The 55,792-nt window shown below is 72.5% G+C and carries 55 protein-coding genes (1 of these 55 running past the window's edge); 29 read left to right on the top strand and 26 right to left on the bottom strand.

The genetic code is table 11. From position 1 onward, the window contains the following. The first annotated feature begins 267 nt into the window (after positions 1–267). The 6 genes from PUR71_RS28830 to PUR71_RS28805 all read left to right on the top strand — a co-directional run bounded on the left by PUR71_RS28830 (position 268) and on the right by PUR71_RS28805 (position 7,497). Positions 268–1,593, top strand: coding sequence for a DUF3631 domain-containing protein (locus PUR71_RS28830; protein ID WP_443077604.1), 1,326 nt, complete (start codon positions 268–270; stop codon positions 1,591–1,593). A 466-nt stretch (positions 1,594–2,059) separates the two neighbouring features. Next, a complete protein-coding gene (locus PUR71_RS28825; protein ID WP_329930075.1) occupies positions 2,060–2,869 on the top strand; it encodes a DUF2637 domain-containing protein in 810 nt (269 codons plus the stop codon). A 425-nt stretch (positions 2,870–3,294) separates the two neighbouring features. Further along, on the top strand, positions 3,295–3,957 hold the full coding sequence (mobC, locus tag PUR71_RS28820) for a plasmid mobilization relaxosome protein MobC (RefSeq protein WP_329930074.1): 663 nt from the start codon (positions 3,295–3,297) through the stop codon (positions 3,955–3,957). Continuing rightward, complete coding sequence (locus PUR71_RS28815; RefSeq protein ID WP_329930073.1) at positions 3,954–5,693, top strand: relaxase/mobilization nuclease domain-containing protein; 1,740 nt, start codon at positions 3,954–3,956, stop codon at positions 5,691–5,693. The genes mobC and PUR71_RS28815 overlap by 4 nt, the downstream gene beginning before the upstream one ends. 323 nt (positions 5,694–6,016) lie before the next feature. Next, a complete protein-coding gene (locus PUR71_RS28810; RefSeq protein WP_329930072.1) occupies positions 6,017–6,601 on the top strand; it encodes a DUF6932 family protein in 585 nt (194 codons plus the stop codon). Then, positions 6,598–7,497 carry a hypothetical protein gene (locus PUR71_RS28805; protein ID WP_329930071.1) on the top strand — a complete coding sequence of 300 codons (900 nt, stop codon included), beginning with the start codon at positions 6,598–6,600 and terminating at the stop codon, positions 7,495–7,497. Before PUR71_RS28810 ends, PUR71_RS28805 begins: the two co-directional genes overlap by 4 nt. Here the strand turns inward: PUR71_RS28805 and PUR71_RS28800 are convergent. Together PUR71_RS28800 and PUR71_RS28795 are read right to left on the bottom strand one after the other, a co-directional pair. Further along, positions 7,494–8,036: a GNAT family N-acetyltransferase gene (locus PUR71_RS28800; protein ID WP_329930070.1), complete on the bottom strand. Its 543-nt coding sequence runs from the start codon at positions 8,034–8,036 to the stop codon at positions 7,494–7,496. The two genes, PUR71_RS28805 and PUR71_RS28800, sit on opposite strands and share 4 nt — an antisense overlap. Further along, positions 8,033–9,091, bottom strand: a complete 1,059-nt coding sequence (locus tag PUR71_RS28795) for a hypothetical protein (protein ID WP_329930069.1) — start codon at positions 9,089–9,091, stop codon at positions 8,033–8,035. The genes PUR71_RS28800 and PUR71_RS28795 overlap by 4 nt, the downstream gene beginning before the upstream one ends. 480 nt (positions 9,092–9,571) lie before the next feature. Between PUR71_RS28795 and PUR71_RS28790 the strand changes: the two genes are divergently transcribed. The 8 genes from PUR71_RS28790 to PUR71_RS28755 all read left to right on the top strand — a co-directional run bounded on the left by PUR71_RS28790 (position 9,572) and on the right by PUR71_RS28755 (position 14,807). Next, a complete protein-coding gene (locus PUR71_RS28790) occupies positions 9,572–10,000 on the top strand; it encodes an ATP-binding protein (RefSeq protein WP_329930068.1) in 429 nt (142 codons plus the stop codon). Next, on the top strand, positions 9,997–10,185 hold the full coding sequence (locus tag PUR71_RS28785) for a hypothetical protein (protein ID WP_329930067.1): 189 nt from the start codon (positions 9,997–9,999) through the stop codon (positions 10,183–10,185). Before PUR71_RS28790 ends, PUR71_RS28785 begins: the two co-directional genes overlap by 4 nt. A gap of 21 nt (positions 10,186–10,206) precedes the next feature. Further along, complete coding sequence (amcB, locus tag PUR71_RS28780; RefSeq protein ID WP_329930066.1) at positions 10,207–11,349, top strand: cyclophane-forming radical SAM peptide maturase AmcB; 1,143 nt, start codon at positions 10,207–10,209, stop codon at positions 11,347–11,349. After that, positions 11,346–11,516: a multiple cyclophane-containing RiPP AmcA gene (gene amcA / locus PUR71_RS28775; RefSeq protein WP_329930065.1), complete on the top strand. Its 171-nt coding sequence runs from the start codon at positions 11,346–11,348 to the stop codon at positions 11,514–11,516. The genes amcB and amcA overlap by 4 nt, the downstream gene beginning before the upstream one ends. Before the next feature lie 72 nt (positions 11,517–11,588). Continuing rightward, positions 11,589–12,275, top strand: coding sequence for a pentapeptide repeat-containing protein (locus PUR71_RS28770; RefSeq protein ID WP_329930064.1), 687 nt, complete (start codon positions 11,589–11,591; stop codon positions 12,273–12,275). A gap of 22 nt (positions 12,276–12,297) precedes the next feature. Next, positions 12,298–13,014, top strand: a complete 717-nt coding sequence (locus tag PUR71_RS28765; RefSeq protein ID WP_329930063.1) for a hypothetical protein — start codon at positions 12,298–12,300, stop codon at positions 13,012–13,014. 248 nt (positions 13,015–13,262) lie between these two features. After that, the gene (locus PUR71_RS28760) at positions 13,263–13,694 is read left to right on the top strand and encodes an NUDIX hydrolase (RefSeq protein WP_329930062.1); all 432 of its coding nucleotides are present in this window, start codon (positions 13,263–13,265) and stop codon (positions 13,692–13,694) included. Positions 13,695–13,904: 210 nt separating this feature from the next. After that, the gene (locus PUR71_RS28755) at positions 13,905–14,807 is read left to right on the top strand and encodes a phosphotransferase (RefSeq protein WP_329930061.1); all 903 of its coding nucleotides are present in this window, start codon (positions 13,905–13,907) and stop codon (positions 14,805–14,807) included. A 73-nt stretch (positions 14,808–14,880) separates the two neighbouring features. Here the strand turns inward: PUR71_RS28755 and PUR71_RS28750 are convergent, their stop codons facing one another. The 11 genes from PUR71_RS28750 to PUR71_RS28700 form a co-directional block, all read right to left on the bottom strand. After that, positions 14,881–17,955, bottom strand: coding sequence for a type I restriction endonuclease subunit R (locus PUR71_RS28750; RefSeq protein WP_329930060.1), 3,075 nt, complete (start codon positions 17,953–17,955; stop codon positions 14,881–14,883). Position 17,956: 1 nt separating this feature from the next. After that, positions 17,957–19,162, bottom strand: a complete 1,206-nt coding sequence (locus tag PUR71_RS28745; RefSeq protein WP_329930059.1) for a restriction endonuclease subunit S — start codon at positions 19,160–19,162, stop codon at positions 17,957–17,959. Then, a complete protein-coding gene (locus PUR71_RS28740) occupies positions 19,155–20,660 on the bottom strand; it encodes a type I restriction-modification system subunit M (RefSeq protein ID WP_329930058.1) in 1,506 nt (501 codons plus the stop codon). Before PUR71_RS28740 ends, PUR71_RS28745 begins: the two co-directional genes overlap by 8 nt. A gap of 421 nt (positions 20,661–21,081) precedes the next feature. Continuing rightward, complete coding sequence (locus PUR71_RS28735) at positions 21,082–21,882, bottom strand: sensor domain-containing protein (RefSeq protein WP_329930057.1); 801 nt, start codon at positions 21,880–21,882, stop codon at positions 21,082–21,084. 88 nt (positions 21,883–21,970) lie between these two features. Further along, positions 21,971–22,720: a CPBP family intramembrane glutamic endopeptidase gene (locus PUR71_RS28730; protein ID WP_329930056.1), complete on the bottom strand. Its 750-nt coding sequence runs from the start codon at positions 22,718–22,720 to the stop codon at positions 21,971–21,973. A gap of 166 nt (positions 22,721–22,886) precedes the next feature. After that, entirely contained in the window at positions 22,887–23,450 is a 564-nt protein-coding gene (locus PUR71_RS28725) for a hypothetical protein (RefSeq protein WP_329930055.1), read from the bottom strand. Between the two features lie 130 nt (positions 23,451–23,580). Next, positions 23,581–25,203 carry an ABC transporter permease subunit gene (locus PUR71_RS28720; protein WP_329930054.1) on the bottom strand — a complete coding sequence of 541 codons (1,623 nt, stop codon included), beginning with the start codon at positions 25,201–25,203 and terminating at the stop codon, positions 23,581–23,583. Further along, entirely contained in the window at positions 25,197–26,096 is a 900-nt protein-coding gene (locus tag PUR71_RS28715) for an ABC transporter ATP-binding protein (protein WP_329930053.1), read from the bottom strand. Before PUR71_RS28715 ends, PUR71_RS28720 begins: the two co-directional genes overlap by 7 nt. 235 nt (positions 26,097–26,331) lie before the next feature. Further along, a complete protein-coding gene (locus PUR71_RS28710; protein WP_329930052.1) occupies positions 26,332–26,904 on the bottom strand; it encodes a TrmH family RNA methyltransferase in 573 nt (190 codons plus the stop codon). Next, positions 26,901–27,545, bottom strand: coding sequence for a class I SAM-dependent methyltransferase (locus PUR71_RS28705; RefSeq protein ID WP_329930051.1), 645 nt, complete (start codon positions 27,543–27,545; stop codon positions 26,901–26,903). Before PUR71_RS28705 ends, PUR71_RS28710 begins: the two co-directional genes overlap by 4 nt. Before the next feature lie 120 nt (positions 27,546–27,665). Further along, positions 27,666–28,133, bottom strand: a complete 468-nt coding sequence (locus PUR71_RS28700) for a carboxymuconolactone decarboxylase family protein (RefSeq protein WP_329930050.1) — start codon at positions 28,131–28,133, stop codon at positions 27,666–27,668. Positions 28,134–28,355: 222 nt separating this feature from the next. Between PUR71_RS28700 and PUR71_RS28695 the strand changes: the two genes are divergently transcribed. Continuing rightward, positions 28,356–28,553, top strand: a complete 198-nt coding sequence (locus tag PUR71_RS28695) for a hypothetical protein (RefSeq protein WP_329930049.1) — start codon at positions 28,356–28,358, stop codon at positions 28,551–28,553. A 28-nt stretch (positions 28,554–28,581) separates the two neighbouring features. Here PUR71_RS28695 and PUR71_RS28690 read toward each other — a convergent pair whose 3' ends face one another. Both PUR71_RS28690 and PUR71_RS28685 read right to left on the bottom strand, forming a co-directional pair. Then, entirely contained in the window at positions 28,582–31,110 is a 2,529-nt protein-coding gene (locus tag PUR71_RS28690; RefSeq protein WP_329930048.1) for a lysylphosphatidylglycerol synthase transmembrane domain-containing protein, read from the bottom strand. Between the two features lie 226 nt (positions 31,111–31,336). After that, on the bottom strand, positions 31,337–32,098 hold the full coding sequence (locus PUR71_RS28685; protein WP_329930047.1) for an SDR family oxidoreductase: 762 nt from the start codon (positions 32,096–32,098) through the stop codon (positions 31,337–31,339). Positions 32,099–32,281: 183 nt separating this feature from the next. Here PUR71_RS28685 and PUR71_RS28680 point away from each other — a divergent pair, with 183 nt between their 5' ends. From PUR71_RS28680 to PUR71_RS28665, 4 genes are all read left to right on the top strand, one after another. Continuing rightward, positions 32,282–33,124, top strand: a complete 843-nt coding sequence (locus PUR71_RS28680) for a helix-turn-helix transcriptional regulator (RefSeq protein ID WP_329930046.1) — start codon at positions 32,282–32,284, stop codon at positions 33,122–33,124. 72 nt (positions 33,125–33,196) lie between these two features. Beyond that, entirely contained in the window at positions 33,197–33,466 is a 270-nt protein-coding gene (locus tag PUR71_RS28675; protein ID WP_329930045.1) for a UBP-type zinc finger domain-containing protein, read from the top strand. Positions 33,467–33,654: 188 nt separating this feature from the next. After that, the gene (locus PUR71_RS28670) at positions 33,655–33,927 is read left to right on the top strand and encodes a hypothetical protein (RefSeq protein ID WP_329930044.1); all 273 of its coding nucleotides are present in this window, start codon (positions 33,655–33,657) and stop codon (positions 33,925–33,927) included. Between the two features lie 167 nt (positions 33,928–34,094). Next, entirely contained in the window at positions 34,095–35,072 is a 978-nt protein-coding gene (locus PUR71_RS28665; RefSeq protein ID WP_329930043.1) for a sigma-70 family RNA polymerase sigma factor, read from the top strand. Here PUR71_RS28665 and PUR71_RS28660 read toward each other — a convergent pair. Then, positions 34,980–35,363: an STAS domain-containing protein gene (locus PUR71_RS28660; RefSeq protein WP_329930042.1), complete on the bottom strand. Its 384-nt coding sequence runs from the start codon at positions 35,361–35,363 to the stop codon at positions 34,980–34,982. The two genes, PUR71_RS28665 and PUR71_RS28660, sit on opposite strands and share 93 nt — an antisense overlap. Before the next feature lie 182 nt (positions 35,364–35,545). On the opposite strand from PUR71_RS28660, the gene PUR71_RS28655 reads away from it, so the two are divergent. Further along, complete coding sequence (locus PUR71_RS28655) at positions 35,546–36,037, top strand: NUDIX hydrolase (RefSeq protein ID WP_329930041.1); 492 nt, start codon at positions 35,546–35,548, stop codon at positions 36,035–36,037. 64 nt (positions 36,038–36,101) lie between these two features. On the opposite strand, the gene PUR71_RS28650 is transcribed toward PUR71_RS28655, so the two are convergent. Next, complete coding sequence (locus PUR71_RS28650; RefSeq protein WP_329930040.1) at positions 36,102–36,857, bottom strand: Clp protease N-terminal domain-containing protein; 756 nt, start codon at positions 36,855–36,857, stop codon at positions 36,102–36,104. A gap of 106 nt (positions 36,858–36,963) precedes the next feature. Here PUR71_RS28650 and PUR71_RS28645 point away from each other — a divergent pair, with 106 nt between their 5' ends. Beyond that, a complete protein-coding gene (locus tag PUR71_RS28645; RefSeq protein ID WP_329930039.1) occupies positions 36,964–37,548 on the top strand; it encodes a GNAT family N-acetyltransferase in 585 nt (194 codons plus the stop codon). A 31-nt stretch (positions 37,549–37,579) separates the two neighbouring features. Here the strand turns inward: PUR71_RS28645 and PUR71_RS28640 are convergent, their stop codons facing one another. Beyond that, positions 37,580–38,320 (bottom strand): tyrosine-protein phosphatase, encoded by a 741-nt coding sequence (locus PUR71_RS28640; protein WP_329930038.1) that lies wholly within the window; start codon positions 38,318–38,320, stop codon positions 37,580–37,582. A gap of 135 nt (positions 38,321–38,455) precedes the next feature. Next, positions 38,456–39,196, bottom strand: coding sequence for a VC0807 family protein (locus PUR71_RS28635; RefSeq protein ID WP_329930037.1), 741 nt, complete (start codon positions 39,194–39,196; stop codon positions 38,456–38,458). A gap of 617 nt (positions 39,197–39,813) precedes the next feature. Here PUR71_RS28635 and PUR71_RS28630 point away from each other — a divergent pair. The 3 genes from PUR71_RS28630 (at position 39,814) to PUR71_RS28620 (ending at position 43,812) form a co-directional block, all read left to right on the top strand. Then, on the top strand, positions 39,814–40,641 hold the full coding sequence (locus PUR71_RS28630) for an RNA polymerase sigma factor (RefSeq protein ID WP_329930211.1): 828 nt from the start codon (positions 39,814–39,816) through the stop codon (positions 40,639–40,641). Then, positions 40,638–41,687 carry a hypothetical protein gene (locus PUR71_RS28625; protein ID WP_329930036.1) on the top strand — a complete coding sequence of 350 codons (1,050 nt, stop codon included), beginning with the start codon at positions 40,638–40,640 and terminating at the stop codon, positions 41,685–41,687. Before PUR71_RS28630 ends, PUR71_RS28625 begins: the two co-directional genes overlap by 4 nt. A 595-nt stretch (positions 41,688–42,282) precedes the next feature. Continuing rightward, positions 42,283–43,812: a protein kinase domain-containing protein gene (locus PUR71_RS28620; protein ID WP_329930035.1), complete on the top strand. Its 1,530-nt coding sequence runs from the start codon at positions 42,283–42,285 to the stop codon at positions 43,810–43,812. On the opposite strand, the gene PUR71_RS28615 is transcribed toward PUR71_RS28620, so the two are convergent. The 4 genes from PUR71_RS28615 to PUR71_RS28600 form a co-directional block, all read right to left on the bottom strand. After that, positions 43,809–44,333: a potassium channel family protein gene (locus tag PUR71_RS28615; protein WP_329930034.1), complete on the bottom strand. Its 525-nt coding sequence runs from the start codon at positions 44,331–44,333 to the stop codon at positions 43,809–43,811. The genes PUR71_RS28620 and PUR71_RS28615 overlap by 4 nt on opposite strands. Before the next feature lie 303 nt (positions 44,334–44,636). Further along, entirely contained in the window at positions 44,637–44,915 is a 279-nt protein-coding gene (tatA, locus tag PUR71_RS28610) for a Sec-independent protein translocase subunit TatA (protein ID WP_329930033.1), read from the bottom strand. Between the two features lie 211 nt (positions 44,916–45,126). Beyond that, positions 45,127–45,696, bottom strand: coding sequence for a methyltransferase family protein (locus PUR71_RS28605; protein WP_329930032.1), 570 nt, complete (start codon positions 45,694–45,696; stop codon positions 45,127–45,129). Between the two features lie 129 nt (positions 45,697–45,825). After that, positions 45,826–46,461 (bottom strand): class I SAM-dependent methyltransferase, encoded by a 636-nt coding sequence (locus PUR71_RS28600; protein ID WP_329930031.1) that lies wholly within the window; start codon positions 46,459–46,461, stop codon positions 45,826–45,828. A gap of 336 nt (positions 46,462–46,797) precedes the next feature. On the opposite strand from PUR71_RS28600, the gene PUR71_RS28595 reads away from it, so the two are divergent. Next, positions 46,798–47,388: a TetR/AcrR family transcriptional regulator gene (locus PUR71_RS28595; protein WP_329930030.1), complete on the top strand. Its 591-nt coding sequence runs from the start codon at positions 46,798–46,800 to the stop codon at positions 47,386–47,388. 35 nt (positions 47,389–47,423) lie between these two features. On the opposite strand, the gene PUR71_RS28590 is transcribed toward PUR71_RS28595, so the two are convergent. Further along, a complete protein-coding gene (locus PUR71_RS28590) occupies positions 47,424–47,741 on the bottom strand; it encodes a cupin (protein WP_329930029.1) in 318 nt (105 codons plus the stop codon). A 123-nt stretch (positions 47,742–47,864) separates the two neighbouring features. Between PUR71_RS28590 and PUR71_RS28585 the strand changes: the two genes are divergently transcribed. Next, on the top strand, positions 47,865–48,131 hold the full coding sequence (locus tag PUR71_RS28585) for a hypothetical protein (RefSeq protein ID WP_329930028.1): 267 nt from the start codon (positions 47,865–47,867) through the stop codon (positions 48,129–48,131). Between the two features lie 101 nt (positions 48,132–48,232). Here the strand turns inward: PUR71_RS28585 and PUR71_RS28580 are convergent, their stop codons facing one another. Next, complete coding sequence (locus PUR71_RS28580) at positions 48,233–49,390, bottom strand: acyl-CoA dehydrogenase family protein (RefSeq protein WP_329930027.1); 1,158 nt, start codon at positions 49,388–49,390, stop codon at positions 48,233–48,235. 226 nt (positions 49,391–49,616) lie between these two features. On the opposite strand from PUR71_RS28580, the gene PUR71_RS28575 reads away from it, so the two are divergent. Then, positions 49,617–50,771, top strand: coding sequence for a TetR/AcrR family transcriptional regulator (locus PUR71_RS28575; protein WP_329930026.1), 1,155 nt, complete (start codon positions 49,617–49,619; stop codon positions 50,769–50,771). Positions 50,772–50,893: 122 nt separating this feature from the next. Here the strand turns inward: PUR71_RS28575 and PUR71_RS28570 are convergent, their stop codons facing one another. Beyond that, complete coding sequence (locus tag PUR71_RS28570; protein ID WP_329930025.1) at positions 50,894–51,217, bottom strand: hypothetical protein; 324 nt, start codon at positions 51,215–51,217, stop codon at positions 50,894–50,896. Between the two features lie 333 nt (positions 51,218–51,550). Here PUR71_RS28570 and PUR71_RS28565 point away from each other — a divergent pair, with 333 nt between their 5' ends. Next, positions 51,551–53,509, top strand: a complete 1,959-nt coding sequence (locus tag PUR71_RS28565) for an ATP-binding protein (RefSeq protein ID WP_329930024.1) — start codon at positions 51,551–51,553, stop codon at positions 53,507–53,509. A gap of 76 nt (positions 53,510–53,585) precedes the next feature. After that, a protein-coding gene (locus tag PUR71_RS28560; RefSeq protein ID WP_329930023.1) for a hypothetical protein crosses the window boundary here: on the top strand, positions 53,586–55,792 show its 5' portion. 151 nt of this gene lie beyond the right edge of the window; only the first 2,207 of its 2,358 coding nucleotides appear in the window; the start codon lies at positions 53,586–53,588; its stop codon lies beyond the right edge, outside the window.

Raw genomic sequence — 55,792 nt, 5'->3', positions numbered from 1 at the left:
GGGCGTACTTGCCCGCCCGGAGTGGATCTTCCCGGCAGGTGTGCGTAGGTTCGTGGTCCCTCGGCGGCCCCGGCCGCCGAGGCCCTGCCACCAACGGGCAGGTAATCCTTCCGAGTTGGGTGGGCGCGGCTCCCCGCGCCCACCCGTCCCTGGACGCACGAAGGCCCCCGGTGCTGGAACACCGAGGGCCAGGCGAAGTCCTTACCCGCGACCTTCATCGGTGGCGCGCGACGGATCAGGTCCCGCGCCCCAGTCTGGAGCTTCAGCATGGAGTCTACGTCCCATCAGCCCGATGTGGCCGCCCCTGCCGCAGTGCCGGCCGGCGCTGGCTGGCCACCCGTCGCCAGGCCGGGCGAGCCCGGTGCCTACGTGCCGGGACCGCAGGCCGTGGACCTGTCCACAGACTGTGGACAGGTCCACGACGAGGCGGAGCCTGCTGCGCCCACGGTCCTGAACGAGATCGACCTGATGCCGGACGCCGAGGCGACCGAGGGCTCCGAGGCGCTCGCGCAGCTGAAGGCTGTGATCGCCAAGTTCGTGATCCTGCCCTCCGAGGCGGCTCTGGATGCGGCGACGCTATGGGTCGCCGCGACGCACCTGCAGGGCTCGTGGCAGCACGCCCCGCGCCTGGCGGTCGTCGGACCGGCGAAGCGCTGCGGCAAGTCCCGCCTGCTCGACGTGCTCTCCGAGACGGTCCACCAGCCGGTCCTGACGGTGAATTCCACCCCGGCTGCGGTCTTCCGCTCGATCACCGAGGTGCCGCCCACCCTGCTGGTGGACGAGGCGGACACCATCTTCGGCAGCCCGAAGATGGCTGAGAAGAACGAGGAGATGCGCGGCCTGCTCAACGCCGGGCACCAGCGCGACCGCTACGTGCTACGGGTGGTCGGCAACGACCACACTCCGCGCAAGTTCCACACCTTCGCGATGGCGGCCATCGCGGGGATCGGCGACCTCCCCGACACGATCATGGACCGCTCGATCGTAATTCGAATGCGCCGCCGGGCCGAGGGCGAGCGCGTCTCGCCGTACCGCACCAGGCGCGATCAACCCGCGCTCCAGGAGATCCGGGACCGGATCGCCCGCTGGATGGCCCCGCTCGCCGACCAGGCCCTGCACTTGGAACCGGCCATGCCGGTGGAGGACCGCGCTGCCGACACCTGGGAACCCCTGGTGATCACCGCCGACCTCGCCGGAGGCCCCTGGCCTCGCCTAGCCCGGCAGGCGTGCAAGCGGATGGTCGACGCCGAGGTCCGGACCGAGGAGGACAACCCCGGCGGCGCGCGGATCCTCGCCGATATCCGCCGGATCTTCCACGCCGCCGGGGAGCCGGACAGTATCGCCACCGACCAGCTGCTCTTCACCCTCAACGGCGACCCCGAGGCTCCCTGGGCCGAGGCCGGCCGGGGCGGGCTGACCCCGCGCGGCCTCGGCGCGATGCTCCGTGAGTTCGGCATTTCCTCCGGCAACGTCCGCATGCCCGACGGAACCCAGCGCAAGGGCTACCTGCGCCACAAGTTCCTCGACGCCTGGCGGCGCTACTGCCCCGCCGTCCACCCCGTGACCGCCACCGGAGCGGGCAGCAGAGGCTGACGACCCTCCCCGAAGTGCCGTCCCTGCCGTCCCAGCCGTAACACCGCAGGTCACTGCACCTGCCGCCGAGACGGAACAGCGCCCCAAGACGGATCAGGCCCACGCCAAGACGGATCAGGCCCACGCCAAGACGGCAGCCGTCCACTCCGGCCAGCGCTCGCCACCGCCCCCACCCGGGACGTGAGCGGCGGGCCCGGGGGCGGGACGGGAAACACATCCGTCTTGTGCCGTCCCAGCCGTCCCTGCCGTAAAACTCCAGGTCACGGGCCATGCCGCCGAGACGGATACGCCCCCAAGACGGATGCGCGCACCGTCCCGCGCCTGAACGCCGCCGCCCCTGTGACGCCCCTGGCCAGCCGCTACGGCCCCAGCCTGGGGGCCTGTCCTGCAGCGCCAAGACGGCAAGACGGCAAAGACGGCAATCCCGCGACCCACCACCACTCGACCCGCGAGGACCACCTTCCGCATGACCATCGCCAACCCACGCCGCACGCCCCGCCCGGACGCCGTCCTCGTCCAGGCCGCCATCGCCGGTGCCCTGTCCTTCGCCCACCTCCACGACATCGCCGAAGCTGCCGGACAATACAGCTGGAAAGCCTGGGCCTACCCCATCTCGGTCGACCTGCTGCTCGTCGCCGCCTGGCACCGCATGCGGACCCTGCGCACCACCGGCTGCCCCGCCGGCACCGCCTGGACCTGGTTCGCCATCGCCCTGACCGCCTCGCTCGGCGCGAACATTGCCACCGCCGGACTCCTCGACCTCGCCCATGTCCCGGACTGGCTGCGGATCCTGGTCGCCGGATGGCCTGCCCTCGCCTTCTTCGGCGGCACCCTCCTCGCCCACAACACCACGGCGACCACCGTCGCCACCGAGCTGCAGCCCGCCGAGGCCGCGCCCATGCTCCACGAAGACCTCGAGCCCACCACGGCTTCCCCGGCGGCCGAGCCTGCTCTGCTCACGGAAACGGACCAGGACGACCCGCTCGACGATGGGCCGGACGCCGCCCCCGACGACGACGTCCAGTCCAGCGACCCGGAACCGGTGGTGGGGACCAAGCGCACCGGACGCAGGCCCGCCGCCTCGATGGACGAACTGGCGGAGATCGTCCGCCCAGCCGTCGAAGAGCACGGCCCCACCCAGGCCGTGATCAAGACGGCCCTACGCGAGGCTGGCATACCGATCGCCAGCGACCGCCTCGGCAAGCTGACCCAGCGCTTCAAGGACGAGCAGGCTACCCGGCAAACAGATGCGCAGGCCAGCCTCTCGGCCGCCTGACGCCCCGCCGATCATCGCGGCTCGCCTGCTTCGGTCGCTGCCGGAACGGGCGAGCCGACCTCTCTTCCACGCTGGTGATCACCGGCACCCCGCATGCCCGCAGCGGGGACACCGGAAGTCCCGAAACCCCCGCCTTCTACACCGGATGTCCGACATCGCCAAACCGGACGTCCTACCCGACCATCACCCCACATGCCGCACGCACCTCGCGCCTACACCCGCCCGCCCCGACAGGAAATCCGGAGGACTCCTTGCCCGACCCTCAGCCCCGCCGCGCTCCCGCCCGCACCGGTCCCGAGAAGGGCACCAAGGGCGGTAGGCTGATCAACCGCCTGCTCCACGTGTTCGGTAACTCTGCTCCTGGCGGAGCCAGTTGTACCCAGTCTCCGACACTTCGCGCCGGACTGGGAAGCTCCGCCCCAGGGGTGGCGGAGGAGGCCCGGCGCGAGGGCGCGCCAGGCCAGGCAGTGGCCCTCGGTCCGGACGAACTCGACGCCCTGCAGCTCGACATCCTCGCCCGCGCCCGCGCCGACCAGAACGCCGCGCCAACGCCCGCCGCCACCGACGACGAGAGCGTTCGCGCCGCCCGCGCCGCGTTCCTGCACGAGAACACCGCCGCCCTTGACGTCCCGAAACTGAACGCTCCCGACGGCGCCCAGCCGATGCCCACCGGCAAGATCCGGAAGCCCACCGGAACCCGCCGCACAGAGCGGGTCGGCCCGGTCGGCTTCACCGAAGCGGAGCTCATCGAGCTGAAGGACGCCGCCGAGCGCCACGGCTACAAGGACACGATCTCCGGATATCTCGGCGACATTGCGCTCGCGTTCATCCGGGGCGAGTTCACCGTCGACCTGCCCCTGCACACCGACCGCCTCGCCCTACAGGAGTTCCGGGCCGAAATCCGCGCGGAGATCAATGCCATTGGCAACAACATCAACCAGATGGTCCACGTGCTCCACCGCGACGACCGCCTCGAACCCGACAGCCGCGACCGCCTCATCCGCCTGGAGAACCTGCTCCTCGCCATCGCAGAAGCCCTGCTCATCCCCACCACCCACCACACCCCGGAAGGAGACATCGCAGCGTGATCCCCTCCATCAAGGCCTCCGGCGGCAACACCCGCGGACTGCTCGCCTACCTCTACGGGCCCGGCCGGCACGACGAGCACCTCGACCCGCACATCGTCGCCTCCTTCAGCCCGCTCGGCTTGCGCGATCCAGGCCGCGACCAGAGCGCCACCCTCACCCAGCTCGCCCGGATCCTCGACGAGCCGGTCAACCTGCGCAACAGCAGTTTCGGCAAGAAGGTCACCGACCACGTCTGGCACTGCCCCGTCCGCGCAGCCCCTGGCGACCGCTACCTCTCCGACGCCGAATGGGGCGAGATCGCCCGCCGCATCGTCCACGCCGCCGGCATCGCCCCCGACCGCGACCCGCACGGCTGCCGCTGGATCGCCGTACGCCACGCCGACGACCACATCCACATCCTCGCCACCACCGTCCGCGAGGACGGCCGCCGACCCAAGCTCCATGGCAGCGGCAAGCGCGCCCAGGCCGAAGCCCGGAAGATCGAGAAGGAACTCGGCCTCCACCAGGTCCCCGCCGGCGACCGCACCGGCGAGCGCCGCCCCACCCAGGCCGAGATGCACAAGGCCGACCGCCTCGGCTGGCAGCAGACCAGCCGCGACTGGCTCCGGGACCGCGTCCGCGATGCCATCCCCCACGCCGCCGACGTGGAGGAACTCCTCGCCTACCTGCAGGCCGACGGCGTCGAGGTCAAGCCCCGTCGGCTGCCCTCCGGAGACCTCCAGGGATACGCCGTCGGACGGCCTGGTGACACCAACGCCAAGGGCGAGCAGATCTACATACCTGGTGGGAAGCTCGCCCCCGACCTCTCCCTGCCCAAGCTCCGGTCCCGTCTCACGGCCGGCACTCCGGAGGAGCACCCCACCGCCCGGCGCGACCGGCCCACCACCAGCTGGCAGCGCACCACCGACGCCCTCGACACTGTCCACCAGCACCTGACCGACGAGACCGCCAGCGGGAACAACGGGGACGGCGCGTTGGCGCAGGCGCAGATCACCGCGCTGGGCGACATCATCAACGCCACCGCCCAGCAGGCTCCCCAGGAACTGCGGGCTGAACTGCGAGCCGCCACCCGGGCATTCGCCCGCGCCCAGCGCTCCCAGGTGCGCGCCGACCACCAGGCCGCCGCCGGTCTTCGCCAGGCCGTCCGCGACATCACCTACGCCGGTGACGGGCCCGACGGCAGCGCGCTCGCCGTCATGATCGCGGCCCTCGTATGGGCGGCGATCCTCACCGGCCGATGGCACCAGGCGCGCGGCCACGCCCAGCAGGCGCAGGCCGCCCAGCAGGCCGTCCAGCACCTGCAGGCCGCCTACGACCACGCCGCTGCCGACCACCTCGCCGCCCTCACCCACCGCCAACCGGCCAAGGAGATCGCCAACACCCTCGCCGGCGACGTCCGTTCCGCCGTCCCCGACCACGCCCAGCGCATCCTTGTCGACCGCAACTGGCCTGCCCTGGCCACCGTCCTTGCCGACGCCAAGGCCCTCGGCCACCAGCCCCGAGAGCTCCTCCAAGAGGCCGCCGCCCGCCGCGAACTCACCACCGCCCGCCTGCCCGCCAAGGTCCTCCTCGGCCGCATCCAGCACACCAGCCGCAACCCCGAGCGCAACCTGGCCGCAGAGGCTGCCCGCCGCCGCTCACCCGCCGCGAACGCCCTCGGCCTGGGCGCCACCCCCACCGACCCGACAATCCCACCCACCGCATCCGCTGGCACCACGGCCAGTCGAATCCGATGAGCCCGGCCCGCGCGTGCTCGACCACTCCCGGGCACCTACCCGGGTACCCTTGGCAGCCCCACCTCCACAAGGGCCCAAATGGCCTCCGGGCGAGGTTGATATGGTCATGGACAAACTGGTGCCCGACGAAGAGCTTCGTCGTGGCCTCATCTGCCAAGACCCAGCAGGCTGCGATGCGAAGGTCCGGCGGGTCTCGCCTTGCCAGACGTGTCAGCCGAACGGCCGATCTCATCGTCTCATCTTGATGAACTTTGCGCCGATCGGGACATCATGGCTCCGACTCTGCGCTAGCGTCCCAGCGTCTCATCTCAAGGGGGCCGGGCTTGCTGCACTTCGATGACCAGGGACATCTGGTGCGCGGTCGTCATCAGATGGACATCGAGGAGGCGCGGGACTGCCTCGTGGACGCACCTTGTTTCCGTGACTCCGGCACCCGCGGGCAACTCTGGGATGGGTTCGAGCGCTTCCTCGCGCGCTTTCTGGCCTTGGAGGAGATCCATCGCGATGTGCTCGAAGGGCAACCGCCACTCATCCACTGCGTCTGGCTGGGTGGCAGCTATGTGAGTGCCAAACTGGATCCCCGCAACATCGACGCCACGTTCTTCATGGACGTGGAGGTCGAGGATGCCTTGCGCGGGAAGGAAGGCGCGGGATGGCTCACGAAGGCCTTCAAGAGCTGGAAGAGCATACAAACGGAGTACGGCGTTACGCCGCTTCGTGTGGGGTATCGGCGTGTAGCAACAGTTTTTCGACCGGACGAACATAGTGCAGTAGATCAGGAGTACTTCCGCGACCGCGGCCGCTGGGACGATTGGTGGCAGCGCCGTCGCCTGGAGCCTCCGGCAGATCCTCGCCCAACGGTCGAGTCGGCGGTACCAGTACGCGGCTATCTGGAGGTGACACTGTGAGCACAGCCTGGCGCGCGCGAGTCCTGCAGCAGCACCGTGTCGAAGCCCAGGAAGAGGTTGCTGCTGCCGGCGTCGACGACCGCTCCAGTGACGAGATCGAGTCCGACCTACGAGTCGCTACTCTCGAGATCCACCGGCTCTACGACCAGGAGGCGACGCTCGACAATGAGCTACGGATCAGGTTCAGCGGCACCGATGCGGTACAGGGGTCGCTGGACTTCGACATGGGAGACGCACTTCTCAAGCCACTCCAAGATTCGGTCTCGGCAGCCGCGAACCAGGTGGTGACCCTTAAGCTGGTCGGCCTCTCCAAGGGCAGCACAGTGCTGCATGTCCGTCCTGTCCCAAAGCGGGCGGTTGAGAACGATGCGGGGGATGCGCTTCCGGTCGAGGCTGTACAGGACTACGGCATGACCGAGCTTCTTGCCCTGGTTCGAGCTTTGGAAGACGAGGGAGACGTCGGGCACCTCGCCACCCTGCTCAGCTATCTAGACCACGTAACCGATGCACTCGACAAGTTCGGGATCCAAATGGACCTGACGTGGCTACGATCGGATGGTCAGGTCCGTTCGGCAGCTCTCACGCGCCGTGGTTGCGACTACGCGGCTCGGCTGCGGACAGTGCGCCCTGCCACGGAGGAGATCACGGTCTCCGGCCACATTACCGAGCTAAAGCAAGCTGGCGTGGTGAAGGTAAAGTCTGGCACCTCCCCTCGGGCTCAGGCGTTCGACGTTAAGTTCGAAGACCCTTCCGTGCTTGTAAGGATGCGTCTTGCTTTGGGTGACAACGTCACGTTCCGGGTCAAGAAGACCCAGTCCGTCGATTCGGTGAACCGCACAAAATCCACGACCTATCAATTCCTGGGCATGCTTGAGGAACATCCGAAGCTCCTCTAAGGCCATACGTAGCTCCGAGCCAGGAGCATGGCGGTGAGGCGAGGCGACTCGGGGGAGGGTTGCTGGCTGTTGACGGCCTCGTACCCCCAGGACTCGTACAGCGCCTGGACTTTGCCGTCGCCGGCGAGGGGGTTGACCATCAGGGTGACGCGCTCCTCGGTGCGGCCGGCCAGGAGTTCGTCATGGATGCGCCGCGCGGTGCCGGTGCCCCGCCATGGGATGCGGAGGCCGATCTCCTTGATCACCAGGGTGCTGACTTCGGTGAAGCCGTCGGGCAGTGGTTCGGCCATGCGCTTCCAGTACCGGTCGTCGGCCGTGAGCGTGTTCCCGTAGGCGTATCCGATGGCCGTCTCGCCGTCGTACGCGATGACGGCCTCGAAGCCGGGTTCGGTGGCATGCCGGTCGAGCCTCTCGGCGAACGCCTCGACGCGGTAGTTCGCCAGGTGCAGCAGCGGAGCGCGGACGTCCGCGTAGACGTCCAGCAGGTCCTGGCGGATCTCAGGGGTGAGATTGGTGTGGTGGCGGAGCTCGACGGTCACGCGGTGGTCCTCCAGGTGTCGTGGGCGTACTCGGTCCAGGTCAGGGCTGGGCCGCTGTCGGCGGCCACGGTGGTCAGCTTGGTGCCGAAGGCGGTCAGCATGCCGGTGACCCGGGGGTGAGTGGAGACCTCGGCCGACACCGACATGGCGGTGGCGACGGCGGGTTCGAAGTCGCCCTGGCCGAGTTGGGCGTGGGCGAGGCGGACGGTGGTGATCGCGTGGGAGCGTTGCATTGCCCCGCGGCGAAGCGCCATGCTGCGGTGGGCGTGGGCTTCGGCGTCTTCCCAGTTGCCGGCGGCGAGGTGGGCGGCGAGGGCGAGGGAGTCGAGTTCGGCCTGGTCGTAGAACGCGGTGATCCACACGGGTCGGGACGCTGCGGCATCGGCGCGGTCGAGGGCGTCCTGCGCATGGCCGAGAGAGCGTCGGACGGCGTTGGTGTCGCCAGTCAGGCCGTGGATGGCAGCGTGCCGGGCATGGCCGAGGGAGGCGAACAGCGGGTCGCGGCGGGCGATCGGCAGGCCGCGGGCGACGTCGTTGGCGGCGAGCGCGTCGCCGGGTCGGCCGAGGTGACGGTAGAGGCTCCCGGCGTGCGACCAGATCCGGAACTGGATGGCGGAGTCGCCGGACATCGCGGCGATGGAGGCGGCCTTCTGGTGGTGCTGGAGAGCGGCGTCGAAGCGGCGGCCGTCGATAGCCGCCCACATCGCGCTCGACATGAAGGAGGCCGCGCACGCGTACAGGGCCGAGCGGATCCGCTGGCTCGCGATGCCGTGTTCCTGGAGGATGAGTGCTTCGTCCGCGAGGGCGACCGCCTTGGCCTCGATGCTGACCCGGCCGCCGTGCCGGTGGTCGCTGGCGATGACCTCGGCGAAGCGGGCCTCCAGCAGTTGGATGTCAGCGGCGCCGATGCGGCGCGGTGCAGGGGCGGCAGCCGTGCCGGTGAGGGCGGCCACGGCAGTGCCGCCGGCGGCCGCTATGAAGTCGCGTCGCCTCACGTCTGCCTCCGGTGTGGTGCGGGCCCGGCCCGTGGGGGCGAAGCCGAGCTGTTCGGGCATGCAGTCGAATACTGCACCCAGTGCGACGCGGATCTTTCCCGGTGGCCACCGGGTCACGCCGGTGAGCCAGTTGTGGACCGTGCGCTCTGATACGGTGCCCGGCTTCCCGGTCAGGGTCCTGATCTCGGCATTCACTTCGCGCGCTAACTCGGCCTTGGTCATGCGGCGTTCGGCCATCCTGCGGCGGAGAGCGACGTTTGCCACCATGCGGTCAACGTAGCCGCGTTGTCACCTGGCGTGCAGGGCTTCGGGTAATGGGACCGTCAAGTTTTCCGGTTGGTACCGGGCCATGCCGCACCGAACTTTGCCTCACCACCCAGGCGTTGGCGGTCGTTCACTGGTGTGCGGCCGCCGCCGGAACCCCCGCGGCGGCGGCACCGACACATCCCTGCTCTCACCCCTGGAGTCCGCGATGCCGTTCCCCTCTGGTCTTCCCAGGCGAGCCCCGGCCACCACGCGGCCCAACCCAGGTGCGCCATCGTGACCGGCACGATCACCGCGCCGGAGGAACAGGAACCGGCCTCCGGGACGAGCATCGACCTGCCCTACCGGCCGGAGTCGGCGTCGCAGGCCCGAAAGCTGGTTCGGACAATGCTGACCGAGTGGAGTCTGGACGACCTGGTCGACGACGCCGTACTCGCGGCCTCGGAGATGGTCACGAACGCCGCGAAGACCGGCTGCCACACGGCGATGACACTCCAGATCATCCGGACGACGGCCGCCTCGGTGCGGATCCTGGTGACGGACGGCTGCCGCGTCCTGCCCGTGCGGATCAAGGCGGGCAGCGGCGACGAGTCCGGCCGCGGGCTCGAACTCGTCCACAAGCTCACCCACGGCTGCTGGGGAGCATCCCTGGAACCCCTCGGCAAGATCGTCCATGCCGACCTTCGAGTCGGCGGGAAACCGTGAGGGGCCAGCACCGAGGCTCGGCGCGCGATCCGATCAGTACCGCCCTGCAGACGGTCTGGATCACCGGTCACCTCGTCGTGCTCGGCCTGCTCAACGCCCTGACCGACCACCAGCTCACAGGCAACCCACTGCCCCGGATCGCGGCCTCCAGCCCCGACACCGAGCCGCCGCCACCCTCCATCTGACACTGCGAAGGAGTCCGCACGATGCAGACCCTGGACCGCTACCGGAGCCGCATCGCCCGCCGCCCGAAGGTGGTAGTCACGCAGCCGGACGGCTTCTGCAACCTCAAGTGCACCTACTGCTACCTGCCCGACCGCGACCGGCGCACACCGATGCCCGTCGAGGTCGCCCAGGCCGTGGCCCGGTCGGTCGCCGAATTCGCCGACACCATCTCGGCGACACCGGTTGAGATCGTCTGGCACGCCGGTGAGCCGCTGGCCATCGGCCGTCGGCGGTTCGCCGAACTGCTGGCCCCGTTCGAGCCACTGCGGCAGGCCGGCCGGGTCGAGCACTCGGTGCAAACCAACGCCGTGCTGATCACCCCGGCGTGGTGCGAATTCCTGACCGACTACGGGTTCCGGGTCGGGGTGAGCATCGACGGGCCGGCCGCGCTCAACCACCAGCGCGTCGACTGGGCGGGACGTCCCGCCTTCGACCGGATCATGAAGGGCATCGCGTGTCTGCGCGAGCACGGTGTGCGGTTCTCCACGATTGCGGTCGTCAGTGCCGAGAGCATCGGCGACCCCGAGGGCCTGCTGGACTTCATGGCTGACCTCGGCTGCCACACGGTCGGTCTGAACATGGAGGAGCTGGAGGGCGTCAACACCGACCGCTTGGGGCCGACCGTCGAACAGGCCCGTGAGTTCTGGCGCCGGGCCATCGCCTGGTCCCGTCGGCATCGTGGCCTGACCATCCGCGAGGTCGACCGCCTCGGCAGCTACCTGCGGGCCGCCCGCGCAGGCCGAGGGGCCGCGTGGGACGAGCTGCTGATCGACCCGATACCGACGGTCTCCTCTGCTGGGGACGTTGTCCTGCTCTCGCCCGAGCTCGCCGGGATCGGCGATCCGGCATATGAGGACTTCCGGGCCGGGAACGTCATGGAGCTGAGCATCGGCTCCATGCTGGACCGCGCGCACGAGCTTCGGTACGTACGCGAGTTCCTGACCGGCTTGGACGAGTGCGAGGCCACCTGCGAGTTCTTCGGCTTCTGCCGGGGAGCGCAGGCCGGCAATCGCTACTTCGAGAACGGCCGCCTGGACACCACCGAGACGAACTACTGCCGCGTGTCCAAGCAGGCCCTCATCACCGCACTGTCCGATACCGTCCGAGAGGAGCAAGCCGCATGACCGTCCTTGAACTGCTGGCCGCCACCGACGCCCCGGTGGTCGCCGACCTCACTGCCGGCCAGCCCATTGCCGTCGCCGGGTTCGACAACCGGCCCACCTGGGACAACGCCGGATCGTCGTTCGACAACCGGCCGACGTGGGACAACTGGTCGAACAAGGGCAAGTAGCGCCACCTGAGCCACCCGGGCCCGCACGCGGTGCGGGCCCGGTCCCCCGAACCGAGAGATCGGAGCAAGCCCGTGGACAGCACCTTCGGCCGCGTCACCGTGACCCTGCCCAACCTGACCGAGCCCGGCCTCTACCTGTCCAACGTCAGCACGCTCGACTCCGCCCGGGGCATCGTCCAGGACTTCCAGTACGCGGACGCCAACCTGCGGGACCTGGACCTCACCGACACCAGCCTCATCACCGGCCGCGTCACCGGGCTTCGCGCCGACCGCGTCCAGCTCGACAAGGTCCGCCTCGACTCCGTCGAGTTCGACACCTGCGACCTCGCCACCGCCCGCATCACGGACGCCAAGCTCTCCCGCGTCGTCTTCCGCAACTGCAAGATCATGGGCGCCGCCCTCACTGGCGTGACCCTGGACAATGTGCTGTTCGAGAACTGCAAGCTCGACTACAGCAACTTCGAGCAGGTCCGGGCCACCGGGCCCCTGGCTTTTTCGAAGTGCGTCCTGAACGAGGCGACGTTCACCGGCAGCGACCTCAGCCGGGCCGTCCTCGACGCCTGCATCCTGCGGCTGGCCGAGTTCGGCCGGGGCAAGTACCAGGACCTCGACCTGCGCGGCAACGACCTGAGCACCGTCCGGGGCGCTGCCAACCTCGGCAAGGTCATCATTGACCGGGCCCAGCAGGCCGAACTCGCCGAAGCCCTGGTCGCCGAGCTGGACGTGACGTTCGCGGACACCCTCGACGACCGCCGGTGAGACCAACCGGGAGGAGCCCGGAATGAACCTCGCCATCGCCCACCACGACCCTGCCGCCCTCGCCGACCGGTGCGACGTCGCCGGCGTCCGCACCGCCCACGGCGAGGCCGGCTACGAGGACGGGGCCGTCCTTCCCGACGGCCCCTGGCAACCCCTCACCGTCGACCTCGCCCAGCAGCTCCGACCGACCGCACTCACCCGAGACACCACGCTGGTCGAGCTCGTACGGCTCCCTGACGGGCCGACACCGGCCAGCCTCGACGCGCTGGCCGATCCGCTCGGCGACCCGAACGCCGTCCACATCGGCCGGGCAGCAAGCCCCGCGAAGGCCCTCACGACCACCCCGAACTACCAAGACGGACGGCGCATTGGCCTGCACGTCGACAATTGGGACAAGCTCGCCTACCACGCCAAGCACCTCGGCCGTCGCCGCCTGTGCATCAACCTCGGCCCCGGCACCCGGTACATCCTGCTCGGCGACACCGACATCCAGGCCATCTGCCGCGAGGTCCGTCCCGACGTCGAAAACCGCTACCCCCACACCGACGACCTCCGCACCTACATCGCCGGCGGCCACCAGATGAACGTCTACCGTCTCCGCCTGGAGCCCGGCGAGGGCTACATCGCCCCCACCGAACTGCTGCCCCACGACGGCTCCACCGAAGACCAGGCAGACTCCTCCACAGCCGCTTTCTGGCTCGGGCACTGGCCACGCGGAGTGCTCACGACGCTGGTCTGAGCAGGCGGGGGCGGCTCCATCCACCCATCCCAGAGGCATCTGAGTTAACGCCGTTCTCCCCAGGGCCATCCAGGTCGAGGCGGAGACCGCCCTGCCCCCACCACCGCGCCTGACCTGCGGGTCGGATCCGCTGCAGCGGCCTTCCTCGCCGGCCGGGCGTGTCCGTCATCACCGGCCAGTCGTTGCAGGTCGACGGCGGCTGGATCCTCCACTGACCGCTGGCACCACCGAGACCGGAAGAGACCACCATGCAGCACCGCGTCCGCGCCGTCCTCCTCACCCCGAACAACACCACGCTGATGATCAAGCGCATCCGCCCCGGCATCGACCCGTACTGGGTGATCGTCGGCGGCAAGATCGAACCGACCGACGTCAGCCCCGAGGACGCCCTGCAGCGCGAGGTCCGCGAGGAGATCGCCGGCGAGGCCCAGATCGTCAGCCTCCTCCACACCCTGGAGACCGACGAGGAGCGCCAGGACTTCTACCTCGCCACGATCGACAAGTGGAGCTTCGAGGACCGCACCGGCCCCGAGTTCAGCCAGGAAGGCCGCGGCGAGTACCTCCTCGAAGAGATCCCCGTTACCACCGAGGCCCTCGACGCGATCAACCTCCTGCCCCAGGAGATCGCCACCATCCTCCGCGAGGCCGTCGAGCGCGGGGAACTCTTCGCAAGCAGGTAGTGCGAGGAGGGATGTGCGGTCGGCCGGACGCCTGCACGGTGTCTGGCCGACCATGCTGGCGTACAGGACCCAGCGTCCATCCGCTCTTGCGCTGCGGCAGCCTGGAGCGGGCCGTGGACGGGTCCGAGGCTGGCACGAGGTTGCTGCTCGTCCAGGTGCTCACAAGCTTCGCCTGTCCATCCAAACTCGGCAGCACGGAAGGATGAATGGATGAGTGACTGGGAGTTCGTGAAGGACAGGACCGCCGCCGAAGGCGCGGTGTGGCGGTCGGCCGACGGCCTGCTCTACAAGCGGACCGGTGGCGAGGATCTACGGGCCGAGACTGAGTTTCAGCGGCTGGCCGCCAGCCTGGGCTACCCGGTGCCGGAGATTACCGACAGCGGCTCGGAGGACGGGCGCCACTTCGTCGTCGAGCGTGCCATCGGCGACACCTCGCTGCACGACGAGGCGCTGGCCGACGCCAGGCGGTACGGTCAGGTCAGCTACCAGGTCATCAGCACGGCGGCTGCCGTCGCGTCGAAGCTCCTGCAGGCCCAGGCGAGGCACCCCCTGCCCGCCACGCCGTGGTTCGAGAAGGCGGCCTTCACGGCCGCGGTCTTCGAGGAGAACCCGGACTTCGACATCCCGCGCGTCCACGAGGCGGTCAAGCACGCCCTCGACCGGATGGCCCGGCTCCCGATGGTGCACGGGCACCTGGACTACGGCCTGCCCAACGTCCTCCAGGCCGGGGTCATCGACTGGCAGCACCACGGACCGGTCCCGCTCGGCTACGACGTCTACCCCGCGCTCGACATCGTGGCCTTCAAGGGTGGAGGCAAGGGCTACAGCATCACCCCGGAACAGCGCGCCGCCTACACCGCCGCCCTCGACGGGACCACCGCGTCCCTGATCGGGCAGCGGGTCAGCGAGCACCTGGGCGACTTCCTGCTCATCAAGTGCTTCTTCTTCCTCGCCCTCATGTGGCCCACCGACCCCACACGGCACGACAAGCACATCAAGTGGCAGTACCGCCGCACCCTCTTCACGATGGGACTTGATCAGTATGAGTCAGGCAACACGATCGACACCGGAACCTTCCCCACTCTGGAACGGTTCACCGCTGAACACCGGTAGGACGGCCCACACCGTTCACGTCCGCGACTACCTGCTGGACCATCACGGAGTCGTCCCCCGGTTGTGACGTCGTTCAATAGTTTTCCCGCACGTACTCGTACGTTCGGTCGAACAGCTCGCCCTTGATCGGCAAGCCGTACTCCTTCAAGACGGAACGCAGCTCGCGACGAACGCGTTTATCGCCCGCGTCGCTCGCGCTCCAACCGGCGTAGGCGACCTCGACGACGATCGAGTCGATCCGCGAGGCTATGTCGGGGACGATCTTGTGCAGCCCAGGTGGTGTGTTCTCCGCGACGATCTGAGTGAGCGCCCCACGCTTCGGATCGGCCAGCCGGTCGAGCGCTCCCTGGTCGCCCTGTTCTGCTGCTCGATCCGCAGCGACCACGTCCTGAGCGATCTTCAGAGCTTCCTCGAGGAACGCCAGCGAATCCTCGACGTTCTCGATCGCCTTGGCACGAAGCTTCTCTATCCGCTCCGCCAGCGACCGGTACGCCGGGCTCTCGGTATCGGCGAGCCGACGCCTGAGGCGCGCCTCGATGGAGTCGAGGACCTCCTGGTACACGTCATCGGCTTTGGACTCCGGCGTCTGCCGCTCGGAGAGCTGCAGCTGCTCGGCGATCTTCTTCACCAGCGCCAGGCCGGCAGCGTCGAGCGTGACTGTCTTCGACGGCATCGACTTCACGCCGACATCAGTCATGTGACCGTGAATCAGATCTGTGGTTTTCGCGCCGAGACGTGCCCAGAGGAACGTCTTGGAGACGTCCTTGGGCCGGATCGACTCGTACACCTTCGCGAGCCAGAAGTACTGGCCCGCGAACGGCCGGAGCATCGGGTGCGGGTCGAGGAACTCCCACACCGTCTGCAGCGCGACGTAGGTCTCGATGAACTCGGTGCGCTGCCCGCCACCCTCGGGAATCCGCTCGTGAGCCTCGGCGAGCGACTCGAACGACGAGTCACTGGTGTCGATACCGTCGAACAGATGCAGTAGACGCGTGAGGTCGGTGACAAACTTTCCCGCCAACTTGGAGGCGTCGGTGACGTTGAGATCGTCCTCTTCGTCGTCCTTCACCTTTGGGCCGGCGACTGCCTTGCCGATTGCCCTCGCGAGACCGATGTAGTCGACGACCCGCCCGAAGTCCTTGCGCTGACCGGTGACAGGGTTCTTCCACGGACGGTTGGGCCGCGTGATCGTCTGGAAGAGGTTCGTGTCCTTGGCGGGCTTGTCGAGATACAGGACACCTTCGATGGGCGCATTGAAGCCAGTCATCCACTTCGCGGTGACGACGATGAACGACATCGGGTCATCGACCTTCTTGAAGCGGCGCTTAAGCGCCTCCTCCTGCTCGGGAGTGAGCAGGTACTTCTTGTGCTCCTTCGGGGTCTCCTTGCTGTCGGCGACGTGCATCACAACACCGACCTCACGGAGTCGACCGTCCGGCATGGCTGCAGCACGGCGTTCCAGCTCGGCCTCGATAGCCCTGGCGTACGCAATCACAAGGCGCTGGTTGTAGGCCACGACCTGAGCCTTCTGTCCCAAAGGCGCGACATAGGTAAGGAAGTGGTCGACGATGTCGGCACACACAGCCGCCACGCGCTCGGGGTTGGAAAGGATCGTCTCGATGTGAGAAGCCTTCCCCGACAGGAAGACCTTCTCCTCCTCGTCCAGGCCCTCTTCCGTGGCCAGCTCATCGAACGCCTCGTCCAAGGCTTCCTTGTCAAGGTTGAACCAGACAGACCGGCCCTCCACGATCACCGGCTTGGTGAACCCATCGGCGATGGATTGCTCCGGCGTGTACCGCGACATCACAAAGTCCGGATCGTCAGGGTCGCCGAACAGCTTGAACGTCGAACGGTCCTTGTCCTTGATCGCAGTACCCGTCGCGCCGAAGAACTTCGCGTTCGGCACCGCCGCGCGCCACGCGTCACCGAACTTCCCCTCCTGCGAGCGGTGTGCCTCGTCGACGAGGACCACGATGTTCGACCGGTTGTTCAGGTGGCCGGCCTCAGCGAACTTGTGCACCGTCGTGATGACCACACCCGGTTCACCGCTGCGTAGCAGAGCGTGCAGCTCGCGCCGGTTACTGGGCACCGTCATCCGCGGCATGCCTGCAGTCTCAAACATCTCCGCCGTCTGCCGGACCAGATCCTTACGATCGGCAATTACGATGACAGTCGGCGCGTTCCCGAATTTCTCCGTCACCGCGTCATCGCGCAGCAAACGGGCGGCAGCGAACGCCATGAGCTCGGTCTTGCCCGATCCCTGGTGATGCCAGATCAGTCCGCCAGGACGGCCGGCAAGCACCTTGGCGTGGATCGCCAGAGCCGCCTCGAACTGCGGGTAGCGAGGCAAGAACTTGATGTCGACCTCGGAGGCGTCCCGAGCGTGACGGAACATAACCAGGTCCTTGAGGATCGGCAGGACAGTCTCCGGCCGCAACAACAAGCGTGCGGCCCGCTCGACACGAGCCGGGCCCGTGACGGTCTTTGGATCGTCCTCAGTGGACCCCCACGGGGCCCAAATCTCGGAGTCTGGGTCCGGGACCGCACGGATCGGTGCCATCCGGAACTCCAGGCCCTCAGTGGCGACGTTGAAGACGTTCGTCGCGAAGAAGTTCGGGTACTCCTCCTCGTACACGTCGTGAAGGTCCTTCGCGGCGTTGACCCACGAGACCTGATGCTTCACAGGCGTCTTGGTCTCGGCAACGACCAGCGGGAACCCGTTGACGTAGTAGACGACATCGAACCGGCGTGGTTTGGTTGCACCGCTGACGGTGACCTCGTCAGCGACAGTGAAACGGTTGTTATTGGGGTCTTTGAAGTCGATCAGCCGGCGAGGCACATGCTTACCATCGATCGTCGTGAACGAGTGATCGCCACGAAGCATCACGGTCAGCCGCTCGTTGGCCGCAACGAGACCGTTGTGCGCATCGAGGACAGCCTGATTGAGCTCATGCAGAACGAGGTCTGCCGACTCGGGGTCGTCGACCAGCTCCGGGTTCAGCGCGAGTAACGCTTCGCGTGCCCAGTCCTCGACGATGACGTCATGCTCATCGCGCGGCAACTCCTCCCCTTGGAGACGCTCCCAGCCAGCCTCCTCCGCCCACTCGAGCAGTGAACGCTGGATCGTGCTTGCTTCCGTCCACCCCATGTCAGCACACCTCCGTGAGTAGAGCGTCGTATGTCTCGGGGATCTCGATTTCCTGGTTGAGGAGGGAGGCCAGCAGCGCGGAGCGGAAGGCGCGGAGATCGGCGAGCTCCAGATCCAGGTTCTCCACTGCGAACGCGACGGCGTTACAGTGCTGAACGTACTCGGACTGTTCCTCGAGCGACGGAATCGGTAGGCGCAGAGAGCCCAGCATGGCCTTGTTGATCTTCCGCATCGATGCGGTCCCGCGCGCCGACGCGGTGATCGTCGAGCGCACTGACGGGGCGCACAGCAGATGCGCGAGAAACGTTTCCGAACAGACTTCGGGCTTCGTCCGGATGCGCCAGATGAGGTCGGGCAGGTACGTCCGGGGTGCTACGTTCCGCGCGATGGCGGCGTAACCGACGCGGTCGAACGAGCCGCTGGCCCTGGTGATGAGCAGGTCGCCCTCCGCCACCCGGTGGGCGTTGGTGTAACCCGTCAGGTCAGAGAGGCGCTTCGCCTCGGATGCCACGAAAGTACCCAGCTGGACCGCGCTCAGCTTCAGAACGGCCGGTTCTCCGGTTTTCGGCTTTTCGTCCGAGGTCTGGACGCTCTTTCCGCCTTGGATCCCGGAGACGACGCTGCTCAGCGCGCACTCGATTCCCTCCGGATATGCGTCGCGCGCGAGCGCGAGCAGCGAGGCCGCGCGCTGCCTTTCGGCATGCAGCGCGTCGATCTGCTTGTCCACCGCCGCCATGACGTCGACGATGCGGCGCTGCTCGGAAAGGGGCGGGAGGGGGATCCTCCACGCCTCGAAATCGGCCTCCTTCCAGCGTGACCTCCCCTCGCTGCCAGCGCGCATGGCGTCGATCTGCCCGAGCACCGATCGCTGCTGGAAGTAGAGGAGGAGGAACCGGGGAAGCAGCCGGTCCGGATCCAGGACGTAGAGGGGGAACTCGTTCGTCGCGAGGGCGCCGTGGAGTTCGGCCGGAACGACGTCGAACGCGCCGTTCTGCGTATCGATTCGATTGAAGACGAAGTCGCCCCCATGCGCTCGGAACAGACGCTTGGCCTTGATGGTCTCGGTGCTTCCGGCGCCTCGGTCGTACGCCCCTCTGCCGTACCAGCGCACACCCATCGTCCGGTACTCAACACCAGGCGCGAGTGTCACCACGTCCTTGCGTTGCGTGGCGACGGTCCCGGCCGGAACGGTCTTCCACTCACTCATCGGACGCCCCGAACACGCTCAGGTCGATGCCGGCCGCCGCGAGGCGCTTGAACATTTCAGCCTCGGTGTCCATCCGGTGCTGGCGGGCATCGGCATACGCGACGAGCACTGCGCCGAGATCAGCGGCTTCTTCGGCGGCAACATTGATGTAGCGGCCGATGTTCAGGTCGAAGCCGTTCTGCTCGATCTCCTCGAACGGCACAAGCCGGACGTTCGCACTATCTGGGTCATTGCCCGTCTTGTACGCCTCGATGAGAACGCTGACGTCCTCCTCGGACATCAGGTTCTGGTTCTTGCCCTTGACGAACCGGGCAGAGCCGTCGATGAAGAGAACGTGCTTCTTGCGTTCGGCAGGCTTCTTGTCTCGGAAGATCAGCAGGCACGCCGGGATCGAAGTCGAGTAGAAGAGGTTGGGCGGCAGCCCGACGACGGCTTCCAGGGAGTCCTGCTCGATGAGGCCCTGGCGGATCTTCGCCTCCGCACCTCCGCGGAACAGCACGCCGTGGGGCATCACCACGCCGACGCGGCCGGATTCGGACTGCATCGACGAGACCATGTGCTGGACGAAGGCGTAGTCGCCGTTCTTGGCCGGCGGCACGCCGCAGATGGCCCGCGGGTCCGAAGTCCAGCGGTCCGCTCCCCAGTTCGCCAACGAGAAGGGCGGGTTGGCGATCACGACATCGAACCGACGGACCGCACCGGTGGTGTCCTTGAACGCCGGAGCGCGGAGGGTGTCTCCGCGCTTGATGTCGAAGTCCTCGATCTCGTGCAGGAACAGGTTCATCCGGGCGATTGAGGCTGTCGTCAGGTTGATCTCCTGGCCGTACGCCTTGAGCGCGCGGTGGTCCTTGCCGGACTCGCGCAGTTGGTTGATCGTCGCGACCAGCATGCCGCCGGAGCCGCAAGACGGATCGTAGACGGACTCGCCCGGCTCGGGCTGGAGGATCCCGACAAGCAGGTTCACGACCTCACGGGGCGTAAAGAACTCGCCGGCCTTTTTGCCCGACTCGTCAGCGAAGTTCTTGAGCAAGTACTCGTAGCCCGCGCCGAGTAGGTCGTGCGAGACCGTCGACGGGTCGAGCGTGATCTTGTTGAACGCTCGGATGAGCCCCAGCAGAGCCGACTCCGGGATGCGCTCCTGGTTGCCCCACGAGGCGTCGCCGAAGACACCGGCGAGCGAGCGGGGGTTGGCCATTTCGATTCGCTGGAAGGTCTTCGCGATCTCCGCACCGAGGTTGGTGACCTTCTCGGTGACCTCGCTCCACAGCGTGCCCTCTGGCAGCTCGAACCGGTGAAAGTCGGCCTCAATCTCGTCGTCGAGGTCGGCGCCGTATGCATCGACCGCCGCGTCGTGCTCGTGGACCCAGGTGTCGCTGATCCACTTCCAGAACAGCATCGGAAAGACGTAGGTCTTGAAGTCAGCCGGGTCGACGGGGCCGCGGAGCGCGTTCGCGGCGTCCCACAGCCGGGACTCGAGCTCGTGCTGGGTGATCGTCACAGAGATGAGGTCCTTCGTTGAAGACGGTACCTAGATTATGGACGAGGGCCCTGACATCTCGGGAGTCCGATACGGCAGGCAGCAGCGACCTGCAGACGATGACCTGCACCCACGCTCCGAAACGGAGCGTGTCGCGGACACGCTGAGACTGGATCTCTGTGTCTCCGCGTCCGAGGCACAGCGTGTGAGACGGGCCTTCTCCTCGGAGCTGAGCATCCAAGGTTCAAGAAGGAGGCCGAGGAGCCGCAGGATGGCCCTTTTCGTGAGCTCGGGTAGGTCCTCACCAGGCTGGCACTGCGTGAGCGATGCGTGAGCGGACGGGGCAGCACGTGCCGGTTCGAGCGAGATCGTGGATCACGGAGCAACGCCCTGACCTGCGGGTTCATCACCAAATGATCGATGCTGGCAGCAGCCATCATGATCACTCTCGGGCTCGTAATGCGTAGGTCGCGGGTTCGAATCCCGCAGGCGGCTCCAGCGGGAGGCCCAGGTCGGACATCGTCCGGCCCGGGCCTCTTTTGGTTTGGCATGTGGGGGCGGTGCCAGGGTGGCCGGCGTCGAGGGCGTCGGCCCGGGTGCCGGTGAGGTGCTCGATGCGGCGGGCGAGTTCGGCGGTGCGGGGTGCGGAGAGCATGCGCCGGCTCCAGGTGGCGTGGAGGTCGAGGGTGACGGGGGCGAGGAACAGTCCGGCCGCGACCGACCCGAGGCCGAGGACGGCGGCGGCCAGCATCGTGGCGGTGGACTCGACGGGGACGAAGGCGTACCAGTGGCCGGGGCCGAGGCGACGCCAGACGAAGGGCTGGACGAGCACGCCGGACAGCCCGAAGTCGACCAGCGCGAGCGGACCGGCCACGAGCAGGCCGCCGACCAGCGGCTCCAGCCAGGCCCACCGGAGGTCGTGCCAGAAGCCGTCGTCGCCGAGGACGCGGGCCGCCCCGGTCCGGTGTCCGCCGCCGTGGCCGCCGGGCGGTTCGGGCGGGCTGATGTGAGTGCCGCTCCACCGGGTGGTCCAGGACCGGTAGCGGTCGGAGAGCGTGCGCAGGGCCGCGGCGGCGCGCGGCAGCAGCGGGAGGCCCGCGCCGGCGGGGAGCAGCAGGAGCGCGCCCGCGACGAGCGAGCCGGTCGCGGAGACGAGAAAGCCGTTCAGCGAGAGCAGTTGGCAGCGGCCGAGCGCGGTCGCGCGGTCGACGAGCGGGCGCACCGCCCCCCGGGCCGTCACCACGTGCTGTCCCCAGATCGCCGGTCGGTGCGCGGGTCGGCGTGCACGTCAGTGGGCCTCGTCCGCGAGCGGCAGGATATCGGCCGTCAGTTCACGGATGACCCAGCACCATGGACAGGTCGGCGTCGGTGGCGGGCGCGCTGCCGGAGCCGTCGTCCATGAACAGCAGCATGCCCAGGTTGACCAGGGTGTGGAAGCCGCCCGCGAGCAGGAGGCGGTTGGCTCCCGAGCGCTCCAGGGCGAGCCCGAGGACGACCGACATCGCCACGGTGGCCAGCGGGAACCCGGCCGCGTACGCCGGGCCCCGGCCGAAGACCTGTACGTGCCACGCGCCCCAGAGCAGCCCGACCGCGACCGAGGACGTGAACGGGCCGAACCTCGTCCGCAGGAGCGGCTGGAGCAGGCAGCGCCACCCGATCTCCTCCCCGCACGCGCCGACCAGTTGTGCCGCCACGATCAGCGCGAACGGGCTGCCCAGCGTGCCCAGGGCGGTGACCCGGAGGGCACCCTCCACCCACGCGTACGTGCCTGCGCTGAGCCCGATGGTCAGCACCGCGGTGAGCGGCAATCCGGTGCCGCGGGAGTGGCGCCGGGCCGTCGACCCCGCCGAGTCGACGGCCCGGCGGGCGGGCAGGGCACCGGCGAGCCGGTGCCGGATCCGGGACGGCCACAGTAGGGCCACCGCCGCCACCCCGAGGGCGGGGCCGAACTGCGTCAGCTGGACGACCACCGTCGGTATGCCGGTGGCGGGTTGGACCGCACCGAGGGCCCCCGCCGCGAGGAACGCGACGACGAGGAACACGCCCGCCTCCGCTTTCCACGCGACCCCGGCCGCTGTCACTGCCTTCTCCGTCCGCATGGCCGTATGCCCTCGCAGTTGATCGTCGCTTGCGTGCCGTACGGGCCTCCGAGCGGCCCGTACCTCTCGGAGACGACGATTCCGGTTCGCTGACCGGCGGCCATTGCGTGCAGCTGCCCGGTCGGGGTGCAGCCAGCTGCACCCCCGCTCAGCCGTGGAGGGTGTAGCCGCCCCGGATCACCCACGAATCGGGTGCGGTGGGGCGGCACTTGGCGCCCTTGGCCGGGGCGTCGTAGTCGAGTGCGTCGGCGCCGGCCCAGCCGACCCGCTGCTCCCCGCTCGCGTCGGCGGGGTAGAAGGTGAGGCTCGTCTCGGGGTGCCAGGTGCTCGGGGCGGGCGTCGGCTCCTCCTGGCCCGCGGGGACGGTGAAGTGGAGCGACTCGATCGGGCCGGTCACGGTGACGGCGCCGTCGGCACCGGTGACGAGGCAGTCGATCGTGACTTCGGCCCGCACGACCGACTGGTCGGGGAAGACGTGCTGGACGGTGGCGTGGCCGCGCGCGTCGTCGCCGGTGGTGGTGTGGGCTTCGGCCTGTGCGGTGAACCGTTCGTCCGGGAGCGGCCCAGGGCCGCGGTAGTTGAGGAGCGTCCAGGCGTGCAGGTGCTGGTGGCGCGGGCGGGGGGCCCCGGTGGCTTGGGCCGGGGCGGTGGTCGCCGCGGCGAGGGCGGCCGCGGCGGTGGTGAGTGCGAGGCCGGCGATGAGCTTGCGCATGGTCGTTCCTCCGGATCGGTGAGGGAGGCGGGACTCGCCCCCATCGATACGTCAAAGATCCACGTTGGGAGGGGACGTGGGCCTCCGCCCCGAGGACGGATCGCCTCCCCCGCGCGGGGGAGCCGCCCGCTCACCGGGTGGACTCCCGTATCGCCTCCAGGGCGAGCGCGCCGAGGGCGAGGACGGCCGCGGTGGCGGCGACGGCGGCCGGGGTGGGGCCGCGATCCGGGTCGACGCCGAGGAAATCGAGCCCGGCGAGGTGGTTGATCATGCCGTACCAGAGCATCGGGTAGAGCGACTGGAACAGCCGCGGGCCGCAGGTGACGGTGCCGCAGAGCAGTGCCAGGGAGGGCACCAGCAGCACGCCGGCGAGCGCGGCCGCCACGGCCCTGAGCTGCCCGGCCGCGAGCAGCCGGGCGATCGGGACGGCGGCGACGGTGAGTGCCAGGGCGATCCCGGCGAGCAGGACGGCCAGCAGCCGCCGGGCGGGGGCGGGGCAGGCGGCGAGCAGCTCGCCCACGCTGCCGCCGTCCGCCCGGTGGCCCATGCGGGACCAGAGCAGCACCGGCCAGAGCACCGCGAACGGCAGCACCGCGTGGGTCGGGACGTCGGGGCGGGTGAAGGCCGCGATCAGGGCGAGTCCGATCGTGCCGGCCCACCACAGGCGGCGGCCCTGGACGAGCACGCGCAGCTCGCCGGCGGTGGCGGCGAGCAGGGTGCCGCCGGACCGGGAGGGCACCATCCGCGCCGGGGTCAGCCCGGCCGGGTCGAGGGCGAACGCGGCCGGTCCGGGGGCAGCGGGACCGGACGCGGGCGCGCCGTGGGAGCCCGGGGGATCGGCGGGGCCGGAGGGACGGGTGGGACGCCGGACGGGACGCCGAGCGCGCGACGCGGCCCGGTCGAAGCGGTGGAACCAGACCGCCCCGGCCAGCGCGAGCGCCACCGCGACGGCCGCCGTCAGCACGGCGTGGCCCAGCAGCCCGCCCGACTCGCCCGGAGCGAGGCCGGGCCAGTCGAAGGTGCCGCGCACCCGGTTGTCCGCGGTGAGCCCGACCCCGAACTCGACGGTGTCCGCCGGGTACCCGCCCGCCGCTATGGTCCTGCGGATCGAGGCGGTGATCAGGCGCATGCCCAGCAGGTCGTACCCGCGGCTCGCCTGCGCGCCGAGGACGCCGGTCAGCCAGACCGCGGACCAGACGAGCATGCCGGGGCCGTCGCGCAGCCCCGGCACGGTGTCGAAGAGCACCGCGCACCCGGCGACCGCCGCCAGCAGCGGCAGCGTGATCAGCGCGTACGGCAGCAGCAGCCGCACGACGTCCACGTCGTCGGAGTCGCCCTTGAGCAGCTGCACGGCGAGCGCCGTCCCGGCGAGGGCGAGCAGCATCGAGCCGAGGACCAGCAGGTTGCTGAGGAACTTGCCCGCCAGGTAGGCGGGTCGGCTGAGCGGCGTGGCGGCGAGGACCTGGCCGACGCCGGTGTGCTCGTCCCGCGCGACCGTGCCGCGGGTGATGCCGAAGCCGGCCAGCGAGAGCCAGACGGCCCCGCCGAGCGCCGTCACGGTGCCGACGTAACCGCTGGTGTAGCGGCCGAGGTGGTCGCTGACCTGGAAGACCTGCCAGCGGGAGTCGCCGACCGGCGCGGCGAGCAGCCCGAGGGCGAGCGTGCCCAGCAGGACGGCCAGGTAGCCGGGCCGGCGCCGCCGCTCGCGGAAATCGGCGAGCGCGAGGGCCCGGACGGCGCCGGTGCTCACCATGCCGTCACCCCCGTGGCCACCGGCGCGGCGGGGCCGGCGGCGAGCAGCAGGTACGCGTCGTCGAGCCGGGGCTCGGCCGGCTCGGCCTGCGGGGCCGGTCGCTCGGGGGCGAGGACCCTGACCCGGACGCCGTGCGCGGTGCGCGTGGTGCCGCCGAGGAGAAACCGCGAGCGCAGCAGCGGGAGTCGGCCCGGATCGACGGTCAGCTCCCAGACCCGGCCCGCGGCCGTCCGGAGCAGTCCCTCCGGGGTGTCGTGGTGCAGCAGCCGGCCGCCGCCCATGACGGCGATCCGGTCGGCGGTGGCCGCCACGTCGGAGACGATGTGGGTGGACAGGACGACGATCCGGTCGGCGCCGAGCCCGGTGAGCAGGCCGCCGAAGCGCAGCCGCTCCTCCGGGTCGAGGCCGACGGTGGGCTCGTCGACGATCAGCAGCTTCGGGTCGTTGAGCAGCGCCTGGGCGATGCCGACCCGCTGGCGCATGCCGCCGGACATCGCGCCGAGCCGCTGCCCGGCGGCGCCGGAGAGGTTGACCAGGGCGAGGAGTTCGTCGATCCGCGCCCGGGCCGCACGCCGTCGCAGGCCCTTGGCTGCGGCGAGGTAGCCGAGGAACTCCCGGGCCGTCAGCTGCGGGTAGACGCCGAAGTCCTGCGGCAGGTACCCGACCGTGCGGCGCAGCGGGCCGGGCCGCCGGGCGATGTCGCTGCCCTCCCAGAGCACCTGCCCGGAGGTGGGCCGGGTGACGGTGGCGAGGACCCGCATCAGGCTGGACTTCCCGGCGCCGTTGGCGCCCAGCAGGCCGAGGACCCCGGGCCGCAAGGTCAGTGAGAAGGAGTCGACGGCGCGCCTGCCGCCGCCGTACTCCTTGGTCAGGTCGTGGATCCTGAGCTCCAACGCTCGGCCCCCCCGGGTGCGTGCGGCCGGGCGTCGCACGCTTGGTCGTTGCACGCCGGCCCGGCGGTCGGCGTCTTCCTGACCGCCATGCTTGCGCCGCCCCCCGCACCCGCACATCTGCCGTTCGGGAGATATCGGCGGCCTTTCTCGCGCCCGGGACCCCGAAAACGCCCGATGGGTGTGCCGATCGGCACACCCATCACACGTTCTGCCGGACCCACCGGTCCGGCGAGTGTCACTCGTCGTCGAGCCCGCCCACGTCCTCGCTGCCGTCCGGGGTGCCACTGATCGCGTACCCCTGCCGGCGCGCCTCGTAGCAGGCCACCGTCGCGGCGGCCGAGACGTTCAGCGAGCCGACCCGGCCCAGCTGCGGCACGAACACCACCTGGTCGCAGAGCGCCAGCGCGTCCGGCGTGACCCCGCGGTCCTCGTGGCCGAGGACGAAGGCCACCGCCGGCGTCAGCTCGGCCGCGAACATCGGCACCGCGTCGTCCGCCAGCTCCAGGCCGACCACCTTGAAGCCGTCCGCCTTCGCCGCCGCCACCGCCTCGGCGACGGTCGGGAAGTGCTCCACCTTCAGGTACTTGTCGGTCCCCATCGCGGCCTTCTGCGCGCCGGAGGAACGCACCGACGGGGTGTCCCCGGTCAGGTACAGCTTCTCGGCGCCCATCGCCGCGCCGGTCCGCACGACCGAGCCGACGTTGAACGGGGACTGCAGGTTCTCCAGGATCAGCGCGAGCCGGAACTCGTTGCTGCGCCGCCACGAGCGGTGCAGTCGCTTCAGTTCGGTCCCGCGGAGCTGCTTCACGACGTCGTACCTCGTCCACTCTCGGAGCCCTCGCCCGTCTCGGGGCGGGGCCGCGCTTCCAGAATCCGGAACCCGTTGACCGACGCGATCCGGGAGGTCGGGTAGCCCTGCTCGGTCAGCCACTTCTGCAGCGAGTCCGAGCCCAGGTGCTTCTGCACGACCAGGAACGCCGAACCGTCGGGGGTCAGCCGGCCGAGCCAGTGCGTCAGCAGCCGGCGCAGCGCGGCCTTGCCGATCCGGATCGGCGGGTTCGAGTAGATGGTGGCGAACCGGAGGTCCCCGGGGACGTCGTCCGGCAGCGCGGCCTGCACGTTGCCCAGCCCCAGCGCCCCGGCGTTCAGCCGGACCAACTCCAGCGCGCGCTCGTTGACGTCCACCGCCCAGACCGGGAGGCGCTTGCGCCGGGTCGCCCAGGTGAGCGCGATCGGGCCGTAGCCGCAGCCGACGTCCAGGATCGGGCCGCGCACGCGCGGCGGCGGCGCGTGCTCCAGCAGGATCCGGGTGCCGGGGTCGAGCCGGCCGCGCGAGAACACCCCGGCGTCGGTGGTCAGTTCGAGGGTGAGGTCCGGCAGGGAGACCGTGATCGGCCGGCGCTCGCTGGCGACCTCGGGAGCACCCGTGAAGTAGTGCGAGCCGGACATGCGCTTCCCCGTCGTTCGTGTGGGCCTCGGGGCCACCGGGTGGGTGCGGGTAAGCCCTGGTACGGCAACGATCGTACCCCCGGCGGTCCCGGCCGCGTCCTGCCCGGCCGCCGCCCGCGGCTAGACGGTGCCGGGGGTCTTGCGGGTGGTCACGTTGATCCGGTTCCAGGTGTTGATCGTGAAGCAGACGGAGATCAGGTGGGCCAGCTCCTCCTCGTCGAAGAGCGCCGCGGCCCGCGCGTACACGGTGTCCGGGACGCCGCCGCCGATCGCGGTGATCTCCTCGGCCAGTGCGAGGGCGGCGCGCTCGCGCTCGGTGTAGACGCCGGCCGGGGCGTCGTGCCACACCGGGAGGAGGTAGATCCGCTCGTCGGTCTCGCCGGCCTTGCGGGCGTCCTTGACGTGCATGTCCAGGCAGTAGGCGCAGCCGTTCAGCTGCGAGGTGCGCAGCTGCACCAGTTCGACCAGGGCCGGGTCGAGGCCCTCGCGGGCGGCGGCGTCCAGGGCGATCATCGCGCGGAACACCTTGGGGACGGTGCGGGCGTAGTCGAGGCGGGCGGGGGCTGCGGTGATCTCGTTCGTCGTCATGGCCACGACTCTAGGGACGGAATGAACCATCTCCTTGGGTCATTCGATCACCGGATCCATGGGTCAATCCAGGATGGCCGGATCACCCCGGCAACACGCCGGAACCGAGCCGGCACTTCGCTTCCGGGCGTTCGGCGGCGGATACTGCCAGTACTGCCCAGCACCGCCCGCGCACCGCCACCCGGCGCTCGTGGGAGCCTCCGAACAGCGAGGACGGACGCCATGCCGCAGAACCACGAGGACTACCTGATCGACGAGGCCGTCGAGACCGTCGAACCCGACGACGAGGCAGCCGAGGGCGACGAGTACGACGAGGTGGCCGAACGCCGGGCCCTCGGCGCCGACCCCGCCACCGACCTCGCGGACGCCGCCGAGCAGAGCCGCGTGGTCCAGCTCGACGAGGACGAGTACCGGGAGTAGCGGCCGCGGCGGCCCGGCCGCGGCGGGCTCAGAGGGCGCGGCGCCGCTGGAGCCACGCGAACGCCGCCCAGCCGGGCAGGACGGGCAGGATCAGCGTCAGGCACCGGTAGAGCACGACGGCGGCCACCGCGCCGCCCTCCTCCATCGACGCCGCCGACTGCAGCAGTCCGACCAGCACCCCGTCCATCACGCCCGCCCCGCCCGGGGTCGGCGCCGCGTTGCCGACCGGGCTGCCGGTCAGGAACACCACCGCGACCGCCGCGAACGACGGCTCCCGGCCGACCGCCCGCGCACAGCAGTACAGGCACGCCGTCAGGCACATCGACACCATCAGCTGGCCGGTCACCCCGACCGCGAGCCGTCCCGGGTCGCGCAGCAGCTCCAGCAGTCGCGGCAGCACCTCCGCCGTCAGCGGTCGCAGCCGCGCCGCGAGCCACCGCCGGGCCGGCGGCACCGCCGACACCGCGGCCAGCACCACCGCCGCCCCCGCGAGGCCGCCGGCGACGGCGGGCAGCGCGTCCAGCTCCGAGCCGCCGGGCTCCTGGCCGAGCAGGTAGACGAACGCCCCCAGCTGGAGCAGGTGCAGCACCAGGCCGATCAGCTGGCCGACGCCGACGCTGGACAGCGCCTGCGCGGTCGGGATGCCCGCCTGTTGCAGCAGCCGGGTGTTCAGCGCGACGCCGCCGACGCCGCCCGGCGAGACCAGCTTCGCGAAGGACCCGGCGACCTGGGCGAACACGGCGTTGCGGAAGTCCAGCCGCTCCGGCACGAAGCCGACGAAGCCCATCGCCGCGGTGACGTGGCTCGTCGCGGCGGCGAGGACGGCCAGCAGCAGCCAGAGCGGATCGGCGTCGGCCACGGCGGCGATCGGGTTCTGCTCGGCCGCGAACAGCTGCGGGATCAGCAGCCACCCGGCCACCACCCCGCCCGCGACCGCCAGCAGCGTCCGCGGCCGCAACCGCTCCAGTTTCACCGGTCCGACCGCCGCCTGCGGCCGCAACCGCAGCACCTCGGCCCGGATCCCGTCGAGCAGGTCCGGCGCCTCGGCCCCGGCGGCGGCGGGTTCGGCGGACGCCGGGCCGGGCTCGACGGGTGAGGAGTGAGCGGTGATCGCCCGGCGGGTGCTGCCGGGGTCCTCAGCCGCGCCTTCCGCGGCAGGCCCACCGGAGGCGCCGCCCCCGGCCGCCTCCCCGCCCGTCCCCGCCGCCGCGGGGCGGCGCTTCAGGGAGTGGCGGGTCGTGGGGGCCAGGGCCACCGGCTGGAGCAGCGGGAGGGAGGCGGCGACGGGGTCGGGGCCCAGGGCGGCGATGGCGGTGCGGACGGAGCGGGCGGGGCCGGCCCGCAGGGCGAGGGTGGTGAGGAGCTGGGCGACGTCGCTGCGCAGGACGAGTTCGCTGGCGGCGATGTCGCCGTCCGCGAAGTCGACCAGGTGGACCGCGCCCGCCGGGTCGACCAGGAGGGCGGACGGGACGAGGCCCCGGTGGGCGATCTCGCGGCGCTGGAGGAGGGCGAGCTGGTGCCAGGCGTCGGTGAGGAGGTCGTCGGTGATCTCGTCGTCGGCGAGTTCGTCGAGGGAGCGGCCGGTGAGGTGCTCGTACGCGATGAGGGCGGTGTCCTGGCCGAGTCCGGCGGTGGCGGCGATGCGGCGGGTGCGGACGCCGGCGGCGACGGCCGCGTACGAGACCAGGGCCTCGTGCTCCAGACCGGTGCGGGGGGAGCGCAGGGCGCGCGGGTGGGGGGCGGTGCGCAGCCGCAGGCGGCGCCACGCGCGGTGCAGGGCGGCGGCGGTGACGGCCTGGCGGTCGAGCACCTGGACGTCGAGGTCGGGGCGGCCGTCGGCCTGCCGGACGAGGTGGCGGTAGGGCCCGGCGGGTTGGACGGCGGTGGGCCGCAGGCCGGTCTCCCGCAGGCTGCGGAGGATCTCGGCGGGACGGGGCCGCGGGTCCGGGGTGCCGACGGCGTAGAGGACGCCGTGGGCGGCGGTCCAGCCGAGGAGCAGGCCGAGGAGGAGCGCGGTGGGGGTGGCGTACCCGGCCGCGAGTCCGGCCAGGCCGGAGAGGGCGAGGACGGTCCAGGGCAGGCGCCGTTCGCGGCTGCCGGAGGCGGTCAGGAAGGCGAGGACGGGGGCGAGGTACCCGTACACGGGCTCGGTGTGCCCGGGGTGGCCGCCGGGCAGGGCCTGGGTGAGGGAGGCGAGCAGGGAGGCCGGGGCGAGCCCGTCGGCCCACAGGCCGACGGCGAGGGTGGCGCCGTACGCGAGGACGGCGGCGAGCAGGCCGTCGGAGACCTGCTGGAGGGCGCGCCGCCGGTCGGGGCCCAGGAGGCGGCGGACGGCGAGGCCGACGGGCAGCAGCAGGACGGCGGCGGTGGTGAGGCCGCCGGCGAGGCCCGCGAGGGGGCGGGGCACCAGTTCGGTGGCCTCGGAGATGTCGGCGGCCAGGCCGCTGGTGGTGGCGCGGGCGTAGTCGGCGAGCAGGAGTGTCAGGGCGGTACCGAGGAGGCCGGTGAGCAGCCGGACGAGGGCGACCGGCTGCCGTATTCGGCCCGTGTCGAGCACCCGGGCCGGGACGCCCCCGTGCCCTCCGGGCGGGGGAGCGTGCTCCGCCTCCCGGGGCCGTTGCCCCGGTACGTGCCCGGGCGCAGCGCCCGTCCCGGCACCGTCGGCCCCCGCGCCGCCGGTGCCGTCGTCCGTTCTCCCCGTCACGATTGCCACGGGGGGCATGCTCCCATGCCCTCCCGAGGGCGCGCGGTGACCTCACGCCTGCCGGGGCCGCCGCGGCTCGTCACGCCTGCCGGGTCGGCAGCGCGACGATGTGGCGCAGGTTGACGTGCCGGGGGCGGCTGACGGTGTAGGCGATGAGGTCGGCGATGTCGTCCGCGCCCAGGGCCGGGATCGCCTCGAACATCCCGCCGAGCTGCTCGCGCAGGGCCGGGTTGTCGATGTGCCCGCCGAGTTCGGTGTCGGTGAGGCCCGGCTCGACGGCGCTGACCCGGACGTCGCGGGGGCCGAGCTCGGTGCGCAGCGCGGCGGACAGTTGGGTGAGGCCGGCCTTGGTGGCGCCGTAGACCGCGTAGGTGGGGAAGACGACGTGCGAGGCGATGGAGGAGACGTTGACGAGGTCGGCGGTGCGCCCCTCGGCGGCGGCCGCGACGAGGTCCGGGGTGAAGGCGCGGACGATCCGCAGGGCGCCGGTCAGGTTGGTGTCGATCATGCGGGCCCACTCGTCGATGCGGCCGTCGTCGAGCGGGTTGGGCAGCATCACGCCGGCGTTGTTGACCACCAGGTCGACCGGGCCGAAGGCGGCGTGGACGGCCCCGGCGGCGGCGTCGACGGAGGCCTGGTCGGTGATGTCGGCGGTGACGGCGACGGCCTGGCCGCCCTCCTCGGCGATCTCGGCGGCCAGGTCCGCGAGCCGGTCGGCGCGCCGGGCGAGCAGGGCGACGCGGGCGCCGCCGGCGGCGAGCAGCCGGGCGGTGGCGGCGCCCATGCCGCTGGCGGCTCCGGTGACGACTGCGGTGCGGGTGGCGAGGGCGGGGTAGCTCATCGGGAGGCTCCGGGGATCGGTCGGTCGTGCTGACGACGACCACTCTGCGGCGGTGGCGAGCGGCTACCCAGGGCCGCGCCTTTCCCGGGAATCGCGTACCCGGGAAACGCGTACCCGGGAACTCCCTTCCTGGGAACGGCAGTACCACCCTCCCGCGACCACGCCGGGACTACGCTGCCGGGCATGGAGAACAGCCTGGGGGACTTCCTCCGTTCGCGCCGGTCCCGGATCCAGCCCGAGGAAGTGGGCCTGCCCTCGCACGGCCGCCGCCGGGTGCCGGGGCTGCGCCGGGAGGAGGTGGCGCAGCTCGCGGGCGTGAGCGTGGACTACTACGTCCGGCTGGAGCAGGGCCGGGGCGGCAGCGCCTCGGACGCGGTGCTGGACGCGGTGGCGCGGGTGCTGCGCCTGGACGACGTGGAGGCGGCGCACCTGCGGTCGCTGGCCCGTCCGCCGAAGCCGTCCGCCGCCGGGCGCGGGCGGCAGCAGGTGCGCGAGGGCACCCGGCTGCTGCTGGACATGATGGCCGGGGTGCCGGCGTTCGTGGTGGGGCGCCGGATGGAGGTCCTCGCGTGGAACGGCCTGGCGGACGCGGTGCACGGCTACTCCTCCCGTCCGGGCGGCGACACCAACGGCGCCCGGCAGGTGTTCCTCGACCCGGCGGCCCGCGAGTTCTACGTGCAGTGGGAGGCGGTGGCCGCGGAGACCGTCGCCTACCTGCGGCGCGATGCCGGGCTGCACCCGGAGGACCCGAAGCTGAGCGCGCTGGTGGGCGAACTGTCCGTGCGCAGCGAGGAGTTCCGCCGCCTGTGGGCCGACCACCAGGTCCGCGAGAAGTCCCACGGGGTGAAGCTGATCCGGCACCCGCTGGTGGGCGAACTCGACTTCGGCTACGAGACCCTGGGCGTGCACGGTTCGCCGGAACAGCTGCTGGTCGCGTTCACGGCCCCGGCCGGCTCGCCGACCGCGCAGAAGCTCGCGCTGCTGGCGAGCTGGACGGCGGACGGGAGCCCGGCCCGGGTGGGGTGAGCCGCCGTTCCGCGACCCGACCCGGGCGTGTCTTCGCGCCCCGCCCGGGGTGGGCGTCACTACCCTGCGGGCATGACCGCCGCCTGCGAAGACCTCGCCATGGCCCCCCGGGACATCCGGCCCGCCCCGCCCGCCGACGGCTGCGCCGACTGCCTGGCCGAGGGCCGGCGGGACTGGGTGCACCTGCGGATCTGCCTGGACTGCGGCCACGTCGGCTGCTGCGACTTCTCGCCCGGGCGGCACGCCACCGCGCACTTCCACGCCTCCTCGCACCCGGTGATCCGCTCGTACGAGCCGGGGGAGGACTGGCGCTGGTGCTTCGTCCACGAGGTCATGGGCTGAGCGGTCCGCCCGCTGCGCGGCCCGCTGCGCCCCGGGGCTCCCGAGGTTCCCGCGGATTCCCGGTGGCGGTCGGCCCCGGGCCGGATAAAATCCGGACATAGCGCTCGTCCCACACCTCGAAGCGCAGCGCCCGAGCGGCCACTGGCCGACGTCCGTCGCCGTCGGTGACCGCCGAAGGGAGGCCGACGATGACCAAGCGAACACCCGCCAGCACCGCCAAGCTCCGCCAGGGCACCCAGGAACTGCTGGAGCGCCGCGGCATGGCCAGCAGCCCCGAGCGGCTCGCTCCACGCGTCCGCACGGCCGGCACCTCCGCCGCGGCCGCCGGGTACGCCGCGAGCGACCCGTTCCGGCACGGCGGGCGCGACACCGGGACGGCGGCGGCGCACGCCGCTCCGGCGATGCACGCCGAGCTCAAGGGCCACCGGCACCGCGGCGCCGAGAAGCACTCCGCGCACTGAGCGGGGCCAACGCCGCCGGGGGCGGACGTCCGCGCGGGACGTCCGCCCCCGGCGGCTGCTCAAGTCCTGGAGGGGCGGCCGCCGGATCTTGCCGGGTCGACTTGTCGGACCCCTGCGGTACGGTCGTCCCGTCGGCCGAAGGGCGGCCAGGGCGACGGGGGCGCGCGATGACTGACGTGATCACCGAGGAGCCGGTGGAGCTCCAGCTGGAGCGGTACCGGACCGAACTCACCGGCTACTGCTACCGGATGCTCGGATCGGTCTTCGAGGCCGAGGACGCGGTGCAGGAGACGATGGTCCGCGCCTGGCGCGGCCACAAGGGCTTCGAGGGCCGGTCCGCCCTGCGCTCCTGGCTGTACCGGATCGCCACCAACGTCTGCCTGGACGCGCTGAACGGCCGCAACAACCGGGCCCGTCCGATGGACCTGGCCGGCCCGGTGACGGTCGCCACCGCGAGTGACGCCCAGCTGCCCGAGATGACGTGGATCGGCCCCGCGCCGGACGGCCGGGTGCTGCCCGAGACGGGCGACCCGGCCGACGTCGCCGCGCAGCGCGAGTCGGTGAAGCTGGCCTTCGTGGCGGTGCTCCAGCGCCTCGCGCCGCGCCAGCGCGCGGTGCTGATCCTGCGGGAGGTGCTCGGCTGGCGGGCGGCCGAGGTGGCCGAGCTGCTCGGTGTCACGGTGGCCTCGGTCAACAGCGCGCTCCAGCGCGCCCGCGCGGTGCTCGCCGGCGAAGGGGCGTCCGCGCGTCCGGCGCCCGCGCTGGACGACGACCACCGCGCACTGCTGGACCGCTACGTCAGCGCCTTCGAGGCCTACGACATGGCGGGCCTCGCCGCGCTGCTGCACGAGGACGTCACGCTCAACATGCCGCCGTTCGCGATGTGGCTGCGCGGCAAGGACGAGATCCGGGCGTGGATGCTCGGCCCCGGCTGCGGCTGCCGCGGCTCGCGCCTGCTCCCGGTGACGGCCAACGGCGGTCCGGCCTTCGCGCAGTACCGGCCGAGTCCGGCGGGCGGGCACGAGCCGTGGGCGCTGATCGTGCCCGAGGTGTCAGGCGGCCGGATCACCGGGCTCACCAACTTCCTCGACACCGACGTGCTCTTCCCGCTGTTCGGCCTCCCGGACCGGCTGGACGCCGAGTAGCCGCCCGCCCGCCCGGAGTTCGCCCGCCGGGAGTTCGCGCGATGCGGGTCCGCCCGCAGCGAGTCCGCACGCCGCGGGCCCGGGCGCCGCGGGCAGGACGTCGGCGAGCCCGCTGAACGCGAGCAGCTCCCGCAGCGGGCCGCTCGCGTTCAGCAGCAGCACGCGCACGCCGTGCCGGGCGGCGGCGAGCCGCAACCGGGCGAGAGCGTCGACGACCGTCAGGTCGGGGGCGGCGAGCGCGCCGAGGTCGCAGGTGAGCGTCCGGCCGGTGGTGGTTCGCTTGGTCTCCATGCGGATTGGACCGCTCCGGCGGCCGCGACTCATCGGTCCGGTGCCGGTTCCGGCCCACTCCCGATGCGGGGTTGCGGGTCCACCTCGTCCGTCCGCCCCGCGGCCGCGGTGGCAGAGTAGGGCCGCACAGACCACCGTTGCCGCAGTCACCGGCTGCCGGCACCGTGCCGAGGAGGACCGTCGTGTCGGCTGAGCCCTTGAAGTCCCGTGAGGAGTGGCTGGCTTCCCTGCCGCGGATCTACGCCGCGGCCGGCTGCCTGCTGCGGGACGAGTCCGGGCGGATCCTGATCGTGAAGGCCGGGTACCGCGAGCACTGGCAGTTCCCCGGCGGCACGATCGACCTCGGCGAGGGCCCCGCCGAGTGCGCGGCGCGGGAGCTGGAGGAGGAGACCGGCATCGTCCGGGCCGCCGGCGACCTGCTGGCGATCTCCTGGACCCACCCTTCGGACGAACTCGACCACCCGGCCGAGCACTTGCTCTTCGACTTCGGCACCGTCCCGGACGGCACCCCCGTGACCGTCCCGGCCGGTGAGCTCGACGACTACCGCTGGGTCCCCGACGAGGAGGCGCTCGTCCTGCTCGGCCCGTCCCGGTCGGCGCGGCTGCGGGCCGCGCTGGAGGCGGCCGTCGACGGACGGGTGCGGATCGTCACCACGACCGTGTCGGGATTCTGACGGAGCGTCAGGGCGGCGGGGCGGTCTCCGGGACGGTCGACCGTCCCGGAGACCCTCCCGTGCCTCACGGCGCCGTCGGGTCCTCCTGCCGGGCGGCGATGATGGCGGCGATGGCCTCCGAGATGAAGGCCTCCGTCTGCGCCCGGTCCACGTTCAGGTCGGCGAGCACGCCGGTGCCGTTCGCCTGCTCCAGCAGGGCGAGCAGGATGTGCTCGGTGCCGACGTAGTTGTGGCCCAGCTTGAGCGCCTCGCGGAAGGTCAGCTCCAGCACCTTCTTGGCCTGCGCGTCGAAGGGGATCAGCGCGGGCAGTTCGCCGGCCGGGGCCGGCAGGGCGGCGCCCGCCGCGGCGCGGACCGCCTCCGCGCTGACGCCCTGGGCGGCGAGCGCCTTGGCGCCGATGCCCTCGGGTTCGGCGATCAGGCCGAGCAGCAGGTGCTCCGAGGTGATCTCGGCGTTGCCGGCGTTCCTGGCCTCCTCCTGGGAGACCACGACGACGTGCCGGGCGCGGTCGGTGAAGCGGGCGAAGCCCTGGCTGGGGTCGAGGTCGTTGGGGGTGGCGGGGTCCTTGGGGACGAAGCGCTTCTGGGCGGCCTGCTTGCTCACGCCCATGCTCCGGCCGATGTCGGTCCAGGACGCGCCGGAGCGGCGGGCCTGGTCCACGAAGTGGCCGATCAGGTGATCGGCGAGGTCGCCCAGGTGGTCCGCGGCGATCACCGCGTCGGACAGCTGGTCGAGCGCGTCGGTGTGGACCTTCTTGATCGCGGTGATCAGGTCGTCGAGGCGCAGCGGAGTCGTGCTGGGAACAACGGGATTCTCCATGCGTCAACCGTAGGTTGTCGATGGCAGTATCGTCAACCGATAGTTGACGATACTGCCGGGTAGGCTTCGGACGGTCGGGTGACGGAGCGGAGCGAAGGTGGCGGAGATGGCGGCTGACCTGCGGATCCTCACCCTGCCCGAGGCCGAGGTGCCGGCCGGACTCAAGCTGCGGGTGGCCGAGTTGCAGGATCTGGCGTGGCCCGGCCCGCCCGGCCCGTCGGCGGAGCCCGTGCACGATCCGGCGCTGCGCCCGCTCTCCATGCTGCTGCTGGACGGTCCCCGGGTGGTGGCCGCGCTGGACGTGCTCTCCAAGGAGATCGTCCACGCCGGGCGCACGTACGCGGCGAGCGGCCTGTCCACCGTGGTCACCGATCCGGCCTGCCGGGGCCTCGGGCACGGCCGGCGGCTGGTGGCGGCGGCTCGCACCACCGCCCGGGAGCGCGGCGCGGACCTCGGGCTGTTCACCTGCGACAGCGGGCTGCGGGGCTTCTACGAGGGCGCGGGCTGGGAGTGGCTGCCGGGTGCGGTCCTGGTCGGGGGCACGGCGGAGGATCCGTTCCCCAGCGACCGGGAGGGCTTCGACAAGGTGACGATGGCGGCGTTCTTCACGCCACGCGCCGAGCGCCGCCGGGCGGACTTCCCGCGGAGCAGGATCGCCCTCCACCCCGGGACGGTCGACCGGCTGTGGTGAACGACCGGCTGCGAGCGCGGTCGACGGGCGGTCAGGCCGCGGGCAGCAGCCGGGCCCGGACGGCGGCGATGTCGGCCGGCGTGACGCCGGCGGCGAGCAGGTAGCCGACCGGGTCGAAGCCGTCCAGGGTGTCGGCCAGGGCGGCCTCGGCGGTGGTGCCGGCCTCGGTGAGCACCGCGTCGATCCGGCGGTACGGGTCCGGCAGGCCCAGCATCCCGTACAGGGGGCGGACGTTGGGCCCGCTGAGCAGGTAGTCCTCGGCTATCGCGGCCGGGCGGACCCCGGCCAGGGCGAGCAGGAGGAGGGCGGCGAGGCCGGTGCGGTCGCGGCCGGCGCCGCAGTGGACGACCACGCCGCCGGGCCGGGCGCCGGCCACGGTGGTGACCAGTTCGGCGGCGGCGTGCGGGCAGTGGTCCAGGTAGGGGCGGAGCGCGAGCGGCGTGCCGTCCAGCCGTCCGTACGCCTCCCACCAGGCGGGGCCGGCGAGTTCGTCCAGCGGGACGCGGACCAGTTCGACGCCCTCGGGGCGGGGGAGGAGCGGCTTGTGCTCCTCGGCGTTGCGCAGGTCGACGACGGTGCGGACGCCGTGGTCGAGGAGGGCGTCCCAGCCCTCGGCGGTGAGGCGGTCGAGGTTGTCGGCCCGGACGATCGCGCCGTGGGCGGTCGGGCGGCCGGAGACGGTGGGCAGTGCGCCCAGGTCGCGGACGTTCAGGCAGCCGTCCCAGACGAGGGTGCGGTCCTCGGCGGTGGTCTGCGCGTGCGTCCGGTCCATGGGGTTCCCCGTTTCGTCGTCCGGGGGCCCGTTACCCCCTCGTTATGAAGGACTATCGGGAGATCCGGATGGTTCCTCGCCGTTCGACCGGTGGGAACCCGCTGTTCAGGAGGAGCGTCGAGGGAGCGCGGCCGATCAGGCGGCGGTCGGGGCGTCGGCCTCGGCGGTGACCAGCTTCGCCATCGGCTCGGCGGCGGTCTGGCCGAGCATCGAGCCGGCCACGATGGCGCCGATCAGGAAGACGGTGGACAGCCAGGCCATGGTCGAGACAGGGAGGGTGAAGGCGCCGATCACGCGGGCGGCGCACTCGCCGAGCAGCGCGGTGCCCCAGATCGCCGAGAAGAGGCGCTCGTGGCGGTGGAAGGAGCGCGAGGCGGCCGCCCGGCCCTCGACCAGCCGCTGCCAGGCGGCGGCGCGGGCGTGGTCGCCCTTGGTCAGGAAGGGCATCAGCACCGGGGTCATCACCGGCTTGCCGACGAGGGCGGAGACCAGGATGGCCACCGCGACGCTGCCGCTGAGCAGGCCGTCCTTGGCGAGCATCATCCGGGCGTCGCCGGTGAGGAAGGTGAGTGCCAGGCCGGCCAGGTTGACCGCCAGCATCAGCGCGGCCCACAGGTTCAGGGTGCGCTCGCGCAGCAGGCCGAAGACCGTCCGGGCGGCCGGGACGGCGCTGCTCCAGGCGAGGGCGGCGAACTCGCTCATCCCGAAGGCCGAGTGGAGCAGGTAGTAGCCGGCGAGCGGGGCGGCGACGTCCAGGAGGAGCGGGCGGAACGCGGAGCCCATCGGGTTCGCCCGCTTCTCCGCGCCGGCCGGGGCGGCCTCGGCGGCCGGGGTGGTGGCGGCCTCGGTGGCGACGGCGCTGAGGGTCTGGCTCATGGTGGGTTCCTCCCCGCTGGTGGCCGCGGGCCGGTGCCCGCGTCGTGCCTCCAGTTTTCCGCCGCGACCCTCCGTCAGATCAGTGTCGTCCGTTGCCGGATCCGCATGACAGACGTCATGGTGCGCGTCGTGACACCGCCCCGCCGGGGGTGCCGGGAACGGCCCGTGACCTGTGCTTTCACACCTCGGCCGCGCGGCTCGGGCAGGGCGTGGTGGCGGACGGCGGACGGCGGACAGCGGACGGCGGCCGTCGCGTCGTCGCGTCGTCCGGCGCGGTCCGGCGCGGTCCCGGGGAGTCACCGCCGCGTCGCCGACCGGCAAGCACCTCGCCGATCCGGGCCCGCCGGACCTCGACGCCGTGGACGGTCCGCGGGGCGGACGCGGGGTCGGCGCAGGCCGGCAGGCGGGGGCGCGCGGAGGCGCGGGCGTGACGGACGGCACGCCCCGGACGGGCGGCGATCGCGAGGGCGCGGCGGACCCGGGCGATTCGCCCACGGACGAGGTAGGCCGGACGGCTCTGCCGGGGCCTCGGGTGAACGGCGGTCGTCCACGGGACCCCGGGCCCCGGGCGGGCCGGTCCGAGGTCGGGCCCGCCCGCGGCGCGCGGATGGCGCATGATGTGGCGGGTGCAGAGTGCAGAGCGCCCCGGAGCGGGCACCGGGAGCCCCGAAAACCGGTCCGGACCAGTACCACCCGCCGCCCCGCCACCGGGCCCGGCCCCCGCCCCCGCGGACCTGACCGAGGCGGTGCGGGCCGCGCAGGACGGTGACGAGGAGGCGTTCCGGCTCCTCTTCAGGACCGTCCAGCCCGGCCTGCTGCGCTACCTGCGGGTCCTCGTCGGGGGGCGGCCCGAGGACGCGCAGGACGCCGAGGACATCGCCTCCGAGACCTGGCTGCAGGTCGCCCGCGACCTGCGCGGCTTCTCCGGCGACGGCGACGGCTTCCGCGGCTGGGCCGCCACCATCGCCCGCAACCGCGCGCTGGACCACCTGCGGGCCCGGCGCCGCCGCCCGGTGGCCGACCTGCCCTTCGAGTACCTCGCCGAACTGTCCGCCGGGGACGACACCGCGGGCGCCGCGCTCGCCCGGGTGGGCACCGGCGACGCGCTCGCGCTGATCTCCCGGCTGCCGCGCGACCAGGCCGAGGCGGTGCTGCTGCGCGTGGTGATGGAACTCGACGCCGAGAGCGCCGCGCAGGTGCTCGGCAAACGGGCCGGCACCGTCCGGATGGCCGCCCACCGGGGGCTGCGCCGGCTCGCCAAGCTGCTGGAGCAGTCGTTCGGGCCGGGCGCCGGACCGGGATCCGACCGCGGGATCCCGGCCGCTCGGACGGCCGGACTGGAGCCGGGGACACCCTCCGGGAAGGCCTCCGGGAGGGCCGCGAAAAAAATTCCTCCGCAGGGTGTGACAGAACGCCGGGCCGCGACGCTGAAGGACATGAGATGAGCACCAACCGATCCCGTCGGATCGACCGTGACGCCGCCGAGCAGCTGCTCGGCGGTGCCGTGGGCGGCCCGTCGGCCGGGCAGGACGCCTCGCTCACCGGACCGGACGGCGACGCCGCCGGGCAGGTCGCCCGGGTACTCGCCGCGGCCGCCGCCCCGGCGACGGCCGCCGAGCTGACCGGGGAGCAGGCCGCCCTGACCGCGTTCCGGGAGGCCCGTCTCGCGCCCGACCCCGTAGCAACGACCGCACCCGTCCGGAGACGATCGATGGCAACCGCCGCCCTCGCCAGGGCCTTCAGCACGAAGGCCGTGGCCGCCGTGCTGAGCGCCACGGCGCTGTGCGGGGTCGCGGTCGCCGCCGGCACCGGGAACCTGCCCTCCCCCCTCGGTCGCGGCGCCGGGCCCGAGCGCACCCTCGCGAACGGCGGCGCCACGGGCACGTCGTCCGAGCACGGGCCGGGCAGCGCGACGCCGGGCGGTTCGCCCCGGCCATTCAACGGCCCGTCCGCCGGCGGCTCCGGCGGCGGCGCCCAGGGTCTCGGGCCGTCGGCCTCCCCGACGCCCGGGACCCCCTCCGCGACGGGACGGGCCCCCCAGCCCCTCTCCGCCGCGCTGGTCGCCCTCTGCCACGTGTTCGGCGACCGGACGGCCAAGGGTGAGCACCCGCGGCAGCTGGTCCTGGACCCGGTGTTCGCCCCGCTGGTCGAGGCGGCGGGCGGCCCGGACAAGGTGGAGGGTCTCTGCGGGGAGGCGCTCGGCCGGGCGGGCGACGACGCCCGCGGCAGCGCCGCCCCGCAGCCGACCCACGACGACCGCCAAGGCGCCGGCTCCGGCGGCAGTAGTGCCGGCGGCTCCGGAGCCGCCGGCGGGAAGGGCAACGGCGACGGTGGCAACGGCCGCAACGGCGGTTCCGGCGGCACCGCCGGCGGGAACACCACCAACGGCGACGGAGCCAAACCCGGCCGGACCGGGCCGACGCTCCCGGCCTCGCCCGCACTGCCCGACGTCCGCCCCAGCGGGCAGGACCGGCAGGCCGCCCAGGGGTGACCCCACAGGACTCCGGGTGGGCGGTGGGCGAATCCCCCCGGGCTCGCCGCCCATCCGGACAGCAGGACCGCAGGACAGCAGGACCGCAGTACCCGGCACCACTCGCAGGACAGCACCACCGCAGTACCCCGCAGACCGCAGTACCCAGCACCACCGCAGGACCTGCGGCACCGCGACACCCGCGGCGCCGCGGCGACCACCCGAGACCCCGGGTGGCCGGTCGGCTCCCCCGTGCCCACCGTCCACCCGGCCGGCCCCCGGCCGGACCGGCAGGCGCTCACCCCGGACGCGCCGCCGGCCCGCCCGGCCCGGAACGTGTGGCCCGCCCGCCCGCAGTCCGGGCGGGCCACACACACCCCGAACGGGCGGTCGGGGATCCGCTGCCCGGTTCCCCGGCCGCCTCCCCCTCCCCTCGCGGGGAGGCTCCGCGACAGCCACGCGGAACCGCCGCCGCCACGACGCGCGTGAAGTCCTCCGGCGGCCCCGGCCCGGACCGGCCCGGACGCCGCTCCGGGCGGCGCGGACGTCGGCGGCTATCGTGCACGGGTGCACGAGGCGGCCCGGGAACCCGGGCACGGCGTGAGGGGAGTTCCAGGTGATCGGACGGGCGCTCAACGGGCGTTACGAACTCGTCGAGATACTCGGCGTCGGCGGCATGGCCACCGTCTGGCGCGGCGTGGACCGCGTGCTGGGACGCCAGGTGGCCGTCAAGGTCCTCAACGGGGGCCTCGCCGACGACCCGCGCTTCGTCGAGCGGTTCTCCCGGGAGGCGCAGCACGCCGCGATGCTGGTGCACCCGAGGATCGTCATGGTCTTCGACTCCGGCGTGGACCAGGGCTCGCCGTACATCGTCATGGAGCTGGTGCACGGGCGCTCGCTGGCGGCGGTGCTGGCGCAGCAGCCGCAGCTGCCGGTGGAGCGCGCCGTGGGCATCGCGGCGGCGGTGTGCGAGGCGCTGGCGGTCGCACACGCGGCCGGGCTGGTGCACCGGGACATCAAGCCCGGGAACATCATGATCACCGACGACGGCGGGGTGAAGGTCGTCGACTTCGGCATCGCCCGGGCCGGCTCCTCCAACAACCTGACCCAGACCGCCACGGTGCTCGGCACCGCCGCGTACCTGTCGCCCGAGCAGGCCACCGCCGCCGAGCTGGACGGCCGCACCGACCTCTACGCCGTCGGCTGCGTGCTGACCGAGATGCTGACCGGCGGGACGCCGTTCACCGCCGATACGCCGGTGGCGATCGCGTTCAAGCACGTCAGCGAGCAGCCGCCGGCGCCGTCCGCGCGCCGCCCCGGGCTGCCGCCCGCGCTGGACGCCGCGGTGCTGCGGCTGCTCGCCAAGAACGCGGCGGACCGCCCGGCGGACGCCACCGCGGCGCGGGCCGAGCTCCTCGCCACCGTCCCGGGCCTGGCCGTCGGCGACCCGACGGCGGAACTGCTCGCCACCGCCGCGCCCACTCAGATGCTGCCGCCGATCGCGGCCGGGCACCCCGACCAGCAGCACACGACGCTGCTCCCGCCCCAGGCCCCCGCGACCTCCCTGATGGCGCCGGTCCCGGTGGAGCCCCCGGCGCCCGCCCGGCCGGCGCGCAGCCGCAAGCCGCTCGTCCTGGGCGCCCTGGGCGTGGCGGGCCTGGCCGGGGTCGCCGCCATCGCCCTCACCGCCTTCGACGGGCCGCCGGGCAACGCGGCCGCCAGGAAGCCGGCCGCCACCGCCGCCGCGCCCGCCACGCAGGCGCCCGCGCCGGCCACGACCGCCCCGAGCCCGAGCGCCGCGCCGACCACCGTGCCCGGCCCGTCCGCCCCCTCTCCGACCGTCCCGCGCAACCAGTCCCCGGCCGTCCAGCTGAACGCCCTGCGCCAGGCCGTCGCCCAGACGCAGATCGCCGGCAAGGAGCGCGACCACCAGGTGGAGCTCCTGCGCGTCCTCGACGACGCCGCCGCGCGCCTCAACGAGGGCAGCCCCGACGACGCCGTCCAGGACCTGAAGGACGCCCAGAAGCTGGTCCGCGACCTGGCCAAGAAGCGCGCGATCGACGGCCCGACCGGCAAGGACTGGAACGCGCGGCTCGGCGCGCTGTTCACCGCACTCCACACGGCCGCCGACAACCAGAACGATTAGGGCCCGTCCTCGCGTTGGAGCCTGGTCTCGACGTTCGAGCGGATCGTCCGGGAGAGCGTGCCGGCCGCCGAGGCCAGGAAGACGAAGTTGTACACGATCTGGATGATCACCACGAGCCGGGCGCCCTGGCCGGCCGGGGTGATGTCGCCGTAGCCGACGGTGGCCAGCGTGACGACGGTGAAGTAGAGCCCGTCCAGCCGGGAGTGCAGGCCCTCGAACTCGCCCTGCTGCGCGGCGAAGACGTAGTACGTGGCGGCGAAGATGACCACCGAGAGGCAGATCACGAAGATCAGCCAGGCCACCGGTTGGCGGGTGGTCCCGCGCAGCACCCCCCGGATCTTCGCGAGCAGCAGGCCGCTCAGGGCGGTCAGGGCGCCGATCAGGATGCACCAGCTGAGCACCGGCCGGTGACCGCCGAGGAAGTGCAGCGGGAGCGTGAAGTACGCGGTCATCAGCGCCGTGAGCGAACCGAGCAGCCAGCCCGCGGCCCGGAGGTCGATGCGGTGCGGCTTCTGTGACATCCCGTCCAGTCTGCGGCCGCCGGGGCCGGGGCGCCCACGCGCGTGCTCCGTCCGGGCGCCGCGGGCGCGCTGCCGGCCGGGCCGGCAGGCGGGGGAGGCGGGCCGGCGGCCGGGCTCGGCTCGTCGGACGGTGCGTCGGGCCGCATGCGCCGGCGCCGTTCCCTCCCGGCGGTGGCTCCCAGGAGGCAGCGGATCACCGGGGAGGGCCACTCGGGATCGCGAAGTGGGGCGCCCGGGAACGCCGGAGGCCCCCGGTGCCGTCGCGGTGACGGTGCCGGGGGCCTCCGGGTGGTCCGACGGGACTCAGACGGTCGTCTCGGGCCGCTTGGTCTCGGTCGCCTTGGTGACGTTCGTCGGGGTGACGGCCGGGCGGTCGGCCGGCTGCTGGGCGGTGCTCTGCGCGGTGCCCGCGGCCTCGGCCGGGGTGTCGTCCTCGCGCATCGCCTTCGTCTCCGCCTTCAGGATGCGCATCGACTTGCCGAGGCCACGGGCCATCTCCGGCAGCTTCTTCGATCCGAACAGCAGGACTACGACCGCCAGCACCACCAAGATGTGCCAGGGCTCAAGACCGTTCCGCAGCATCCCTGGCCACCGGTCCCTTCTTGTCTAGAGTCACGGGAGGGCAAAGTACCCGTCCGGCCAGTATGCCTGGCCCCGGTGCGGAACGGATACACCGCCCGGGAAACGCTGGCCGAAATGCGGGTGCCGCTCAAGCGGACCGCGCGTGCCGCGGCCCCGGCCGGACCGCCCCGGCCGGGGTGTCGAAGGTCACGGGGGAGGGGCTCGGCTGGGCTCAGTAGACGAAGGGAACCAGCCGCTTCGACTCCCGCCGGTACTGCGCGTACGCGGGGCCGAGGGCGGCCACCAGCAGGCGCTCCTCGGCGGCGATCCGCCAGCCGTAGGCGGCCAGCAGCAACGCGAACACGATCGCGGTGGCCGGCCAGCTGCCGAGGCCGAGCGCGTAGCCCGTCCACACCAGCAGGCTGCCGCAGTAGCCGGGGTGGCGGATCAGTCGGTACGGGCCGGTGCGGACGACCTCCTGGGTGTCCACGGTGCGCAGGGTGCGGGTGTAGAGGCGGCCCAGGGTGCGCATGCCCCAGGCCCGCAGGGCCAGCCCGGCGCCGATCAGTGCGACGCCGAACCAGCGTGCCCACACAGGCAGTTCCCCGACCGACGCGCGGCCGAGGAGGACCACCGCCAGGACGGCGGCGGTGTAGCAGGCGAGCAGCAGCCGGGTCGAGCCGCGGTCGTGGTCGTCCGCGCGCCAGGTGGCGGCGGCGGAGTCCTCGCGGCGGCGCAGCAGCAGTTCGTAGCCGGCCCAGGCGAGGACACCGAGGACGGAGAGCAGGCTCGGCAGGGACATGGGGGGCTCCTGACGCTCGGGGAGCGCGGGCGCGGGCGGCGGGCCGCGTACCCATCACGGTCCTCCCACCCGGCGGGTCCCGCACGGGCCCGGGGGTGGACGTGCGTGCTTCCACCCCCGGGTGGAGCGTCAGTCCGTCCGCCGGGCCAGCAGGTAGCCGCGCCGGGTCGGGGCCTCCTCGGGCAGGCCCTCGCGCTCCAGCCGGGCCTCGACGGCGAATCCGGCGGCGGTGAGGTGCGCGGCGACGTCGTCGGTGCGCAGGAAGTGGAAGTCCACGTCGACCTGGTGGCCCCACCACTCGTCCAGCCGCCGCACCTCGCTGCCCAGGTGGAACGAGACCAGCAGGAGGCCGCCGGGCCGCAGCACCCGCCGCACCTCGGCGAACGCGGGCGCCAGCTCGCCGGGTTCGAGGTGGATCACCGAGTAGAGCGCCACCGCCGCCGCGAACTCGCCGTCCGCGGCGGGCAGGTCGAGCAGGTCGCCGGTGCGGAAGGCGGCCTTCGGGTGCTCGCGGCGGGCCAGTTCCACCATGCGGGGGGAGAGGTCGATCCCGACGACCTCGGTGCCGTGCCCGGTGAGCCACCCGGCGACGTGTCCCGGCCCGCACCCGAGGTCCGCGACGACCCCGCCGGCCGCCTCCTCCACGATCACCCCGAGCAGGGCCCGGTCGACAGGCTTGTGCGCCAGCTCGTCCCCGATCCGTTCGAGGTACTCCTCCGCCACCGTGTCGTAACTCCCGCGCACGCGCACGTGATCAGCAACCATGAGCCCACCTTGGCACCCGGGGGGCTGCCACGAGGGGTCTTTCGACGACCCCGGTGGGAACGGCTGACGACCCCCGCCCTGGCCCGGCTCGAACACGGCTGGTCCCCTCCACAACGGGCCGGCGCTTGGGGGTTTGGGCACCGGCCGACGCAGGGCCGCCACCAGCCTAGGGGTCTCCCGGAACGGCGAGGAGCCCGCCCGAGGTGGGCTCTCGATGAGTACCGTACGGACGTCCCAGCCGCGCGCCTGGAACGGATGTGTAAATCGTTCGTGCAAGACGACAGTGCCAGACATCGGTGCAAGACATCTGTTCAGTCCTTCCGTAGGATCGGGGCCATGGGAAACCGCGAAGACCTCATGGCGGGCGCCAAGCGCTGCCTGTACGAGAAGGGCTACGGGCGCACCACCGCCCGGGACGTCGCCACCGCCTCGGGCGTCAGCCTGGCCGCCATCGGCTACCACTTCGGCTCGAAGGACGCGCTGCTCAACGCGGCGATGATCGAGGCGATCGGCGAGATGGGTCTGGCCCTGGGTGCCGTGGTCAACGCCGCGAACGAGGCCACGGGCGACCCCGAGGAGCGCTTCGTCGCGGTGTGGGAGGGCCTCAAGGGCGTCTTCGAGGAGCACCGCGGCCTCTGGGCGGCCCAGTTCGAGGCGCTCGCCCAGGCCGCGCACGCGCCCGAGCTGGCGCACGCGCTCGCGCGGGCGCAGAAGGAGGGCCGGCTCGGCCTGGCCGCGTTGTTCCAGGGGCTGCCCGAGGTGCCGGAGACCGAGGACGAGCTCGCCCGCGGCGCCTTCTACCAGGCCCTCCTGGCCGGGTCCGTCGCCCAGTGGCTCGCCGCGCCCGAACTCGCCCCGTCCGGGCGGGACTTCCTGCGCGGGCTGCGGCTGGTCGCGGCAGGCGTGCCGGAGCCGGCCGCGCGCTGACCTCGCGGGGCCGGGGGAGCCGTGCGCGCCGGCCGTCAGGTCGTGACGACGGTCAGCAGCACCACCGAGTCCACGTGCGCCAGCAGCCCGTGCCGCTCCTGCGGGACGGGCGCCAACTGGCCCGCCGACAGCTCCTGGTGCCGCCCGGCCACCGTCAGCGCGACCCGGCCGCGCAGCACCTGCACGCTGCCGGCCGTCGGCGGGGTGTGCTCGTCCAGCGCGGTGCCGCCGGTCAGGGCGATCACGGTCTGTCGCAGCACGCCGTCGTGCAGGACGAGGTGGGCGCTGCGCCCGTGCGGGCTCTCGGCGGCCTTCGCGGCGTGCTCCACGGCGAGCTCTTCGAGATCGGGCATCACGGCGTCCTCCCGTCCGGTGCGCCCCGGCTGCTCGTGAGCCCAGGTTGGCGGACGCGGCGGGCTCGCGCACCCGGAGCCGCTCGGCGTGCGGACCTCGCCCGGTACCCGCATCGTGGAGACATGGCGACCAACGAGAATTACCTCAGCGGGTTCCGGGTCAACCGCTCACTCCTGGCCGGAGGCGCGGTGCTCACCGGCGTAGGGGCCGTGCTCGGCGCGGCCGGGGCGGCGATGGTGTGCGCGGCGCTGGCCACCGCCGGCCGCGACTGGATGCGCAGCCGGGAGATCCCGCCCACCGCCCTGGCCCAACGGGCGCTGCGCGAGGCCCGGGTGGCCTCCTCCGCCGGCTGGCAGGCCTGGCGCGCCGAGCACAGCTCGCCGAACTGACGTTCGCCCGTCCGGCGCAACCGCCGCACCGGCGGCGGGACGGGGCACGGCGGGCCGCCATGGGGGTGCGGCCCGCCGCGGTCGTGGGGTCCTGCGGGGTTCTACAGGCCGAGCGACTTGGCGATGATGCTGCGCATGACCTCGCTGGTGCCGCCGTAGATCCGGAAGACCCGGTTGTCGGTGTAGAGCCGGGCGATCGGGTACTCCAGGATGTAGCCGTAGCCGCCGTGCAACTGCAGGCACTTGTCGATGACCGTGGACGCCGACTCGGTGCAGAACAGCTTCGCGGCGGCCGCGTCGGCGACGGTCAGCTCGCCCTGCTGGTAGAGCTCCAGCGCGCGGTCCACCATCGACTGCTGCGCCACCACCTGGGCCTCGCAGTCCGCCAGGGTGAACTTGGTGTTCTGGAACTCGGCGACGGCCTTGCCGAACACCTTCCGGTCCTTGACGTACTGCACCGCGAACCGCACCGCCGCCGCGGCCGACGCGTAGGCGCCGACCGCGATCGCGAGCCGCTCCTGCACGAGGTTGTGGGTCAGGTAGGCGAAGGCCTTGCCCTCCTCGCCGAGCAGGTTCTCCACCGGCACCTTGACGTCGTTGAACGCCAGCTCGGCGGTGTCCGACGTGCGCAGGCCGATCTTCTGCAGCTTGCGGCCGACGGTGTAGCCCTCGGAGTCGGTGTCCACGCAGAGGATGGAGAGCCCGGCCCGGCGGTTGTCCGGGTCGTACGGCGCGGTGCGGCAGACGACCAGGACGAGGTCGGCCAGCACGCCGCCGGTGATGAAGGTCTTGGCGCCGTTGAGGACGTAGTGGGTGCCGTCCTCGGACAGGCGCGCGTGGGTGGTGATGCCCGCGAGGTCGGAGCCGGCGCCGGGCTCGGTCATCGCGATCGCCGTCATGATGTCGCCCGAGACGAAGCCGGGCAGCCACCGCTGCTTCTGCTCCTCGGTCGCGTACTCCAGCAGGTACGGCAGCACCAGCCCGGTGTGCACGCCGGACGAGCCGAAGCTGACGCCCGCGCGGGCCACCTCCTCGGCGATCACCGCCTGGTACTTGAAACCGCTCTCGCCGGCGCCGCCGTACTCCTCCGGCACCTCGATGCCGTAGACGCCGAGCGCGCCGAGCTGCCGGTAGAAGTCGCGCGGGGGGTGGCCGTCGGCCTCCCAGCTCTCGTAGACCGGGACGACCTCGCGCGCGATGAAGTCCCGGATGGTCTCCCGGAAGGCCTCGTGGTCCTCGGTGAACACGGTGCGGCGCACGCGGGCGCTCCCTTCGGTGGTGCCGGTCGCGGCTGAAGGTGCAGCTGAAGGTGCCAGGTGATGGCCCCACAAGTTAATCCCGGGTAGCTTCGGCTGTCCAGGGTCGGCGCGGCGCCGGGCGCCCGGCGGCCGCCGGGCGAGGGCCATGACAAGTGAATCCTTGCTAGCCTTCCCTCGGCGTTCCGGCCGGGCGCCGCGGCGGCGGGACTGCGGGAGGGGCGGCAGCATGGTGGTCCGACGGCCCCCGGGTCGGCGCGCGCAGATCCTCGCGGTGGCGGCCGACCGCTTCCACCGCAGTGGCTACCACCAGGTCTCGATGACCGAGGTCGCCGCCGGCGTCGGCATCACCGCGCCCGCCCTCTACCGGCACTTCCGCGGCAAGCCCGAACTCCTCGACCGCGTCGTCCGGCTCGGCCTGGACGCGCTCGCCGACGGGCTGCGCACCGCCGGCTCCACCGCCGCACTGGGCGCCGCGCTGGCCGGCGTCGCCGTCGGGCACCGGCCGCTCGGCACCCTCGTGCAGCGCGACGCCCGGCTGCTGCCGCCGGCCCGGCGGGCGGCCCTGCGCCGCGAACTGCGGGCGGATGTGGCCGCGATGGGCGCCGTCCTGCGCTCCGAGCGCCCGGAGCTGCCGGAGCCGGACGTCGAGTTGCTCTGCTGGTCGGCGCTCTCGGCCTGCGCCGGGCTCTCCTACCAGTCGGCGGCGCCGCAGCCCCGGCGGGCCGAGGCGGTGCTGCGCGAGGTGGTCGCGGCCGTCCTCGCGGTGACCTTCGACGGCGCCGGCTCCGGGAGCGGCGACGACGCCGTGCCCGCCGCCGCCCCCGTCCGCCAGCCCCGGCGGGAGGAACTGCTCGCGGCGGCCGTCCGGCTGTTCCACGAGCGCGGCTTCGACAACGTCAGCACCGACCAGCTCGGTGCCGCGGTCGGCATCTCCGGCCCCAGCGTCTACCGGCACTTCGACAGCAAGGCGCAGCTGCTCGCCGCCTCGCTGGTGCGCAGCCGCGAGCGCCTGGGGCACGAGGTGGAGGGCGCGATCTCGGCCGCGGCCGGGCCCGAGGAGGCGCTGGCGGCCGGCCTGGTGGCGTACGTCGGCTTCGCCCGGCGCAACGGCGACTACCTGGGCGCGATGCTCAGCGAGACGGAACGGCTGGCCCCGCCCGACCGCCGCGTCGCGGTGGACTTCCGCCGGGACTTCCTGCGGACCTGGGTCGACCTGCTGCGCCGGGTGCGGCCGGACCAGGACGCGGTGGAGGCCAGGATCCGCGTCCACGCGTTGTTCGCCCTGATCAACGACGGCGTCCGGAACCGCCCGCACAACGCCCGTCCCGACCTCGGTGACTGCCTCCTGCGTCTGGCCCGGGCCGTCCTCGGCGTGTCCTGAGCACCCGCCCGTCGCCCCCGGCCGGAAAAGGGGCCGGGCCGGCTGCCCGCCCCGCGCTGGTGGGGCGGGCAGCCGGCCCGTGTGGGGCGGGGCTGCGCCGAGGGCAGTGACGCGGCCGGGGCCTAGTAGAGGACGTGCGGGTAGTACACGCGGGTGTCCAGGTTGCCGTTGCCCTGCAGGGCGCCGATGTTGCCGCCGTTGCCGGTCGCGGCGAGGCCGTTGTTCTGGTTGCTCGCGCCCGAGCCGGTGGCCGTCTGCTGGGTGCTGACCACGTTGCCGTGGACGTTGCCGATGATGTTGTTCGAGCCGGTGTTGCTCACGACGCTGCTGTTGGAGTGCTGGTCCGCGCCGGCGGCGTTGTCGGCGTGCGCGGTGGCGGCACCGACGCCGACGAGGAGGAAGGCACCGAAGGCGGTGACGGCGGCGGCTGCACGAATACGGGACACGCTGGTCTCCCTGGGCTGGACCTGTGAAATGTGGCGCGATCCGGAGTGGCCGCTCCGTGGCGCCGTTGCCTGACGTCGCGTGATCAGCATTCACCAGGGCGAGGGGCGAACTCCACCAAATGGGTGGCAATTCGCCCGATGGTGTCATGGTGCGGGCATTTCCGCTGAATGGGCAGGACCGCGCGAATCCGGTCAAGTACTCATGGGCGGTGGAGAGTTGATGGAGGGGCTGAATGGACTCGACAACACCCGCCGGTCAACACGGAGTTGACCAGGTGCCGTCAGGGAGAAAGAAATGGTCGCCGGATAGTCGCACTGGCACACTGGGTTCCCATGTCTGAAGGTCTCCCGCCCGACCACGCCCCGGCCGAGGAACTGCGTACGACCGAGGTCGATCTCGGCGGCCTGGTGAACGTCCTCGCCACGCACCTGTACTCCACCCCGCTGGTCGCCCTGCGCGAACTCGTCCAGAACGCCCACGACTCGCACACCCGCCGCCTCCTCGAGGACCCGGACGGCGACCACCACCGGCTCATCCGGGTGCGCGGCGACGCCGCCCGCCGCACGGTCGCCGTCGAGGACACCGGGGCCGGCCTCACCGAGCCGGAGATCCACGCCTACCTCGCCACCGTCGGCACCGGCTACACCCGGATGCTGCGCGAACTCACCGGCGACCAGGACCTGATCGGCGCCTTCGGCCTCGGCTTCCTGTCCGCCTTCTCGGTGGCCGACGAGGTCGTCGTCACCACCACCTCGCACCGCGAACCCCGTCTCGGCCACCGCTACCGCAGCCGCGGCGGCCAGCAGTACCTCGTCGAGCCGGTGCCCGCCCGGCCGCGGCCCGGCACGGTCGTCGAGCTCACGCTCAAGGCCGAACACGCCCACCTCGCCGACGAGGACGCCCTGCGCGAGGTGCTCGCCCGGTACTGCGTCCTGCTGCCGATCCCGGTCCTCGTCGGCGACGACGAGGAGCCCGTCAACGCCGTCGACGTGCCCTGGCGCCGCCCCGCCCACCCGTCGCCCACCCCCACCCTCGAACGGGACGCCGCGCTTCGCCCCGCCGACGGGGACCCGTACGAGGCCCGGATGCGCTTCGCCGCCGCCTTCGGCCGCCGCTTCGAACCGCTCACCGCCTTCCCGGTCGAGCCGGTCGAGGGCGGCACCGACGCGATCGGCCTGCTGTGGGTCCAGGACGGCGGCACCTACGGCAGCAGCGACAACCGCGACCTCGCCGTCTACCTGCGCGGCATGCTCCTCGCCGACGACGCCCGCGACCTCCTGCCCGGCTGGGCCGGGTTCATCGGCGGCGTCGTCGAGTCCAGCCGCCTCACCCCCACCGCCAGCCGCGAGGACCTCCAGCGCGACGAGCACTACCGCGCGCTCCAGCGGACCCTCGCCGACGCCATCGTCGACGGCCTCTACGAGACCGCCCGGCTGCGGCCCGCCGCCTGGCGCCGCATCCTCACCCGGCACGGCCAGGACCTCCTGGGCGCCGCGCTCTGCGACGACCGGCTCTTCACGCTGCTCGCCGACGACGTCCCGGTGCCCACCTCCCAGGGTGACCTGACCGCGGGCGCCCTGCGCGCGGCGGGCGGGGGCGCGGTGCACGTCGCGCTCGGCAGCGGCGGAGGCTTCGAGGAGATGCTCTACCGGGCGATGCGGGTGCCGATCGCCCGCGGCGAGCGGTACGCCGTCCTGCCGTTCCTGCGCCGTTACGCCCGGCTGCGCGGCTGCCGGCTGGTCGAGCTCGGCAGCGAGCAGGGCGACCGCTCGCTGTTCCGCGACCCGGAACGCCCGCTGCCCGCCGAGGAGGCGGCCTGGCTGGCCGGCGCGCTCGCCGATCCCGGCGAGCGGCTGGTGCCGGCCCGCTTCGACCCGCCCGGCCTGCCGCTGGTCCTGGTGCCGGACCGCGAGGCCGAGCTGAAGGCGCGGATCGAGGACGACCGGGCCGACGCCCGCATCCCGTCCGCCGCGCTGCGCCTCGCCCGGGCGTTCACCGCCCGTACCGACGGCGAGGTCCGGGCCCGGCTCTACCTCAACCTGTCCTGCCCGGCCGTGCTGGACTTGCTCGACGCGTACCGCTCCGGGCACACCGGCAGCGCCACCGCGGCCGGGCTGCTCCGCTCGCTCAAGGTGATCATGGCGGCGGCCGGGCCCGCCGGCTCCTCCGGCGGGGACCTCGCCGCCGCGCTCGCCGGCGTCGCCACCGCCGTCTGCGCCCTGACCGCCGCGATCCCGGCCGGACCGACGGGCGTCCCGGACAGCCCCGGCGCGCTGTCCGGCGACGCGTGACGCACCGGCCGCCGACCCGTCGGGTGTCAGTGGCGCCCGGCAGACTCTTCATCAGCACGACGCAGGGGGACAAGGCATGACGATCGACATCTGGGCCTGGGTGCACGAGGCCCACCAGCAGCTGTCCGACGCGGGCCACCACCGTCTGGCCGAGGCCATCTACGCGCTGCCCGGTCACGCCAACGAGGGCCGCAACGACGAGCTCGACGCCGTCTTCCCGGAGGCGCTGGCCGCCGCCCGGGCGCTCGGCCTGCCCTGGGTCGAGGTCTACCTGCGGCACTGGCGGATGCAGAACCTGCTGAACAAGCGCCACCACGGCGAGAAGGCCCTGCCCGAGGTCGTCGACCTGCTGGAGTTCGCCCACCGCGAGGAGACCGCCGGCTGCCCCCAGTCCGTCTGCGTGGTGCAGGACTTCGCGATCTGCCACGCCCGGGTGGACGGGCCGGGCTACGCGGCCGAGCGCCTCGCCGTGCTCGGCGAGACGCTGGAGCGGATCGAGCCCGCCCGCTCGTGTTTCGACTGCCTCTCCCGCGAGTACTCCGACGCTCTGGAGGACGACGGCCGCGGCGAGGAGGCCCTGGCCCACCTCGACGCCGCCGGCGCCCGGATGCTGGCGGCGGGCCAGCGGCTCTCGCTGGAGCACCACCACTCCCGTGCCGGCACCCTGCTCCGGCTCGGCCGGTGCGAGGAGGTCCTCGGCCTGCTCGACACCGCCGAGCGCGCCGAGCGCACCGGTGGGCGCTCCCTGGGCGAGAACGACCGGCTCTGGGGCGCCCTGCTGCGGGCCCGCGCGCTCGCCACGCTCGGCCGCACCGACGAGGCCCTCGCCCTGCTGCCCGCCCGCGACGACGCCGAGCGCCACGCCGACCTGCGCGAGCACTGGGCCAGGACGGTCGAGCTGCTGGCCGCGGCCGGCGCCTGGGAGAACGACGCCGAACTCGGGGCAGTCCTGGCCGGCTGGGTCGGCCACCTCGACGCGACCGGCGCCCACCGCCCGTGCGTCGACCTGCTCCTGGTGGCGGGTCGGCTCGCCGTCGCCCGCGGCGCCCGGACGGTGGCCCGCACGCTCGCCGCGACGGGCGAGCGCAAGCTCACCGGCTTGCGCCGCACCGACGGCGTGGCCGCCGAGGTGGCCGGGCTGCGGGCCGCCGCCGAGGCGCTGCCGCAGCCCGCGCTGCCCGTCCCGCCGGGGGAGCTGACGGCCCACCTGGCCGAGGCGGGGGTGCCCCACGAGACCGGCGCCGACCTGCTCTCCGTCGCCCTGGAGCGGTACCGGGGTGCCCGGGCCGGCGCCAACGCCCTCGCGGCCGAACTGGCCGCCGTGCTCGGCCGGCTCGGCCACGTTCGGGCCGCCGCCGACCTGCTGTGGGAGCGGCTGGACGCCGACCCGACCGACGCCGTGCTGCCCGGCCTGCTCGGCGCCGTGCTGATCGACGCCGGGGACGGCGAGGGCGTGCGCCGCCTCGCCGACCGGCTGGCCGCGACCAGTCCGGCCGACGGGCACTGGGTGCGCGCCCGCTGGGCCGCCGCCGAGGCCCGCTGGGCCGAGGTGGTCGAGCACTGCGCGGTGATCCTGGCCGAGCACCCGGACCGGATCAACACCCGCCGTCTCGCCGCCGGCGCCGCCACCGAACTGGGCGACCACGCGACCGCGCAGCGGCTGTACCAGGAACTCCTGGAGCACGCGCTGCCCGTCGAGGGCACGCCCGAGGAGGAACTGCACCGGACGGTCCGGCCGCCGGACCTCTGGCACCTGATCACCGCGGCCACCGCCAACCGGGACTGGGCCGTGGTCCGCTCCACCGGCGCCCTGCTCGGCATCGACTTCGACGAGCCCGAGGGCCCGGTGGAGGAGGAGTGGCAGCTGATCACCGTCCGCACCACCCGGACCAACGGCTCCACCGCCGACCTCCCCGCCCTGCGCACCGGCCCGGCCACCGCCCGGGTCCTCCCGGTCCTCGGCGACGACCTGACGCTCAACCACGGCGACGTCGTCGTCTTCGCCCCGGCCCTGCTTGAGCCCCCGCCCGGGGACGAGGCCCCCGAGGCGGAGCGGGTGCGCTGGCGGCCGGTCTTCGAGATGCTGACGCTGCTCGACCCGGCCGGGTACACGACGTACTGGATCGACGGCGGCTGGCCCGGCGACGAGGCCTGGCGCGCCCTGCGGGACGGCCTGGGTGAGGCCGGCTACGCGGTGTGGGCGTACAGCGGGGAGCAGTACAGCATCACCGACCCGGCCGAGGAGGACGGCGTGCTGCCCGGCATCTACGCGGCGCTCGGCGT

Origin of the sequence: Streptomyces sp. SP17BM10 (genome assembly GCF_036322405.1) — a bacterium.
Classification (GTDB): Bacteria; Actinomycetota; Actinomycetes; order Streptomycetales; family Streptomycetaceae; genus Kitasatospora.
This window is presented reverse-complemented; position numbering and strand designations above follow the sequence as displayed.

Bases quoted from the DNA above. Each gene is read 5' to 3' on its own strand.
- PUR71_RS28830 (WP_443077604.1), top strand. From the start codon at position 268: ATGGAGTCTACGTCCCATCAGCCCGATGTGGCCGCCCCTGCCGCAGTG.
- PUR71_RS28825 (WP_329930075.1), top strand. From the start codon at position 2,060: ATGACCATCGCCAACCCACGCCGCACGCCCCGCCCGGACGCCGTCCTC.
- PUR71_RS28795 (WP_329930069.1), bottom strand. From the start codon at position 9,091: ATGCCCGAACAGCTCGGCTTCGCCCCCACGGGCCGGGCCCGCACCACA.
- amcB (WP_329930066.1), top strand. From the start codon at position 10,207: ATGCAGACCCTGGACCGCTACCGGAGCCGCATCGCCCGCCGCCCGAAG.
- amcA (WP_329930065.1), top strand. From the start codon at position 11,346: ATGACCGTCCTTGAACTGCTGGCCGCCACCGACGCCCCGGTGGTCGCC.
- PUR71_RS28765 (WP_329930063.1), top strand. From the start codon at position 12,298: ATGAACCTCGCCATCGCCCACCACGACCCTGCCGCCCTCGCCGACCGG.
- PUR71_RS28760 (WP_329930062.1), top strand. From the start codon at position 13,263: ATGCAGCACCGCGTCCGCGCCGTCCTCCTCACCCCGAACAACACCACG.
- PUR71_RS28755 (WP_329930061.1), top strand. From the start codon at position 13,905: ATGAGTGACTGGGAGTTCGTGAAGGACAGGACCGCCGCCGAAGGCGCG.
- PUR71_RS28750 (WP_329930060.1), bottom strand. From the start codon at position 17,955: ATGGGGTGGACGGAAGCAAGCACGATCCAGCGTTCACTGCTCGAGTGG.
- PUR71_RS28745 (WP_329930059.1), bottom strand. From the start codon at position 19,162: ATGAGTGAGTGGAAGACCGTTCCGGCCGGGACCGTCGCCACGCAACGC.
- PUR71_RS28725 (WP_329930055.1), bottom strand. From the start codon at position 23,450: ATGCGCAAGCTCATCGCCGGCCTCGCACTCACCACCGCCGCGGCCGCC.
- PUR71_RS28720 (WP_329930054.1), bottom strand. From the start codon at position 25,203: ATGGTGAGCACCGGCGCCGTCCGGGCCCTCGCGCTCGCCGATTTCCGC.
- PUR71_RS28705 (WP_329930051.1), bottom strand. From the start codon at position 27,545: ATGTCCGGCTCGCACTACTTCACGGGTGCTCCCGAGGTCGCCAGCGAG.
- PUR71_RS28700 (WP_329930050.1), bottom strand. From the start codon at position 28,133: ATGACGACGAACGAGATCACCGCAGCCCCCGCCCGCCTCGACTACGCC.
- PUR71_RS28695 (WP_329930049.1), top strand. From the start codon at position 28,356: ATGCCGCAGAACCACGAGGACTACCTGATCGACGAGGCCGTCGAGACC.
- PUR71_RS28685 (WP_329930047.1), bottom strand. From the start codon at position 32,098: ATGAGCTACCCCGCCCTCGCCACCCGCACCGCAGTCGTCACCGGAGCC.
- PUR71_RS28680 (WP_329930046.1), top strand. From the start codon at position 32,282: ATGGAGAACAGCCTGGGGGACTTCCTCCGTTCGCGCCGGTCCCGGATC.
- PUR71_RS28675 (WP_329930045.1), top strand. From the start codon at position 33,197: ATGACCGCCGCCTGCGAAGACCTCGCCATGGCCCCCCGGGACATCCGG.
- PUR71_RS28670 (WP_329930044.1), top strand. From the start codon at position 33,655: ATGACCAAGCGAACACCCGCCAGCACCGCCAAGCTCCGCCAGGGCACC.
- PUR71_RS28665 (WP_329930043.1), top strand. From the start codon at position 34,095: ATGACTGACGTGATCACCGAGGAGCCGGTGGAGCTCCAGCTGGAGCGG.
- PUR71_RS28660 (WP_329930042.1), bottom strand. From the start codon at position 35,363: ATGGAGACCAAGCGAACCACCACCGGCCGGACGCTCACCTGCGACCTC.
- PUR71_RS28650 (WP_329930040.1), bottom strand. From the start codon at position 36,857: ATGGAGAATCCCGTTGTTCCCAGCACGACTCCGCTGCGCCTCGACGAC.
- PUR71_RS28645 (WP_329930039.1), top strand. From the start codon at position 36,964: ATGGCGGCTGACCTGCGGATCCTCACCCTGCCCGAGGCCGAGGTGCCG.
- PUR71_RS28640 (WP_329930038.1), bottom strand. From the start codon at position 38,320: ATGGACCGGACGCACGCGCAGACCACCGCCGAGGACCGCACCCTCGTC.
- PUR71_RS28635 (WP_329930037.1), bottom strand. From the start codon at position 39,196: ATGAGCCAGACCCTCAGCGCCGTCGCCACCGAGGCCGCCACCACCCCG.
- PUR71_RS28630 (WP_329930211.1), top strand. From the start codon at position 39,814: ATGTGGCGGGTGCAGAGTGCAGAGCGCCCCGGAGCGGGCACCGGGAGC.
- PUR71_RS28625 (WP_329930036.1), top strand. From the start codon at position 40,638: ATGAGCACCAACCGATCCCGTCGGATCGACCGTGACGCCGCCGAGCAG.
- PUR71_RS28615 (WP_329930034.1), bottom strand. From the start codon at position 44,333: ATGTCACAGAAGCCGCACCGCATCGACCTCCGGGCCGCGGGCTGGCTG.
- tatA (WP_329930033.1), bottom strand. From the start codon at position 44,915: ATGCTGCGGAACGGTCTTGAGCCCTGGCACATCTTGGTGGTGCTGGCG.
- PUR71_RS28605 (WP_329930032.1), bottom strand. From the start codon at position 45,696: ATGTCCCTGCCGAGCCTGCTCTCCGTCCTCGGTGTCCTCGCCTGGGCC.
- PUR71_RS28600 (WP_329930031.1), bottom strand. From the start codon at position 46,461: ATGGTTGCTGATCACGTGCGCGTGCGCGGGAGTTACGACACGGTGGCG.
- PUR71_RS28595 (WP_329930030.1), top strand. From the start codon at position 46,798: ATGGGAAACCGCGAAGACCTCATGGCGGGCGCCAAGCGCTGCCTGTAC.
- PUR71_RS28590 (WP_329930029.1), bottom strand. From the start codon at position 47,741: ATGCCCGATCTCGAAGAGCTCGCCGTGGAGCACGCCGCGAAGGCCGCC.
- PUR71_RS28585 (WP_329930028.1), top strand. From the start codon at position 47,865: ATGGCGACCAACGAGAATTACCTCAGCGGGTTCCGGGTCAACCGCTCA.
- PUR71_RS28575 (WP_329930026.1), top strand. From the start codon at position 49,617: ATGGTGGTCCGACGGCCCCCGGGTCGGCGCGCGCAGATCCTCGCGGTG.
- PUR71_RS28565 (WP_329930024.1), top strand. From the start codon at position 51,551: ATGTCTGAAGGTCTCCCGCCCGACCACGCCCCGGCCGAGGAACTGCGT.